This window comes from Arthrobacter gengyunqii, assembly GCF_023022985.1.
Taxonomy (GTDB): domain Bacteria; phylum Actinomycetota; class Actinomycetes; order Actinomycetales; family Micrococcaceae; genus Arthrobacter_B; species Arthrobacter_B gengyunqii.
Window position 1 is genome coordinate 2,565,018 of the sequence record NZ_CP095461.1, and the last position, 57,671, is coordinate 2,622,688.

The 57,671-nt window shown below is 65.7% G+C and carries 52 protein-coding genes and 2 tRNA genes (2 of these 54 cut by a window edge); 26 read left to right on the forward strand and 28 right to left on the reverse strand.

What is annotated here, in order from left to right:
- The 7 genes from MUG94_RS11710 to MUG94_RS11740 form a co-directional block, all read left to right on the forward strand.
- On the forward strand, positions 1-589 hold the 3' portion of the coding sequence (locus tag MUG94_RS11710) for an ABC transporter substrate-binding protein (RefSeq protein WP_227906234.1). It extends 488 nt beyond the left edge of the window; 589 of the gene's 1,077 nt are visible here — the last part of the coding sequence; its start codon lies off the left edge, out of view; the stop codon is at positions 587-589.
- Complete coding sequence (locus MUG94_RS11715; protein WP_227906235.1) at positions 589-1,077, forward strand: nucleoside deaminase; 489 nt, start codon at positions 589-591, stop codon at positions 1,075-1,077. The genes MUG94_RS11710 and MUG94_RS11715 overlap by 1 nt, the downstream gene beginning before the upstream one ends.
- A 63-nt stretch (positions 1,078-1,140) precedes the next feature.
- Complete coding sequence (locus tag MUG94_RS11720; RefSeq protein ID WP_227906236.1) at positions 1,141-1,992, forward strand: ABC transporter ATP-binding protein; 852 nt, start codon at positions 1,141-1,143, stop codon at positions 1,990-1,992.
- The gene (locus MUG94_RS11725) at positions 1,989-2,828 is read left to right on the forward strand and encodes an ABC transporter permease (RefSeq protein WP_227906237.1); all 840 of its coding nucleotides are present in this window, start codon (positions 1,989-1,991) and stop codon (positions 2,826-2,828) included. The genes MUG94_RS11720 and MUG94_RS11725 overlap by 4 nt, the downstream gene beginning before the upstream one ends.
- Positions 2,829-3,620: an ABC transporter permease gene (locus MUG94_RS11730; RefSeq protein WP_227906238.1), complete on the forward strand. Its 792-nt coding sequence runs from the start codon at positions 2,829-2,831 to the stop codon at positions 3,618-3,620.
- Between the two features lie 8 nt (positions 3,621-3,628).
- Positions 3,629-5,020, forward strand: a complete 1,392-nt coding sequence (locus MUG94_RS11735; RefSeq protein ID WP_227906239.1) for an 8-oxoguanine deaminase — start codon at positions 3,629-3,631, stop codon at positions 5,018-5,020.
- Between the two features lie 183 nt (positions 5,021-5,203).
- A tRNA-Lys gene (locus tag MUG94_RS11740) sits at positions 5,204-5,279 on the forward strand.
- Positions 5,280-5,442: 163 nt separating this feature from the next.
- Here MUG94_RS11740 and MUG94_RS11745 read toward each other — a convergent pair.
- On the reverse strand, positions 5,443-5,916 hold the full coding sequence (locus tag MUG94_RS11745; RefSeq protein WP_341482145.1) for a MarR family winged helix-turn-helix transcriptional regulator: 474 nt from the start codon (positions 5,914-5,916) through the stop codon (positions 5,443-5,445).
- A gap of 235 nt (positions 5,917-6,151) precedes the next feature.
- Here MUG94_RS11745 and bcp point away from each other — a divergent pair, with 235 nt between their 5' ends.
- Both bcp and MUG94_RS11755 read left to right on the forward strand, forming a co-directional pair.
- The gene (gene bcp / locus MUG94_RS11750) at positions 6,152-6,619 is read left to right on the forward strand and encodes a thioredoxin-dependent thiol peroxidase (protein ID WP_227891900.1); all 468 of its coding nucleotides are present in this window, start codon (positions 6,152-6,154) and stop codon (positions 6,617-6,619) included.
- A 67-nt stretch (positions 6,620-6,686) separates the two neighbouring features.
- Positions 6,687-6,771, forward strand: a tRNA-Leu gene (locus MUG94_RS11755).
- A gap of 22 nt (positions 6,772-6,793) precedes the next feature.
- Here the strand turns inward: MUG94_RS11755 and MUG94_RS11760 are convergent.
- Positions 6,794-8,020: an IS481 family transposase gene (locus MUG94_RS11760; protein WP_227906240.1), complete on the reverse strand. Its 1,227-nt coding sequence runs from the start codon at positions 8,018-8,020 to the stop codon at positions 6,794-6,796.
- A gap of 374 nt (positions 8,021-8,394) precedes the next feature.
- Here MUG94_RS11760 and MUG94_RS11765 point away from each other — a divergent pair, with 374 nt between their 5' ends.
- From MUG94_RS11765 to MUG94_RS11780, 4 genes are all read left to right on the forward strand, one after another.
- Entirely contained in the window at positions 8,395-9,096 is a 702-nt protein-coding gene (locus MUG94_RS11765) for a fasciclin domain-containing protein (RefSeq protein ID WP_227906241.1), read from the forward strand.
- Positions 9,097-9,367: 271 nt separating this feature from the next.
- The gene (locus tag MUG94_RS11770; RefSeq protein ID WP_227891902.1) at positions 9,368-11,065 is read left to right on the forward strand and encodes an ABC transporter substrate-binding protein; all 1,698 of its coding nucleotides are present in this window, start codon (positions 9,368-9,370) and stop codon (positions 11,063-11,065) included.
- 93 nt (positions 11,066-11,158) lie between these two features.
- A complete protein-coding gene (locus MUG94_RS11775; RefSeq protein WP_104052401.1) occupies positions 11,159-12,163 on the forward strand; it encodes an ABC transporter permease in 1,005 nt (334 codons plus the stop codon).
- Positions 12,160-13,110 (forward strand): ABC transporter permease, encoded by a 951-nt coding sequence (locus tag MUG94_RS11780; protein WP_104052402.1) that lies wholly within the window; start codon positions 12,160-12,162, stop codon positions 13,108-13,110. The genes MUG94_RS11775 and MUG94_RS11780 overlap by 4 nt, the downstream gene beginning before the upstream one ends.
- Before the next feature lie 69 nt (positions 13,111-13,179).
- Here the strand turns inward: MUG94_RS11780 and MUG94_RS11785 are convergent, their stop codons facing one another.
- Positions 13,180-14,979, reverse strand: a complete 1,800-nt coding sequence (locus tag MUG94_RS11785; protein ID WP_227906242.1) for a dipeptide ABC transporter ATP-binding protein — start codon at positions 14,977-14,979, stop codon at positions 13,180-13,182.
- Positions 14,980-15,130: 151 nt separating this feature from the next.
- Here MUG94_RS11785 and MUG94_RS11790 point away from each other — a divergent pair, with 151 nt between their 5' ends.
- From MUG94_RS11790 to MUG94_RS11820, 7 genes are all read left to right on the forward strand, one after another.
- Positions 15,131-16,813: an ABC transporter substrate-binding protein gene (locus MUG94_RS11790; protein WP_341482146.1), complete on the forward strand. Its 1,683-nt coding sequence runs from the start codon at positions 15,131-15,133 to the stop codon at positions 16,811-16,813.
- Between the two features lie 73 nt (positions 16,814-16,886).
- Entirely contained in the window at positions 16,887-18,410 is a 1,524-nt protein-coding gene (locus tag MUG94_RS11795; protein ID WP_227891910.1) for a malate:quinone oxidoreductase, read from the forward strand.
- 150 nt (positions 18,411-18,560) lie between these two features.
- Positions 18,561-21,710, forward strand: coding sequence for an efflux RND transporter permease subunit (locus tag MUG94_RS11800; RefSeq protein ID WP_227906243.1), 3,150 nt, complete (start codon positions 18,561-18,563; stop codon positions 21,708-21,710).
- A gap of 49 nt (positions 21,711-21,759) precedes the next feature.
- Complete coding sequence (locus MUG94_RS11805; RefSeq protein ID WP_227906244.1) at positions 21,760-22,545, forward strand: hypothetical protein; 786 nt, start codon at positions 21,760-21,762, stop codon at positions 22,543-22,545.
- A 103-nt stretch (positions 22,546-22,648) separates the two neighbouring features.
- A complete protein-coding gene (locus MUG94_RS11810; protein ID WP_227906245.1) occupies positions 22,649-23,758 on the forward strand; it encodes an LLM class flavin-dependent oxidoreductase in 1,110 nt (369 codons plus the stop codon).
- A 9-nt stretch (positions 23,759-23,767) separates the two neighbouring features.
- Positions 23,768-24,235: a MarR family winged helix-turn-helix transcriptional regulator gene (locus MUG94_RS11815; RefSeq protein WP_227891914.1), complete on the forward strand. Its 468-nt coding sequence runs from the start codon at positions 23,768-23,770 to the stop codon at positions 24,233-24,235.
- A 43-nt stretch (positions 24,236-24,278) separates the two neighbouring features.
- Complete coding sequence (locus MUG94_RS11820; RefSeq protein ID WP_227906246.1) at positions 24,279-25,190, forward strand: oxidoreductase; 912 nt, start codon at positions 24,279-24,281, stop codon at positions 25,188-25,190.
- Positions 25,191-25,203: 13 nt separating this feature from the next.
- Here MUG94_RS11820 and MUG94_RS11825 read toward each other — a convergent pair whose 3' ends face one another.
- A complete protein-coding gene (locus tag MUG94_RS11825) occupies positions 25,204-26,724 on the reverse strand; it encodes an MFS transporter (protein ID WP_227906247.1) in 1,521 nt (506 codons plus the stop codon).
- A complete protein-coding gene (locus tag MUG94_RS11830; protein ID WP_227906248.1) occupies positions 26,721-28,121 on the reverse strand; it encodes a M20/M25/M40 family metallo-hydrolase in 1,401 nt (466 codons plus the stop codon). Before MUG94_RS11830 ends, MUG94_RS11825 begins: the two co-directional genes overlap by 4 nt.
- Before the next feature lie 90 nt (positions 28,122-28,211).
- On the opposite strand from MUG94_RS11830, the gene MUG94_RS11835 reads away from it, so the two are divergent.
- Together MUG94_RS11835 and MUG94_RS11840 are read left to right on the forward strand one after the other, a co-directional pair.
- Positions 28,212-28,757, forward strand: coding sequence for a GNAT family N-acetyltransferase (locus MUG94_RS11835; protein WP_227906249.1), 546 nt, complete (start codon positions 28,212-28,214; stop codon positions 28,755-28,757).
- A gap of 169 nt (positions 28,758-28,926) precedes the next feature.
- Positions 28,927-29,208, forward strand: a complete 282-nt coding sequence (locus MUG94_RS11840; RefSeq protein WP_227906250.1) for a hypothetical protein — start codon at positions 28,927-28,929, stop codon at positions 29,206-29,208.
- 20 nt (positions 29,209-29,228) lie between these two features.
- Here MUG94_RS11840 and MUG94_RS11845 read toward each other — a convergent pair whose 3' ends face one another.
- From MUG94_RS11845 to MUG94_RS11865, 5 genes are all read right to left on the reverse strand, one after another.
- On the reverse strand, positions 29,229-30,458 hold the full coding sequence (locus MUG94_RS11845; RefSeq protein ID WP_227906251.1) for a cysteine desulfurase family protein: 1,230 nt from the start codon (positions 30,456-30,458) through the stop codon (positions 29,229-29,231).
- Positions 30,455-31,387: a carboxylating nicotinate-nucleotide diphosphorylase gene (gene nadC / locus MUG94_RS11850; protein ID WP_423724264.1), complete on the reverse strand. Its 933-nt coding sequence runs from the start codon at positions 31,385-31,387 to the stop codon at positions 30,455-30,457. Before nadC ends, MUG94_RS11845 begins: the two co-directional genes overlap by 4 nt.
- Before the next feature lie 82 nt (positions 31,388-31,469).
- Positions 31,470-32,783: a quinolinate synthase NadA gene (nadA, locus tag MUG94_RS11855; protein ID WP_227906252.1), complete on the reverse strand. Its 1,314-nt coding sequence runs from the start codon at positions 32,781-32,783 to the stop codon at positions 31,470-31,472.
- Between the two features lie 3 nt (positions 32,784-32,786).
- On the reverse strand, positions 32,787-33,542 hold the full coding sequence (locus MUG94_RS11860) for an NUDIX hydrolase (protein ID WP_227906253.1): 756 nt from the start codon (positions 33,540-33,542) through the stop codon (positions 32,787-32,789).
- A gap of 170 nt (positions 33,543-33,712) precedes the next feature.
- Positions 33,713-34,216 carry an Lrp/AsnC family transcriptional regulator gene (locus MUG94_RS11865; RefSeq protein WP_227891923.1) on the reverse strand — a complete coding sequence of 168 codons (504 nt, stop codon included), beginning with the start codon at positions 34,214-34,216 and terminating at the stop codon, positions 33,713-33,715.
- A 164-nt stretch (positions 34,217-34,380) separates the two neighbouring features.
- On the opposite strand from MUG94_RS11865, the gene MUG94_RS11870 reads away from it, so the two are divergent.
- Entirely contained in the window at positions 34,381-35,793 is a 1,413-nt protein-coding gene (locus tag MUG94_RS11870) for an amino acid permease (protein WP_423724265.1), read from the forward strand.
- 260 nt (positions 35,794-36,053) lie between these two features.
- On the opposite strand, the gene MUG94_RS17240 is transcribed toward MUG94_RS11870, so the two are convergent.
- Positions 36,054-36,185, reverse strand: coding sequence for a hypothetical protein (locus MUG94_RS17240; RefSeq protein WP_269436952.1), 132 nt, complete (start codon positions 36,183-36,185; stop codon positions 36,054-36,056).
- A 322-nt stretch (positions 36,186-36,507) separates the two neighbouring features.
- On the opposite strand from MUG94_RS17240, the gene MUG94_RS11875 reads away from it, so the two are divergent.
- Both MUG94_RS11875 and MUG94_RS11880 read left to right on the forward strand, forming a co-directional pair.
- Complete coding sequence (locus tag MUG94_RS11875; RefSeq protein WP_423724266.1) at positions 36,508-37,320, forward strand: alpha/beta fold hydrolase; 813 nt, start codon at positions 36,508-36,510, stop codon at positions 37,318-37,320.
- 226 nt (positions 37,321-37,546) lie between these two features.
- Complete coding sequence (locus tag MUG94_RS11880) at positions 37,547-38,494, forward strand: serine/threonine-protein kinase (protein ID WP_227891924.1); 948 nt, start codon at positions 37,547-37,549, stop codon at positions 38,492-38,494.
- A 90-nt stretch (positions 38,495-38,584) separates the two neighbouring features.
- Here the strand turns inward: MUG94_RS11880 and MUG94_RS11885 are convergent, their stop codons facing one another.
- From MUG94_RS11885 to MUG94_RS11930, 10 genes are all read right to left on the reverse strand, one after another.
- The gene (locus MUG94_RS11885; RefSeq protein WP_227891926.1) at positions 38,585-38,752 is read right to left on the reverse strand and encodes a hypothetical protein; all 168 of its coding nucleotides are present in this window, start codon (positions 38,750-38,752) and stop codon (positions 38,585-38,587) included.
- 89 nt (positions 38,753-38,841) lie between these two features.
- Positions 38,842-40,452: a thiamine pyrophosphate-dependent enzyme gene (locus tag MUG94_RS11890; protein ID WP_247098814.1), complete on the reverse strand. Its 1,611-nt coding sequence runs from the start codon at positions 40,450-40,452 to the stop codon at positions 38,842-38,844.
- Positions 40,453-40,457: 5 nt separating this feature from the next.
- On the reverse strand, positions 40,458-41,357 hold the full coding sequence (locus MUG94_RS11895) for an ABC transporter ATP-binding protein (RefSeq protein ID WP_227906255.1): 900 nt from the start codon (positions 41,355-41,357) through the stop codon (positions 40,458-40,460).
- Positions 41,347-42,120 carry an ABC transporter permease gene (locus tag MUG94_RS11900; protein ID WP_227906256.1) on the reverse strand — a complete coding sequence of 258 codons (774 nt, stop codon included), beginning with the start codon at positions 42,118-42,120 and terminating at the stop codon, positions 41,347-41,349. Before MUG94_RS11900 ends, MUG94_RS11895 begins: the two co-directional genes overlap by 11 nt.
- Positions 42,117-42,905: an ABC transporter permease gene (locus tag MUG94_RS11905; RefSeq protein ID WP_227906257.1), complete on the reverse strand. Its 789-nt coding sequence runs from the start codon at positions 42,903-42,905 to the stop codon at positions 42,117-42,119. Before MUG94_RS11905 ends, MUG94_RS11900 begins: the two co-directional genes overlap by 4 nt.
- A 22-nt stretch (positions 42,906-42,927) precedes the next feature.
- Positions 42,928-43,920 carry an ABC transporter substrate-binding protein gene (locus MUG94_RS11910; protein ID WP_227891935.1) on the reverse strand — a complete coding sequence of 331 codons (993 nt, stop codon included), beginning with the start codon at positions 43,918-43,920 and terminating at the stop codon, positions 42,928-42,930.
- 238 nt (positions 43,921-44,158) lie between these two features.
- The gene (locus MUG94_RS11915; protein ID WP_227906258.1) at positions 44,159-45,568 is read right to left on the reverse strand and encodes an MFS transporter; all 1,410 of its coding nucleotides are present in this window, start codon (positions 45,566-45,568) and stop codon (positions 44,159-44,161) included.
- Between the two features lie 103 nt (positions 45,569-45,671).
- Complete coding sequence (locus MUG94_RS11920; protein ID WP_227906259.1) at positions 45,672-48,764, reverse strand: AAA family ATPase; 3,093 nt, start codon at positions 48,762-48,764, stop codon at positions 45,672-45,674.
- Entirely contained in the window at positions 48,761-49,924 is a 1,164-nt protein-coding gene (locus MUG94_RS11925; protein WP_227906260.1) for an exonuclease SbcCD subunit D, read from the reverse strand. Before MUG94_RS11925 ends, MUG94_RS11920 begins: the two co-directional genes overlap by 4 nt.
- A gap of 157 nt (positions 49,925-50,081) precedes the next feature.
- Positions 50,082-51,095, reverse strand: coding sequence for an MIP/aquaporin family protein (locus tag MUG94_RS11930; protein ID WP_227906261.1), 1,014 nt, complete (start codon positions 51,093-51,095; stop codon positions 50,082-50,084).
- 133 nt (positions 51,096-51,228) lie between these two features.
- Between MUG94_RS11930 and MUG94_RS11935 the strand changes: the two genes are divergently transcribed.
- Entirely contained in the window at positions 51,229-52,347 is a 1,119-nt protein-coding gene (locus tag MUG94_RS11935; RefSeq protein ID WP_423724267.1) for an ADP-ribosylglycohydrolase family protein, read from the forward strand.
- Here MUG94_RS11935 and MUG94_RS11940 read toward each other — a convergent pair.
- The 7 genes from MUG94_RS11940 to MUG94_RS11970 all read right to left on the reverse strand — a co-directional run.
- Entirely contained in the window at positions 52,344-53,360 is a 1,017-nt protein-coding gene (locus MUG94_RS11940) for a 3'-5' exonuclease (RefSeq protein ID WP_227906262.1), read from the reverse strand. The two genes, MUG94_RS11935 and MUG94_RS11940, sit on opposite strands and share 4 nt — an antisense overlap.
- A 108-nt stretch (positions 53,361-53,468) precedes the next feature.
- Positions 53,469-54,167, reverse strand: a complete 699-nt coding sequence (locus MUG94_RS11945) for a DedA family protein (RefSeq protein WP_227906263.1) — start codon at positions 54,165-54,167, stop codon at positions 53,469-53,471.
- A 150-nt stretch (positions 54,168-54,317) separates the two neighbouring features.
- Positions 54,318-54,950: an RdgB/HAM1 family non-canonical purine NTP pyrophosphatase gene (gene rdgB / locus MUG94_RS11950; RefSeq protein WP_227906264.1), complete on the reverse strand. Its 633-nt coding sequence runs from the start codon at positions 54,948-54,950 to the stop codon at positions 54,318-54,320.
- Positions 54,947-55,741: a ribonuclease PH gene (gene rph / locus MUG94_RS11955; protein ID WP_227891945.1), complete on the reverse strand. Its 795-nt coding sequence runs from the start codon at positions 55,739-55,741 to the stop codon at positions 54,947-54,949. The genes rdgB and rph overlap by 4 nt, the downstream gene beginning before the upstream one ends.
- A 116-nt stretch (positions 55,742-55,857) precedes the next feature.
- On the reverse strand, positions 55,858-56,112 hold the full coding sequence (locus tag MUG94_RS11960) for a hypothetical protein (RefSeq protein ID WP_227906265.1): 255 nt from the start codon (positions 56,110-56,112) through the stop codon (positions 55,858-55,860).
- A complete protein-coding gene (locus MUG94_RS11965; RefSeq protein WP_227906266.1) occupies positions 56,084-56,680 on the reverse strand; it encodes a hypothetical protein in 597 nt (198 codons plus the stop codon). Before MUG94_RS11965 ends, MUG94_RS11960 begins: the two co-directional genes overlap by 29 nt.
- A gap of 185 nt (positions 56,681-56,865) precedes the next feature.
- Positions 56,866-57,671, reverse strand: partial view of an MBL fold metallo-hydrolase gene (locus MUG94_RS11970; RefSeq protein WP_227906267.1) — the 3' portion only. The gene runs 46 nt beyond the window's last position; 806 of the gene's 852 nt are visible here — the last part of the coding sequence; its start codon lies off the right edge, out of view; it ends in the stop codon at positions 56,866-56,868.

Here is a 57,671-nt window from a genome sequence, read left to right on the forward strand (position 1 = left end):
CAATGAGATCCTGTTCGAGGCTCTGTTGGAAGTCAACGGGATCGACCCCGGCCAGGTGGAGGCGGTACCGGTCCAGTTTGACCCGCAGCCGCTGATGAACGGTGAAGTCGAGGGCCAGATCGGTTTCCTGACCAACGAGGCGCTCGCCGTCGAGCTCAAAGGTTTCGAGGTCGCCAATATGCCATTCGCCGACCACGGCATGCCGTTTGTCGCCGGCGCGTTCGTGACCACCGACGAGAACATCGAGACACGGCGCGAAGAGCTCAAGGCATTTCTGGTCGCTGCGATCAAGGGGTGGCAGGACGCCGTTTCCGATCCGGAGGAGGCCGCCCGCCTCGCCTATGAGGAATACGGATCGGATCTTGGCCTGGACCCGGAAAAGGAGAAACGGCAGGCCGTCGAGCAGAACAAACTAGTGCTCGGAGACGCCGGCGCGGAGCATGGAATCCTCTACATCTCGGACGACCTCGCCCAGGCGAACATCGAGGTGCTCAAGGTCGCCGGTTACGACGACATCACCGCCGAGGACCTCTTCGACAATTCCCTGCTTGAGGAGATCTACGCCGAGAACCCGGAGCTGAAGCAGTAGTGGCCGGCCAACCCACCGCACCGGACCCGGGCCTGCTGCGTCAGGCCCTAACCGTGGCACAGGATGCCAAAGACCACGGCCGGCATCCTTTCGGCGCGCTCGTCGCTGACAGCCTCGGACAAGTGGTGTCCTCAGCCGGCAACAATTCGATGCCGCCTGAGGGCGATCCCACCCAGCACGCCGAACTCCGGGCCCTGGCGGAGGCATCCTTACGGCTCGGTCCGGAGGCAATGGCCAGGGCCACGCTGTACACCAGTGCGGAACCCTGCGTGATGTGCACGGGTGCCGCGTACTGGACCGGGATTGGGACGATCGTGTACGCCCTGTCCGAACACCGGCTGCTTGAACTCACCGGGGCCAATCCGGAAAACCCCACCTTCGATCTGCCCTGCCGGGAGGTCATCTCCCGCGGACAGCGGAACATCGAAGTATTCGGTCCGCTGCTGGAAGAGGAAGCGGCAGTCCCGCACATCGGTTTCTGGAACTAAATCTCCGCTGGCAGGGCAACGGATATCCCGGAGCCCCTGGACCCAAGAATGCGAGTTGACGCCATGACTGCTGAAATCATCACAACAGCCCCTGCACCATATTCCACCGGCAGCGGGATCAATCTTTCCGGCCTGCAAAAGTCGTTTGCCATGGGACGGAAGACAGTGACCGCTCTGGAGAACGTGAACCTGACGACAGAAAAGGGTGCCTTCCTGTCTTTGCTCGGCCCCTCCGGCTGCGGCAAATCCACCATCCTGCGCATACTCGCGGGCCTTGAACAGCCCACGGGCGGCTCGGTCCTGGTGGACGGCAAATCTCCGGCGGACCTGCGGCGCGGCCACGAACTGGGCATCGCCTTCCAAGACTCGGCGCTGCTGCCCTGGCGCAGCGTCTACACCAACATCAAGCTTCCCCTCGAGGTCGCCGGACTGCCAGCGGACGATGACCACGTCAACGGCCTCATCGAGCTGGTGGGGCTGAAGGGCTTCGAGAAGGCCAAGCCAGGCCAGCTGTCCGGCGGCATGCGCCAGCGCGTGTCGATCGCCCGCTCGCTGGTGGTCAAGCCCTCCGTCCTGCTGCTGGATGAGCCGTTCGGCGCCCTGGACGACATGACCCGGCAACGCCTGAACCTCGAGCTGCTGCGGATCTGGACCGAGAAGCCGGCCACCACGCTGATGGTCACGCACGGCATCTCCGAAGCGATCTTCCTCTCCGACGTCGTCGCCGTGATGAGTCCCCGCCCGGGCCGCATCGTGGAGGTTTTCGATGTCGACCTGCCGCGTCCGCGCACACCCGAGATGATGCGGTCCCCGGAGTTCCATGCCCTCCACGACCACGCGTCCGAGCTGCTGTTCAGCCCGCACGGCACCGACGGGTCCGAACCCTCCGGCGCAGCGATGGAACAGCACCTGTGAGCGCCGGACGTGCAAGGTTTCCGCTCCCGCCCTGGGCCATCGGCCTCGGCGGCGTGGTCCTTGTCATCGGCCTCTGGTGGATCGGCGCGCTCACGTTCCTCTCCGGCATCGGTGCCGCGCCCGACGGCGGTGGCGGCAGCATTCCCACCCCGCTCGCCATCGTCCAGCAGTTCGGTGCTGACGGCTTCGACTACTACCAGCGGAACGCCAGCGTGACCATCATCGAAGCCGTCACCGGCTATTTCTGGGGCAACCTCATCGCCCTTGCACTCGCCGGCGCTGTCATGGTCTTTCCACTCCTTGAGCGGCTGGTCTCCCAGCTCGGGGTCATCAGCTACTGCCTGCCGGTGGTCGCGATCGGCCCGATCATCTTCATCATCATGGGTCCGCCGGCCACAGGCGAAGCGTCTGGAACGGCCGTAGCGCTGGCGGCCCTGTCGGTGTTCTTCACAACGCTGGTCGGGTCCATCATGGGCTTCAAGACCGCCGACCAGTCCAGCCTCGACATTGTGACGGTCTACGGCGGGCGGCGCATCCACCAGCTGGTCAAGGTGCAGGCCATCGCCGCCATCCCCGGGGTCCTGAACTCGCTGAAGATCGCCGCACCGGCTGCCTTCCTCGGCGCTGTGCTGGGCGAGTATGTCGGCGGCGTGGACCGGGGCCTCGGCCCGGCGATGGTCAACGCCCAGCAGTCCCTGGAGATTGAACGCGTCTGGGGCGTCGCACTCGTCTGCGGCCTGCTCGCCGGGGCCGGTTACCTCCTGTTCGCCCTGATTTCCCGGTACGCGACCCCGTGGTCCGCCGGTTCCGCTTCCGCCGAAGGAGGACGACGCTAGATGAACACTGAAACCCTCAAGGGGCTGGGCCGAAACACCCTGAACGTGGGCCTGTCACTGGCCGTCGTCGTCGTGCTCTGGGTCGTGGCCCTGCGGATCCTCGATGTCTCCAGCTACATCGGCAAGGGCCCCCTGGATGTCTGGAAGTACCTGTTTGTGCAGGAGGACGCGGCGGAGAACCTCGCCGGCCTGTTCGCGGCGCTGGGCCGGACAATGGCCGACGCCGCCCTCGGGTTTATTTCCGGCCTCACGGCCGCGATCGTGATCGCCACTCTGTTCACCCTGTTCCGCGGCGTGGAACACGCTCTGATGCCGATGGCCATGCTGCTGCGCTCCGTCCCGCTGGTGGCGATGGCTCCCATCATTATTCTGATCTTTGGCCGCGAAACCGCCGCAGTGGGAGCGATGGGCGGCATAGTGGTGCTCTTTCCCGCGCTGGTGACGATCGTAATGGGCCTGCGCTCGGCCTCACCGGCCATGATGGACGTCATCACCGTCTTCGGCGGCAGCAAGTTTGACGCGTTCCGTAAAGTGGCGCTGCCCTCCTCGATGCCTGCTTTCTTCACCGCGCTGCGCATCTCCATCCCGGGAGCCCTGACCGGGGCGCTGCTGGCCGAATGGCTCGCCACCGGCCAGGGCATCGGTTACGAGATCATTTCCTCGGTCTCCCGCGCCCGCTACGACGCCGTCTGGGCCTCCGTGGTCGGCGTGACCCTGGCCTCGCTGCTGCTCTACGGTGTCGTGTCCCTGATTGAGGCAGCCGTCATGCGCCGCATGGGCAAGAAACCGTGAGGCGGCCCATGCAGGCGGGCAGCCGCCAGCCCGCGCTCCCCGGTACGGCGAAGGCTGACACCCTCATCACCAACGCGCACGTCGTGGCCGACCGGGACACCGAGTACCCCGGCGGCTGGATCGCCCTCACCACAGGGCGGGTGGCCGCCGTCGGGCACTCCTTCGAGGCGCCGCCTCAGGCACACCACACCATCGACGCGGGTGGGCGCCTGCTCACCCCGGGCCTCGTCAACACCCACCACCACATGTACCAGAACCTCACACGCTCCTACGGACCTGCCGTTAACGGCAGTCTCTTTGACTGGCTCACCACGCTCTATCCACTCTGGGCGGGGCTGGACGAGGAAAACACCTACCTTTCGACCTACGTGGGCATCGTGGAACTGCTCATGGGCGGGTGCACCACGTCCAGCGACCACCTGTACGTACACCCCCGGCCCGGGCTCATCGACGCCCAGGTGGCTGCGGCCACCGAACTGGGCTTCCGGTTCATGGCCGTGCGCGGTTCGATGACCCGTTCCGAGGAGGACGGCGGACTGCCCCCGGCCTCGGTGGTGCAGGACCACGACACGATCATGGCCGACGCCGAACGGCTGGTGGCCGCATACCACGACCCTTCCCCGGGAGCGATGACACGCATTGCGCTCGGCCCGTGCTCGCCTTTTTCGGTGTCTGAAAAAATCATGGTCTCCAGTGCCGAGTTCGCCGCGAAACACGATGTTCGGCTGCACTCCCACCTGGTTGAAGACCATGAGGAGGACACGTACTGCCTGGTAACCTACGGCTGCCGTCCCGTTGAATACTTCGAACGGGTGGGCTGGGCTTCGGACCGAGCGTGGGTGGCACATTTGATCTACCCGTCCGACGCCGAGGTGGCCCGGCTTGCCGCCGCCGGCGTCGGGGCCACACAGTGTCCGAGCTCCAATATGATGATCGGCGGGGGTTCCATGGATGCGATGAAGATGCGCTCCCTGGGCCTGACCGTGGGTCTGGGCTGCGACGGTTCCGCCTCCACCGACAGCGCTTCGCTTTGGATGGAAACCCGCAATGCAATGCTGCTGGGGCGCCTGCGCAACGGTCCGGCCTCCATGCAGGCCCGCGACGCATTGGACATCGCCACCCGGGGCGGTGCGGCGTGCCTGGGCTGGGACGACGAGGTCGGTCACCTGCGCCCGGGGGCCTGCGCCGATGTGGTCGTGTGGGAAACCCACCCCGTCGCGCTGGCCGGCGCATTGGTGGACCCGGTCGAGGCCTGGCTGCGAACCGGTCCGGCCCGTGCCTGGCACACAATGGTCGCAGGAAAGCTTCTGGTGCAGGAGGGTGAACCAGTGGCTGCGGCGCTGCCTGACGTGCTGCGCCGCCATCGCACCGCTGCCGCCGCCATCCAGCGGCTGGCCTAGCTCCAGATGCCTCGTGCAGATCGTCTCGCGGTGGTGAATGGCGTGACTGAAATATGAAGTGGATCTCACTTCCGCCGATACCCGCCGATCCGTTAGCTACAGGGCAGAAAGGCTGGTAGTGTTGTCTGTCGTTGCGGATGACAAATCGCCGGTTTCGCCGGCAAGATGACATCCTCGCGAGATGCACCTCTAGCTCAATTGGCAGAGCATCTGACTCTTAATCAGAGGGTTCCGGGTTCAAGTCCCGGGGGGTGCACCACATCAAGGAGAGCGGTTCAGTTCGGTGAAAACCGGACAGGGCCGCTCTTCTTTTTTGTGCCCGCTTGGTTCACGGACCTGGACTCGTTCACAGACCTGGATTAAACGGAGAGAGGCACGCACCCTGCAAAGGATGCGTGCCTCTTGCGAGCTTTCGCCGGATCTCAGGCGGTTTCAGCTGCTTCCGCGGCTTCCGCGGTTTCAACACCCGCGGCTTCACCGGAATCATCAGGCGTCGCTGCAACGGCGGCGATTTCTTCCGGCGCCACAACGGGAATCGGAAGTCCCGGCACGTCCACGGCCAGTTGCCAACGCGGATTCCCCAGCTCCCTAATGACGTTGCGCAGCTGCCCGCGCAGTTCCTCTGACATGAGCTCTCCGCCTTCGATCAGCGTGCGCTCAATATCCTGGGCTTCCTGCAGTGCCTCAGTGCCCAGCGGAGTAATGGACACCATGTGGCTGCGCCGGTCCAAATCATTGCGGACGCGGGTGACATGCCCGTGCGCTTCGAGCCGGGAGAGCGTCTTGCCCATGGTTTGCGCCTGCACACGGACAATTTGAGCCAGCCGCGCCTGCGTCATCGGCCCCTGGGCTTCAAGGACTCCCAGTGCGATCACTCCGGCGTGTGTCACGCCCATCCGGACGAGCCTCTCGTTCCAGGCATGTTCTACCAGGCGTGCCGCCGTCGACAACAGACGGCCTGTGGGCCAATGCTCCATATCGGGCATAAAAAAGAACGCTTCCTTTCGAGTGTGAGGATGCAACGGCCGATCGGATAACCTACAAATCCCCACCTACTAGGATAGTCACTACGGCCTTCAACTGTCGCGCTGAGACACTGCAGAGCCCTGCATTGATACCAAGGAGAGACATATGACCCGCCTGTCCCCCGGTGAAACTGCCCCGGACTTCACCCTTCCGGCCACAGATTCCTCCTCCGTTTCGCTCTCCGGGTTCCGCGGACGCAGCACCATCGTGTACTTCTACCCCGCCGCCGCCACCCCGGGCTGCACCAAGGAAGCCTGCGACTTCCGGGACAACCTGAACAGCCTGCAGGACGCCGGGTACGCCGTCGTCGGCATCTCCCCCGACCCCGTGCCCAAGCTGGAGAAATTCGCCGAAGCGGAGAATCTCAACTTTCCCCTGCTCTCCGACCCCGACCACGCCGTGGCCGAGGCGTACGGCGCCTGGGGCGAGAAGAAGAACTACGGCAAGACGTACGAGGGCCTGATCCGTTCAACCGTGGTTGTGGACCCGGAGGGCAAGGTTTCCCTCGCCCAGTACAACGTGAAAGCCACGGGCCATGTCGCCAAGCTTTCACGCGATCTGGGACTCTCCTAACCTCGGGTACACTGGAGGCTGGTTTTAGGGCGTTCCGCAACAATTGCGGCGGCGGCATGAGACCAAAGCGCGAGTGGCGGAATTGGTAGACGCGCTGGATTTAGGTTCCAGTGTCTTCGGACGTGTGGGTTCAAGTCCCTCCTCGCGCACCACTGTGATGAGTCGAGACATCGTTCACTGATGAGTCGCGACATAGGTAACACCCCGGTCTTCGGACCGGGGTGTTTTCTTTTGCCTGGGTTGATAGTCCAGGGATGGGTCCAGGGTCAGTTCGCGCAGGATCTCTCCGGTGGCTGTTTCGGTGATGACGATGTCCTGTTCATGGATCAGCATGAGGATGTGTTTGCCGGCGTAAGCGCGTCCGAGGCCGATGTGCCGCAGCCGTCCTGCGTAGCGCAGCGAGACCTTCCCTGTCGCGTCGATCCGGTCAACGCGGACCCGCCAGTGACCTCCCTGCCTGGCTGTCATGGGAACCGCTTTGACGGTGGCGTTGTAGGCCTGCGCGGGTGTTTGCCGATCCAGCGCGCGGTGCGGGCGCTCGTGGTTATAGATGTGGCGGAACTTCTCGAGCTGAGCGTTGAGGTCCTGCAGGGTCTCTGCCCGTGGCTGGCCGCTGAGCCATTTCTTCAGGGTCTGGTGGAACCGCTCGATCTTTCCCTGAGTCTGCGGGTGACCCGGTGATCCGTTTTTCTGGGTGATGTTCAGGGCGTGCAGGAGGTTCTCGAAGCTGTTGCGGCCGCCTTTGCCGCCGGCGAAGCGGGAGGTATAGACCAGGCCGTTGTCGGTCAGGGTGGAGGCCGGCAACCCGTACTGGTTGGCGGTTTTGAGGAAGGTTTCGCTGACGGCGGTTCCGGTGACGGGCCGGTAAGCGGTGCAGGCGAGCAGGTAGCGGGAGTGGTCATCGAGGAAGTTCAGGATCTCGGTGTCCGTGCCGTCGGCCAGCGGCCAGTGGGTGAAATCGGACTGCCAGGTCTCGTTCGGCTGCGCGGCTTCGAAGCGGTGCAGTGAGGATTTGGGCCGTTTCCTGGGTGCGGCGGTCACCAGTCCCGCGGCATGCAGGATCCGGCGGATCGTTGAGGTCGAGGGTGCGGCGATGCCTTCCCGGGTCAGGTGCCAGGCGATTGTGATCGGGCCGGCGTCCAGGCCTGCTGCGGTTAGTTCCCGGCGCAGGGACAGGATCCGGTCAGCGGTCGGGGCCGGGGTGCGGCGGGAGTTGTGGTGCGGGCGCCGGGAGCGTGGTTCCAGAGCGGGTGTGCCGCCGTCGCGGTAGCGGCGGATCAGGACGTGGACCCAGCGGCGGCTGACGCCGTAGCGGCGGCTGACGCCGTAGCGGCGGGCGGCCTCGGAAATGCTGAGGCCCTGCTCGGTGACGGACAGGACGATGACTTTCTGCTTCGACATGGCCGATTCTGACCAGGGTCCGGGTGTGAAGCATGTCGCGACTCACCGGTGAAGTGTCACGTGTGAACGATGTCCCGACTCATGTGTGAACTATGTCGTGAATCCAGACACCTCCTCGCGCACCACAGGGAATCGTCGGGACATCGTTTCCGGATGAGTCGCGACACAGGTAACACCCCGGTCTTCGGACCGGGGTGTTTTCTTTTGTCCGTTCCCGGCCGCCGCCGGCTTGTGACGCAGCTCAAAACTTTTCCGGCCTTCCACCCATCCGGTTCCGGAGCCGAGCCGAAGACCTTCTGAGACCTCGCACCAAGAGGTGTTCATACCAACCAGGGATTCCACCCCACGGAACCTCCGCCAGAAGGAGAAAAACAATGGCTTTCAAGACCCGCCGGAACATGTCCATCCTCGGAATCGCCGCTGTCTCCATGCTGGGCATGGCCGCCTGCAGCACCGACTCCACCGACAGCTCATCCACCAGCTCCGAATCGGGAATGGCATCCGAATCCAGCATGTCCCCCTCGGCCTCGGCATCCATGAGTTCCGACCCCATGTCCAGTGAGTCCATGAGCGCTGACCCGGCAGCCAACCTGGTGGGCGCCAGCTGCGCCGACTACGCGGCAGCTGTTCCCGAAGGCGCCGGCTCCATCGAGGGAATGTCCCTTGACCCGGTGGCCACCGCAGCCTCCAACAACCCCATGCTGACAACTCTGACTGCTGCGGTATCGGGCGAACTGAATCCGGAGGTGAACCTCGTTGACACTCTCAACGGCTCCGAGTTCACCGTCTTCGCACCCACCGATGATGCCTTTGCCAAGCTGGACCCGGCCACCATCGAGACCCTGAAGACCGATCCGGACCTGCTCTCCAGCATCCTGACCTACCACGTGGTGCCCGGCCAGATCACGCCCGACGAGCTGTCCGGCATGTACGCCACCGTCAATGGCGGCGAAGTTGATGTCACCGGTTCCGGCGACAGCCTCATGGTCAACGATTCCGCCGTGGTTTGCGGCGGCGTCCAGACCAAGAACGCCACTGTTTACCTGCTGGACACCGTGCTGATGCCCGGAATGTAACCCATAGCAGCCGGTTGGGGCCGGCACAGGCTGCGCCGACCTTCGCAGCCGCAGCAAAAGGCGGGCACCCACCGGGTGTCCGCCTTTTGTGTGACCGAATTGTGACCGCACCGCCGGGCGTTCAAATACCAGCGGTTTCCCGCTCAGGGATTAGGCTCTGGTCCATACGTTTGTGTCACACGACACACGTCGACTCAGACACACCGACTGACACGCCCCGCACGGCACCCGCCACACGCACGGGTATCTCTCGCCCCAGAGGAGTACGACCATGTCATATGCCGGCCGATCTACGAGCGGCTCGCGCCCCAAACGGCGCGCCGCGGCCATCACCACAGGGATAGCCCTCAGCGCCCTGATTCTCTCGGGCTGTGCCCAGAGCGAGCGCGAAGAGGGAACGGGCGACGCCGCTGCGTCGTCGGACGTTGACGGAACCTTTGTCTTCGCAGCGTCGTCGGATCCCAAGTCGCTGGACCCGGCTTTCGCCTCCGACGGCGAATCCTTCCGCGTCAGCCGCCAGATCTTCGAGGGCCTGGTTGGCGTCAAGCCGGGAACCGCGGATCCGGAGCCGCTGCTGGCCAAGTCCTGGGAGACTTCCGAGGACGCACTGACCTACACCTTCGAGCTGCAGGACGGCGTCACCTTCCACGACGGCACCGACTTCAACGCCGAAGCCGTCTGCGCCAACTTTGACCGCTGGTACAACTTCACCGGCATCCAGCAGGCTGAAAGCCTTGCCTACTACTACAGCAAGCTGTTCAAGGGCTTCTCCGATACCCCGGAGACCGCCACCTACGAGTCCTGCGAAGCCACCGGTGACACCGAAGCGGTAGTGACCCTCGCCAAGCCGTTCGCGGGATTCATCGCGGCGCTGTCACTCCCGGCCTTCTCCATGCAGAGCCCGACGGCGATGGACCAGTACGCGGCCAACGAAGCTTCCGGCACGGCCGAGGCCCCCACGCTGACCGAGTACGCCAAGAGCCATCCCACCGGTACCGGCCCCTTCAAGTTCGAGAATTGGGAAGTCGGCAACCAGATCACCCTCTCCGCCTACGATGACTACTGGGGCGAGCAGGGCCAGGTCACGGACATCATCTTCCGTGTCATCGACGATCCCAACTCCCGCCGCCAGTCCCTCGAGGCCGGCACCATCGACGGCTACGACCTCGTGGCTCCGGCCGACACCAAGTCGCTGGCCGACGCGGGGTACAACGTGATGGCCCGCGAGCCGTTCACCATCCTCTACCTCGGCATGAACCAGAAGGTTGAGGAGCTGGCGAACCCGCTGGTGCGCCAGGCGATCGCTCACGCCATCGACAAGCAGGCCCTGGTGGACCAGACCCTGCCCGAAGGCACCAAGGTGGCCTCCCAGTTCATCCCCGACGTCGTCAACGGCTACAACGAGGACGTCACCGAATACGAATACGATCCTGAGAAGGCCAAGTCCCTGCTGGCCGAGGCCGGCTACCCGGACGGCTTCTCCGTGGACTTCAACTACCCCACCGGCGTTTCCCGCCCGTACATGCCGACGCCGGAGCAGGTCTACACCAACATCACCGCCCAGCTCGAAGAAGTGGGCATCACCGTCAATCCGCAGCCGAACAAGTGGTCCCCGGATTACCTGGACCGCGTCCAGGCCTCCGAAGACCACGGCATCCACCTGCTGGGCTGGACCGGCGACTACAACGACACCGACAACTTTGTCGGCGTGTTCTTCGGCGGCGAAAAGCCCGAGTTCGGGTTCAACAACCCGGAGATCTTCGATGCCCTGGAGGAAGCCCGCCAGGTCAGCAGCCTCGAGGAGCAGACTCCGCTCTACGAGCAGATCAACGAGGACATCGCCGAGTTTGTGCCGGCCATTCCGCTGGCACACCCGGCTCCCTCACTCGCCTTCAACGAGCGCGTGGTTTCCTACCCCGCCAGCCCGGTGAATGACGAAGTGTTTAACAAGATCGAACTCAACAAGTAAGCAGCACGGGGCCGGGGTCTCTTCGGAGATCCCGGCCCTTCCCTGTTTCTTCTCCTTCATCCAGCGCCTCTACCACGCTGAGAAAGGACACCCGTGCTGCAAGTCATCGGCAAACGTCTTCTCATGCTGATTCCCACACTCATCGGTTTGTCCATCCTGTTGTTCGTCTGGGTCCGCAGCCTTCCCGGCGGCCCGGCCACCGCTCTGCTCGGCGACAAGGCAACACCGGAAGCGATCGCAAGGATCAACGCCGCCTACGGCTTTGACCGCCCCCTTCTGGAGCAGTACTTCGTCTACGTCGGCAAGCTCCTGCAGGGCGACTTCGGCGTTTCCACGGTCACCGGCCGGCCCGTGCTGGAGGAATTCGCGACCCGTTTCCCCGCGACCCTGGAACTGTCCCTGGTGGCGCTCATCTTTGCCATCGGCATCGGAATCCCGCTTGGCTACCTCGCGGCAACCCACTACGGGCGCTTCTGGGATCATTCCTCGGTGGTGCTTTCGCTCGTGGGAATCACCATCCCGGTGTTCTTCCTGGCCTTCATCCTGAAGTGGCTCTTTGCCATCCAGCTCCCCTGGTTTCCCCCGGACGGCAGGCAGAATCCGCGCATTGACGCCACCCACATCACGGACTTTTACGTGCTGGACGGGCTGCTAACCCGGGAATGGGACGCGTCCTGGGACGCGCTGATGCACCTGGTCCTGCCCGGAATTGCCCTGGGCACCATTCCGCTGGCGATCATTGTGCGCATCACCCGCGCCTCCGTCCTGGAGGTCCAGGGCGCCGATTATGTGCGCACCGCGCGCGCCAAGGGCCTGATGGAGAAAACCATCCGCGGCCGGTTCGTCCTCCGCAACGCCATGCTTCCGGTGACCACCACCATTGGACTGCAGACCGGCCTGCTGATTTCCGGTGCCGTGCTGACGGAAACGGTGTTTGCCTTCAGCGGTATCGGCAGATTCCTGCGTGATGCCATCTTTAACCTGGACTATCCCGTGCTGCAGGGATTCATCATTTTCATCGCCATCGCCTATTCATTGATCAATCTGATCGTTGACGTGTCCTATGGCTTCATCGACCCGAGGGTGAGGGTGCAATGAGTACAGTTCTCCCACCGGCTCCCGGCGGCGCCATCCGCCCCGACGAGCCCGCAGCGCCGGTCCAGGCCGACACCCGCGGGACGGGTATGTGGCGTTCCGCCTTCAAGCGGCTGCGCCGCAATCCGGCGGCCATTGCCGGGGCCGTGATTATCGGGCTGTTCATCCTGGTGGCCATTCTGGCACCGGTACTGGCACCGTTCGGCGGTGACGATCTTCCGGGACGGACGGACATCACCCCCACGTCCATCCCCGGGCCCGGCGACATTGACGCCTACCCGCTGGGACTGGACCGGTTCGGCGGCGACGTCCTGTCCAAACTCATCTGGGGCGCCCGCGCCTCACTCATCATCGGTGTCATTTCCACAGCGCTGGGACTGGCCGGCGGCATGCTCCTGGGCATCATCGCCGGCGGAATCGGCGGCTGGGTGGACAACGTCATCATGCGTTTCGTGGACATCCTGCTCTCCGTCCCGAACCTGCTGCTGGCGGTGAGCATTGCCGCCATCTTGGGGCAGAACACCTACGCCATCATGATCGCCATTGGCGTTTCCCAGATCCCGATCTTCGCCCGCCTGCTGCGCTCGTCCATGATTTCCCAGCGCAGCGCCGATTACATCCTTTCGGCGCAGTCCCTGGGCCTGAGCCGGCGCACCATCACCATGAGCCACCTGCTGCCCAACAGCATGGGTCCGGTGATCGTGCAGGGCACCCTGACCCTGGCGACGGCTGTCATTGACGCCGCCGCCCTGTCCTTCCTCGGCCTCGGCGGCGGCAAGCCGCAGACGGCCGAGTGGGGGCGGATGCTGACCTACGCGCAGAATGAACTGGCCGTGGCACCGCAGTTGGCGTTCCTGCCAGGCATCTGCATCGCCGTCACGGCCCTGGGATTCACCTTGCTGGGCGAATCCCTGCGGGAGGCCCTTGATCCCAAGACCCGGAAGAAATAGCCGGTCCGCACCACGAAAAAGCGCCGCTCCTGTTCACAGGGGCGGCGCTTTTCTCGTTCGTCGAGCAGATTAGGAAGCCAGTTCGTCTTCCTCGATGTTCAGCTCGTTGCCCGGGATCGAGGCCAGCAGTTTGCGGGTGTACGGGTGGCGGGGGTTGGAGAAGACTTCCTCCGACGACGCCGCCTCCACCAGTTCACCGTCCTTCATCACGCAGACATAGTCCGAGATCAACCGCACCACGGCGAGGTCATGGGAGATAAAGAGGTAGCTCAGTCCCAGTTCGGCCTGCAGGTCCCCCAGCAGTTTCAGGATCTGGGCCTGGACCAGGACGTCCAGTGCCGAGACCGGCTCGTCACAGACGATCAGTTCGGGCTTGAGCGCCAGAGCACGCGCAATCGCCACGCGCTGGCGCTGCCCGCCGGAGAGCTCCGCGGGGTAGCGGCCCAGCATGGAATGCGGCAGCGCCACCTGGTCCATCAGCTCGCGCACTCGGGCCTCGCGCTCACTCTTGGAACCCCGTTTGTAGGTCTTCAGCGGCTCGTCCAGGATTCGCGCAATGGTGAACATGGGGTCCAGGGAGGAGTACGGATCCTGGAAGATCGGCTGCACCCGCTGCCGGAAGTCCCTCAGCTTTGCCTTCTCCAGGGACCCGACGTCGATTCCGTCAAAAGTCATGGTGCCGCTGGTGGGTTCGACCAGCTTCAGCAGCATCCTGGCCGTGGTGGTCTTGCCGGAGCCGGATTCACCGACAATGGCCACGGTACGCCCGCGGGGGATGTCCAGCGTCACGTTGCGGGCAGCGTAGAAGTCCTCGGAACGGCCCCGGATTTTGTAGACCTTGGTCAGGTCCCGGATCTCCACAATGTTGTCCGGCGCTGCGGTTTCCGGCTGGCCCGCCGCGGCCACTCCGGCACTGTGCTTCGGTGACGCCGCAGCGTCTGCCGGGGCACCGCCGTCGTCCGCTCCCGGGCTTGCTCCGTCCGCATGTTCGGCATAGGCCTGCTCCGCGAGCCGCAGGCGCTGTGCCGCCGGGGCGTTGAAGGCTCCCGGGCTCAGGCGCACCGCGGCAACGCTGGGCGCTGCGGCCACCAGCGACTGGGTGTAGGGGTGCTGGGGATCTTCGAGCAGCTGGCGGGCGGGGCCGGTTTCCACCACAAGGCCGCGGTGCATCACGACCAGCTCGGAGGCGCGTTCGGCAGCCAGCCCAAGGTCGTGCGTGATGAGCAGGACCGAGGTTCCCAGCTCTTCGGTCATTTTCCCGATCTGGTCCAGGATGGTCCGCTGCACGGTAACGTCCAGGGCCGAGGTGGGCTCATCGGCGATCAGCAGCCGGGGCCGGCAGGCCAGGCCAATGGCAATCAGCGCGCGCTGGCGCATACCGCCCGAAAACTCGTGCGGATACTGTTTGGCCCGCTCCGCGGCGTCCGGCAGGCCGGCCGCGGTCAGCACCTCGATGACCTTGCGGTCCACGTCCTTGGACGTGGCCATACCGTGGACCAGCAGGGTTTCCGCAACCTGGGTGCCGATCTTCGTGACCGGGTTCAGGTTGGACATGGGATCCTGCGGCACCAGGCCGATGGACCGTCCCCGGATGGCACGCATTTTCGACTCGGGAAGTCCCACCAGTTCGGTGCCGTCGAAGCGGATGCTGCCGGCGGCCACCCTTCCGTTTCCCGGCAGCAGGCCGATGACTGCCATGGCGGTGGTGGATTTTCCGGAGCCCGACTCCCCCACAATTGCCAGCGTTCCGCCGCGGGGCAAACTAAAGGAAGCGTTTTTGACGGCTTGGACTTCTCCGTCGGTGGTGCGGAAATTAACCGCGAGATCCGTCACCTCTAGCAGAGGTGAATCAAGGCTGATTTCAGTCATTTCCCTATCCTGCCCTACTTCAAGGGCAGCTGTGAGCCGTGTCTCACCTGCCGTTGCCGGATTTTTATCATTTAGACTGGCTATTCGCATAAATACATCCGACAGAACCGGACGCACCGTTGACGGAGCGTCCCGGAGGAGAACAACAGCTGTGACAGATTCCGGCATGGGCCGCCGCTCTTTCCTTCGGGCCGGTGCAATGCTTGGCGCGTTGGCTCTCGCCGGATGCACCGCCGCTCCGCCCGACGGTACTGCCACGGCTTCGGCGTCGGCTTCCGGAAGCGCAGCCCCTTCCCAGCCCAACGCCACCTTCACCTTCGCGACGGCCGCGCGCCCGTCCACTCTGGATCCGGCACTGGCAACGGACACCGAAAGCCACCGGGTCACGCGCCAGATAATGGAGGGGCTCGTTGGAGTGGATCCCCTGACCTCCGCCCCCACCCCGCTGCTGGCCGAGAGCTGGACCGAGTCCGAAGACGGACGCACGTACACCTTTACGCTGCGGAAGGACGTCACCTTCCATGACGGCGAACCGTTCAACGCCGACGCCGTCTGCGTGAACTTTGACCGCTGGTACAACCTGCCGGTCTCCGCGCGCGGCTCCGGCAACCTGGCCTACAAGGCCGTCTTCAGTGCTTTCTCGGACGCTCCCGATCTTGCCGTCTACCGATCCTGCACCGCGGTGGATGAGTACACCGTGCAAGTGGAGCTGGCTACCCGCCTGAGCGGTTTCATTCCCGCCCTGGCATCGCCGGAGTTTGCGATGTCCTCGCCCAAGGCCCTTCAGCAATTCAAAGCTGATGCACTGACTGCGGACAAAGACGGACAAAAGATGTCCGAGTACGCCCTGCACCCGGCGGGAACCGGTCCCTTTCGGCTGGAGTCCTGGGAGGGCGACGAGGTGCGGCTGGCCGCCTATCCCGAGTACTGGGGCACGCGCGGACAGATCGGCACCGTGGTCTTCTCCACCATCAACAGCCCGGAAAGCCGTCTGCGGGCGTTGAAAAACAGGCAGGTGGACGGTTACGACCTGGTCACCGTGGCCGACGTGGATGACCTGGCCCGCAACGGCCTGCAGATCCTGCAGCGCGACCCCTATTCGGTGCTCTACCTGGGCATCAACCAGGCGTTCCCGGGCATGGATGACCTCAAAATGCGCCAGGCCATCGCCCACTCAATTGACAAGGGCGCACTGCTGGAAGGGCTCTTCCTCAACGGGACCAAGCAGGCCAACCAGTTTGTGCCGGAAAAACTCGGTGTTTCCTCCGGTAGCGTCACCAGCTACGGCTACGATCCGGAGAAGGCCGCCGAGCTGTTCAAGGAGGCCGGTTACGACGGCGCCGAGCTTCCGTTCTACTACCCGCGTCACGTGACGCGCGCCTATCTGCCCACCCCCGAACGGGTGTACGCGGAACTGAGCCGCCAGCTCACGGCTGCAGGCCTGAACATCAAGCCCGTTCCGGTTGAGTGGTCCGACGACTATCTCCATGCGGTGCAGAGCAGCGGTAACCGGGCCTTCCACCTGCTTGGCATCAGCGGCACTTTTGATGACCCGGATAACTTTGTGGGAACACTTTTCGGCAGCTACACCGAGGAGTTCGCCTACGATGACACGCAGCTGCTGAGCAAGATCGACCGGGCACGGACGCTGCAGGACGGCCCGGAGCAGGTCGAGGCCTACACCGCGATCACCGACCGCATTTCCACCCGGGTTCCGGCGATTCCATTGGCCTTCCCCATCTCCGCACTGGCCCTCTCTCCCAGGGTTGCGAGCTACCCCACGTCGCCGCTGCTCAATGAGGTCTTCAACCGGATTGAGCTTCGCGAAGAGTAGCGGGCTACGCGTAAGTGCCGCGTTGCAAAGCGGCAGGTGATTTTAGTAAGGACGCTTGGAGCGATACGCTTCTATGGCTAGCGCCCTCGCGACTGGAGATACGAAGTTGACTGCTAATAGCCCCGCGGACAAGTCCGCAACAAAAACCGATGTACTGCTGATCGGCGGCGGCATCATGAGCGCGACCCTCGGGGCGTTCCTGAAGCAGCTCCAGCCGGACTGGGACATTTCCCTGTTTGAGCGCCTGGAGCGCGCCGGACTGGAAAGCTCAGATCCTTGGAACAATGCCGGAACCGGCCACGCCGCACTCTGCGAACTGAACTACAGCCCCGCAGCTGCGGACGGCTCAGTGGATTCGGCCAAGGCGGTGGGCATCAACGAGCAGTTCCAGGTGTCCCGCCAGTTCTGGTCCCATATGGTCTCATCCGGCCATATTTCCAACAGCTTCATCAACCCGCTGCCGCACATGAGCTTCGTGTGGGGTGACGCGCACTCCGAGTACCTGCGCCGCCGGCACGAGTCGCTGAGCTCCCAGCCGCTGTTCAAGTCCATGGAGTTCTCCGAGGACCACTCCAAGCTGGCCGAATGGGCTCCGCTGATCATGGAGGGCCGCGATCCTTCCCAGCGTGTTGCCGGTTCCCGCGTCGTGGGCGGCACCGATGTCGACTTCGGTGCGCTGACCCGCGAACTGACCGGTTACCTGGCCGGCAGCGGCGTGGAAATGAACTACGGCCACGAAGTCAGCAACGTAACCCGGTCCTCCTCCGGCGGCTGGGATGTCAAGGTCAAGAACCGTGCCTCCGGGGCCTCCCGCACCGTGTCCGCACGCTTCGTCTTCATTGGCGGCGGCGGCGGCGCCCTGCACCTGCTCCAGGCCTCCGGAATTCCCGAGGGCAAGGGCTTCGGCGGTTTCCCCGTATCCGGCCAGTTCCTGCGCTCCACGGACGAGTCGATCATCTCCCGGCACAACGCCAAGGTGTACGGCCAGGCGTCAGTGGGCGCCCCGCCCATGTCCGTCCCCCACCTGGACACCCGCTTCGTCAACGGCAAGCGTTCCCTGCTGTTCGGCCCGTACGGCGGCTTCTCCCCCAAGTTCCTGAAGACCGGTTCCTACCTGGACCTGCCGGCTTCCGTGCGGCCGGGAAACCTCGTTCCGATGCTGGCCGTGGCCAAGGACAACATGTCCCTGGTCAAGTACCTGGTCACTGAAGTGATGAAGACCCGCGAGGGCAAGACGAAGGCGCTGCAGGAATTCATGCCGCAGGCGGGCACCGAAGGCTGGGAGCTGATCACCGCCGGCCAGCGCGTGCAGGTCATCAAGAAGGATCCGAAGAAGGGCGGCGTGCTGCAGTTCGGCACCGAACTCATCACTGCAGCGGACGGCTCCATCGGCGCCCTGCTGGGTGCTTCGCCGGGTGCCTCCACGGCCCCGCCCATCATGATCAACCTGCTCAAGCGTGCTTTCCCCCGCGAGTTTGGCGGCTGGGAGCCGAAGATCAAGGACATGATTCCGGGATACGGCGTCAAGCTCAACGAGAACGAGTCCCTGCTGGACGAACTCACCGCTGACACCAACCGCGTGCTGGGCCTGAACTAAGCCCTAGGTACTCTCCAAAAAAGTTTCACCCGTTGGACCGGGCTGACCCATCCGGTCGGCCCGGTCCAACGAACGTTAAGCACCGGAACCGGGTTTGCTCCGGGATGTTTTGCCGATCTGCGTTAGTTCAGCCCTTCCGAAGGCAGGCTCATGGACCGTTTGGCCAAGTTTTCCCTCTCCAACCGGGCGCTCATTGCCCTCATCACGGTGTTCATTGCCGTCTTCGGGGTGATCTCCATGAGCTCCCTGAAGCAGGAACTCATCCCGTCGCTGGAGTTCCCGCAGATCACCGTGATCACCGCCCTGCCCGGTGCCTCTCCGGAGGTGGTGGCCAAGCAGATCAGCGAGCCGCTGGAGGGCGCGCTGACCGCGGTGGAAGGCCTGGAGGACTCCTCCGCCACGTCCCGCAACTCGATCTCCACCATCAACCTGACCTTCGCCTACGGCACGGATCTGGACCGCGCCAGGGGCCAGGTGGACCGCGCCATCTCGAATGCCCGCCAACTGCTGCCCGACGACGCCAACCCGCAGTCCCTGGCCGGCAGCATCAGCGACTTCCCGATTGTGTACCTGGCCGTCTCCTCGGACCAGCCGCTGGCCGAGCTCAACGCCGATCTCCAGCGGCTCACCGTTCCGCGGCTGCAGAAGATCGAAGGAGTCCGGACCGCCGAAGTCACCGGCGGGTCCACCCGCAGCGTCGCCATTCTCCCCGACGAGGCCGCTCTCGCATCCCTGGGGGTCACGCCGTCGGCCATTGTCTCCGCACTGGAGAACAGCGGCGCCCTGGTCCCGGCAGGCACCGTCACCGAAGAAAGCCGCACCCTGCCCATCCAGGTGGGCAGTCCGCTGGACAGCTTGGACAAGATCTCGGCGCTGCCCGTCGAATCCACCCGCAGCTCCGGCTCGAACGCTTCCACGGATCCGGTGACCATCGGCGACGTCGCTTCCGTGGACATCACCGAGGACGAGAACACCTCGATCACCCGGACCAACGGGGAGCCTACCCTGGCTGTTTCGATCACCAAGACCCCGGCCGGCGACACCGTGGGCATCTCGCACCAGGTGTTGGACCTATTGCCGTCACTGGAGTCCGAACTGGGCAACGGGGCCAAGTTCACGGTGGTGTTCGACCAGGCTCCGTTCATCGAGGAATCCATCTCCAACCTGACCACCGAAGGCATCCTGGGCCTTGGCTTTGCCGTCCTGGTGATCCTGGTCTTCCTGCTCTCGGTCCGCTCCACCCTGGTCACCGCCGTCTCCATTCCGCTGTCCCTGCTGGTGACCTTCATTGGCCTGCTGGCTTTTGGCTACTCGCTGAACATCCTGACCCTGGGTGCGCTGACCATCGCGATCGGCCGGGTGGTGGATGACTCGATTGTGGTGATCGAGAACATCAAGCGGCATCTGGGCTACGGAACGGACAAACGTACGGCCATCCTGACCGCCGTGCGCGAAGTGGCCGGGGCCATCACCGCCTCAACACTGACCACCGTTGCCGTCTTCGCTCCGATCGCCTTTGTGGGCGGCCTGGCCGGTGAACTCTTCCGGCCGTTCGCCATCACCACCTCCCTGGCGCTGCTGGCGTCACTGCTGGTCTCCCTGACGATTGTGCCGGTGCTGGCGTACTGGTTCCTGAAATCCGGCCAGCCGGTGGCCGACCCCGCGGCCTACCGCACCGAGGTGGAAGCGCGGGAATCCAAGACCTTCCTGCAGCGCGGCTATGTGCCGGTTCTGCGGACCACCCAGCAGCACCCGGTGTACACGGTGGTGGCCGGTGTCATTGTCCTCGCGGCCACGGCGGCCCTGACCCCGCTGCTGCAGACCAACCTCCTGGGCGACACCGGGCAGAACACCTTCAGCGTGCGGCAGGAACTGCCGCCGGGAACGTCGCTGGAGACCACCTCCGCGGCGGCCGAGCAGGTGGAGGACGTCCTGAGCAACACCGACGGCGTCCGGGATGTCCAGGTCACCATGGGCACCTCTAGCGCCGGCTTTGCCGCCTTCAGCTCCGGGGGTTCGGCAGTGGCCTCCTACACGGTGATCACCGATCAGGGCGTGGACCAGGTGGAACTGCGTGAGACGGTCAGCAGCGAGTTGGAAAGCCTGGGCGACGACGCCGGGAACATCACGCTGGGCAGCACCGGTGGCGGTTTCGGCACCTCCAACACGGTGGACATCAGCCTGTCCGCCGGTGATCCCAACGAGCTGCAGGAAGCCGCCGATCAGGTAGTGGAGGCGATGTCCGCCTTGCCCGGTGCCGGTGAAGTCACCAGTAACCTCTCCTCTTCCTCCCCCGTGGTCCAGGTGTCGATCGACCGTGCCAAGGCGGTTGCGGCAGGCTTGAACGAACAGCAGATCGCCGGCCTGGTGGCCTCCACGCTCAGCCCGCTGCCGGCCGGAACCGTCCGGATCGGCACCGACGACTTCCCCGTGCTTATCGGCGAGGGAACGGAAATCACCAGTGTGGACCAGCTCAGCCGGGTTCCCGTACCCGCGGGGTCCGGCACCGTGCCGCTGAGCTCGCTGGCCACGGTGGAAGAAGTGAACGTCCCGACGTCGATCTCCGCTTCCGGCGGCGAGCGCACCGCCGTCGTGTCCGTATCCCCGGCGGGTGACAATCTGGGTGCCACCATCACGGAGGTCCAGACCGAGCTGGCAACGCTGGACCTGCCGCCCAGCGTGACCGCCACGCTCTCCGGTGCCGCCACCCAGCAGAATGAGTCCTTCACCCAGCTGGGTCTGGCGTTGTTGGCGGCGATTGCCATTGTCTATGTGATCATGGTGGCCACCTTCAAGTCCCTCGTGCAGCCCCTGATCCTGCTGGTGTCGGTGCCCTTCGCGGCCACCGGCGCCATCCTGCTGCTGCTGATCACCGGAGTGCCGCTGGGACTGCCCTCCCTGGTGGGCATGCTGATGCTGGTGGGCATTGTGGTCACCAACGCCATCGTGCTGGTGGACCTGATCAACCAGTACCGGAAACCCCACAACGGGCAGCCGGGCATGAACGTGGCCGATGCCATCATGCGCGGCGCCCGGCAGCGGCTGCGGCCCATCCTGATGACCGCGCTGGCAACGGTCTTTGCCCTCACCCCCATGGCCCTGGGAGTCACCGGCGAGGGCGGCTTCATTTCCCGGCCGCTGGCCATCGTGGTGATTGGCGGCCTGGTGTCCTCCACCGTGCTCACCCTGATCCTGGTGCCGGTCCTGTACCGGCTGGTGGAGGGTGCGCGGGAGAAGCGGGCGGCCCATCGCCGGCATTCGGCGAAGCACGCTGCCGAGGTCCCGGAGGGGCAGGCCTGAGCTCCGATCCGCTAGGGTGGCAGAACTGTCGAGATCTTCCGGGGGAACCATGAGAAACGCCGTCGCCGTCCCTGCCCTTACGCTGCTGTTCCTCACCGGCTGCGGTGCGGCGGCCGCTGAGCCCGGCGCGCTGCCTGCTTCCGGCTCGGCCACCGCCGCACCGTCCGCCGAAACGGTCTCGCGGGACTCCGAAGAGCAAACCTGCGCAAAGCTCCTCGAGACCAACGGCGAAGGCCCCCTCTACCAGAGCATCTATCTCCTGCAGGTTGGTGACGGAACGAGCGGGTTTGGGGGAAGTGTCGAAACAGCCCGCACGCTGGGCCAAGAAGTCCATGGCATAGCCGGTCGGGCTCCGCATGACATGGAAGCCCCGCTGGAAGAGCTGGCCTCCCCCATGGACGCCACCGTCCAGCGGGCTGAGAACCCAGACGCCGCCTGGAGCGTCACCATCGAGACGTGGCAAAGCGCCGTCGCGGAACTCCTGACCCGCTGCGCACCCCACGAGACCGGCGCGGCGGCATCCCCCGCCGTCCCTGCCCCGGTCACCGCGGACACAACCAGCGCCGCCTACCCCGGCTACCCGTTGATCGTAGACACCGCGTCCCTGGACTACCGGGTTGCCGCCTGGTTCAGCGGCAGGCTGATCGATGGCCGGGTCGTTGCGCTGGTGCCGGGGCTCTACGCGCCTTATGACCCCAACGTTCCCGATCTGTCCTCCTACTACACCGCGGACCGGGTGGCCGGGGATGGGGTTCTGAAGCACATTGTCTTCCCCGGCTCCGGAAGCGCCGCCACCTGGTCAGGAGTAGGGCCCGGCAGCCAGGAGCCCCGGTAGGCATCCTGCAGGCGGGAATGTTTCACGGTTAAGCACCGTTGTCGCACTATGTAGATGCAAATGCATATACTTGTAGCTGGACCAGCCACCTTTGGAGGACACCATGCAGATCGGCGTATTCAGCGTCAGCGACATCACCCGTGATCCCGTCACCGGACGGATCCCCACGGAGGGCGAACGGATCAAGGCCGCCGTCGCCATCGCCAAGAAGGTCGAAGAAATCGGCATGGATGTGTACGCCACCGGTGAGCACCACAACCCGCCGTTCTACGCCTCCTCCCCCACCACGCTGCTGGGCTACATTGCCGCGCAGACCGAACGGATCATTCTCTCCACGGCCACCACCCTCATCACCACCAATGACCCGGTGAAGATCGCCGAAGATTTCGCCATGCTCCAGCACCTCGCCGACGGCCGGGTGGACCTGGTCCTGGGCCGCGGCAACACCGCGCCGGTCTATCCGTGGTTCGGCAAAAACATGCAGGACTCAGTGGAACTGACGGTGGAAAACTACAACCTGCTGCGCCAGCTCTGGGACAAGGAAACCGTGAATTGGGAGGGGAAGTTCCGCACCTCGCTGCGCAATTTCACGGCGACCCCCCGCCCGCTCGACGGCGTTGCGCCCTTTGTCTGGCACGGCTCCATCCGCACACCCCAGGTAGCGGAAATCGCCGCCTACTTCGGCGACGGCTTCTTCGCGAACAACATCTTCTGGCCGAAGGAGCATTACATGCAGCTCATCAGCCTCTACCGCGAACGCTACGAGCACTACGGCCACGGCCGTGCCGACCAGGCGATCGTGGGCCTGGGCGGGCAGTTCTTCATGCGCAAGAACTCCCAGGACGCCGTCAACGAGTTCCGCCCCTACTTCGACAACGCCCCCGTCTACGGGCACGGCCCCACCATGGAGGACTTCACGGCGCAAACACCGCTGACCGTCGGAAGTCCGCAGGAAGTTCTTGAAAAGACCCTGTCCTTCCAGGAGTACTTTGGCGACTACCAGCGCCAGCTGTTCCTGATCGACCATGCAGGCCTGCCGCTGAAGACTGTCCTGGAACAGCTGGACCTGTTCGGTGAATACGTGCTGCCGGAACTTCGCCGCGAGTTTGATGCCCGGCGGCCGGCCGATGTACCCGATGGTCCTACGCATGACGCACGGGTAGCCGCAGCTCAAAATTCGTCACGTTCCGCCGCTGTGCCAACTCTTCAGTAGGCTAAAGGCATGTCCCTCGATACCAGCAGCACCCCCGTTCGACAGGCAGCCGAAGCCTGGGAGTCCCTCTTCCGGACCCAGGTGGGAGTAATGCGCCGGTTGCAGCGGGACCCTGCCTTCAAGGAACTGTCGATGCGTGAGTATGACGTTCTGTTCAATCTCACCCGGTGCCCCACCGGCTGGATCCGGCTCAACGAGCTTAACGAGCACCTGCTGATCAGCCAGCCCAGCCTCAGCCGCATGGTGGAACGGATGGAAGCCAAGGGGCTGGTGCAGCGCCGGCCCGCGCAGCACGACCAGCGGGGCGTGGAGCTTTCCCTGACCGAGGAGGGGCTTGCCCTGCAGCGCCGGCTGGGGCGGGCACATGTGCGCGGAATCCACGATTTGTTGACGCCGGCACTCAGCGAGGCCGAACTGGCGGAACTGAAATCGCTGACCGACAAGATTCTGGCCAGTCTGGCCGCCAGCGACAGCTAAGGCATCGCCGAAGCACTTCTACCCGAACCACGGCGGGAGCCCAGTGGAGAACTTCAGCACCGATGCCATCCCGTCCCTGTCCGGAACCACAGCAATCGTCACCGGAGCCAACAGCGGATTGGGCCTGCAGACCGCGCTCGTCCTTGCCGCCAAGGGTGCCCGGGTGGAGTTGGCCTGCCGGGACCGGCAGCGCGGCGAAGCGGCGCAGGCGCGGATCCGCACTGAAACCGGAAACCGCAACGTTTATCTGCGGCAACTGGATCTTGCCTCGCTGGAGTCTGTTCGCCGGTTCGCAGCGGATCAGGAGGAACCGGTGGACCTCCTGATCAACAACGCCGGGGTCATGGCCACTCCGCACCGGACCACTGCTGACGGATTCGAGCTGCAGTTCGGGGTCAACCATCTGGGACACTTTGCCCTGACCGGCCTGCTGCTCCCGGTGCTGCGGCAGGCTCCGGCCGCACGCGTCGTCACCGTTTCCAGCCTGGCCCACCGCGGCGGGCGGATCGACTTCGAAGACCTCGCCGCTCAGCGCCGCTACCGCCCGTGGTCGCGGTACAACCAGAGCAAGCTGGCCAACCTGCTGTTCACGTTTGAGCTGAACCGGCGGTTCCAGGCCCACGGGGAGAAGCTGCTGGCGGTCGCCGCCCATCCCGGGTTTACCAACACCAACCTCACCTCCGGCATGAACCACCCGGCGACTCTGGACATCCTGGGCTCGTTCTTCCGCCTCTTGGGCCAAGCCGGAGCACTCGGAGCGCTGCCAACGCTTTATGCGGCAACCGCCCCCGAAGTCCTGGGCGGGGAGTTTTACGGTCCTGGCGGTCCGGGCCAGCTCCGCGGCCGTCCGGTGCTCGTCACCCCGGCTCCGCAGGCACTGGATCCGGACACCGCCCGGCGCCTCTGGGACGTCAGCACCGAACTCACAGGCGTCCGTTTTCCCGGACTCGACTAACGCCGTCGAACACCTAGCCGTTTGCGCTCCGGCCCTCCGGCGGTACGGAGATCGCGGGATCCGCCGCCGTCAGTGGCGGGTCCGCAAACGCCAGCCGCGGCACCAGCAACAACAGCCCGGCTGCAATGAACCCGGTCACCGAACATACTCCCCAAACAACCAGGTAGCCCGAGAGCGGCGCCGCCGTCTGTGCACCCTGGGCCCCGCCGCCCGCCAGGGCGTCCACAGCGGCGCTGGCCAGGGCAATGCCGAACACGGCGGAGGCGAACGAGCCGCCGATGGTCTTGGTGGTGTTCGTCAGCCCGGTGGCCATGCCCGTGCGGTTGCGCGGCGCCGCCGCGGCTGCGGCCGACGGCAGTGCCGCCACGAGTGCCCCCGATCCCAGCCCGGCAACGATCATGTTGGTCAGGGTTTGGGCCAGCGTGTCGTGGAAGGGCAGGAACAGCAGGTAGCCGAAGCCCACCAGCGCCGCCGCCCCGAACAGTGTCAGCCGCGGCGTGACGTACCGGGAGACCAGCGGGAACAGCAGGGCGCCGATCAGCACGGACAGGACGTAGGAGCCGATGATGATGGAGACGTCCCCCGCATCGAGCCCCAGACCGTAGCCGTGCATCTGCGGGTCGGTGCGGGCGAAGGTGGACATGGGGGCCTGTGCCCCGAGCACCGAGATGCCAAACAGGCCTGCGGTGAGCTGCACCGGCCACATGGCCGGATCCCGCAGCATCCGGAAATCCACCAGCGGATCGGTCCGCCCCAGTTCCCAGCGGACAAACGGCACAAACGCAGCAATCCCGGCCAGCAGGATTCCCCAGACCCACCAGGTGCCCGGGCCGTTGATCCGCAGGAAGCTCAGTCCGGAGGTGATGAGCAGCAGCCCGAACGCCAGCAGCAGGAAGCCCCGGCCGTCCAGGAGGCCGCCGGCCCGCTCAGGCGTTTCCGGAACACCGAACTGCACCGCGGCAATGCACAGGGTCACGGCCACCGCCGGAACCATCAGCGTCAGCTCCAGCCGTCCCGCGAAGACCTCCACCAGTGCACCGGCGGCCAGCGCACCGGCAATCACACCAAACTGCAGGGCGCCCACCAGAACGCCGGCGGCCTTGCGGGTGAGGGCTGCACCGCCGGGAGCCGCGGAGGCACGGCTGAAGATCAGTGCGATTTCCAGCGGCAGCCACACCACATAGAAGCCCTGCAGCGACCATGCGGCAAGAAAAGTCCAGAAGTCCGGTGCAAAGGCGACGCCCCACGACGCCGCCGCCGTCAGGATTGTGGAGACCAGCAGAATTCGCTTGTGCCCATAAATATCCCCCAGTTTAGCGAGCACCGGCACGGCGAGCGCGCTGAGCATCAGCTGGGCAGCCTCAAACCAGTTGACGTCGCCGTCGTTGATCCCCAGGTTCCGGGCAATGTCGGTGAGGATGGGCGTGTAGTACCCCTGCAGGATGCCGGAGGTGATTTCCACCAGGGCCAGGAACAGCACCACCGGTCCCAGCGAGCGCAGGCTGCGGCGCCCGACGTCGGCGGCCGGCGTCACTGCCCGGCCCCGAGTCCGCGCAGCAGGCGGGTGTAAAAGAGGATTCCTTCGCCGAAAGTCTCAATGCCCAGGGACTCGTTGTCCGCGTGGATGTTCGCCCGGTCCTGCCGGCTCATCCGGAACGGAGCGAAGCGGTACACGGCGTCGCAAATGCCGGTGAAGCGGCGCGAGTCCGTGCCGCCGAGCATGATGTACGGAGCGGTCACGGCGTCCGGAAACACCGCGGTGATGGTCTGCTCCAGCAGGGCAAACTGGGCGTTGTCCGTGGCCGAAACCGGTGACGGCTCATTGCCTTCGATCACCCGCAGGGAAACCGAGGAATCGGCGATGATCCGCTCCAGCCGCTGCACCGTGCCGGCCACCGTCTCCCCCACTGCAACGCGGATGTTGGCGTTGGCCGTGGCCCGGGACGCGATGACGTTGGAGGCGGAGCTGCCGTGCAGCTGCGTGACAACCACGGTGGTGCGGGTCAGGGCCCCGGGCTCGCCTCCCATGCGGGCCAGCACCCGGGTCAGCGGCCTCCGGAAGATGCGCAGGTTGCCGAACACCAGCCGCGCCGGAAACCGTGCCGAGGATGCCAGCCTGCCGATCATCTCGACTGTGGGCTCTGGCAGGAGCGCGGGCAGCGGTTTCGCGTCCAGCCGGGTGATGGCCCGGGCCAGGCGTGCGGTGGCTCCGCGGCGGTGCGGGGTGGAGGCATGCCCTCCGGCATCCTCGGTGGACAGTTCCACGTCCAGGATGCCTTTCTCGGAGACTCCCACCACGGCCACGGGCCGGTCCACGAAGGGAAAAGCCTGCCCGGCCACTGCGCCGCCTTCATCGAGCACCAGCCAGGGGCGGATGCCGCGGCCGGCCAGCAGTGCTGCGGCCGCTTCGGCGGTGTCGCCGGCTGTTTCCTCGTTATTCCCGAAAGACAGATAGATGTCCCGCACAGGGATGAACCCCGCCGCCAGCAGCTGTTCCACCGCTTCCAGGATGGCGGCCAGGGAGCCCTTGTCGTCCAGTGAACCCCGGCCCCAGATACGGCCGTCCGCAATCTCTCCGGAAAAGGGCGGATGTATCCACGACGCCGGGTCTTCCACAGGAACCACGTCGTAATGGGCCATCAGGACCACTGGGCCGCCGTCGTCGTCCGTTCCATTGCCCTGCCACCGGTACAGCAGTCCGTGCCCGTTGACCCGCTCCACGGGCAGGTTCCGGTGAACAAGGGGGAACAGTTCGGGCAGGGCATCAATAAAACTGTCAAACTCTTCGATGCTGACTTGCTGCGGGTCCCGGGAGGAGACGGTCCGGTAAGTGATGAGGCGGGAGAGCTTGGGGGCCGCCTCGGTGCCGATGGAGAGGGCCTCCCCGCCGGCGGTTTCCCGCACGCTGGATGACGTGGATTCGATATGCATGCCCAGAGTGTAACGGGCCTCACACGGAGCGCCGTTGGGGTAGCCTTGCTGCCACACCCCGCAGCCGCCCTCGCACGTCAGGAGATGAACATGACCAGCGCCGCCGTCCGTGTTCGGCCCCCGGTTGAAAGCGACGCTCCCCGGCTGGCCGACATCCATGTCTCGGCGTGGCGGGCTGCCTACCGGAACGTCATGTCCGACGAGTATCTGGACGGCCTGAATCCTGAGGCGCAGACCAGGGGCTGGCGGCGGAACATTACCGAGCCCAGACCTGGAACCTTCCATTTGGTCGCGGAAACGGACAGCGGGGTTGCCGGTTTCTGTATTTTCGGGCCCGCTGAAGGCGCGGCGGATTCGACTTCCGCGTCAGCGTCAGCATCAGCAACAGGTCAGCTGTATGCGATCAACGTGCATCCGGACTCGTGGGCTCAGGGTGTCGGTTCGGCCCTGTTTGCCGCTGCGGAAGAAAAACTCATGTCGCTGGGATATCACCGGGCAATGCTGTGGGTCGAAGCGAACAATGAACGGGCCATAGATTTTTACACCAAGCGGGGCTGGCTGGATGACGGCGGAACCCTGCAGGACACCCGGTTTGATCCACCCGTGGCAGAGCGCCGCCACAGCCGCGGCTTCTGACTGACAGCACCGCCGGCGGCGTTCCTGATGGGTGGATCCCGATCCCGGCCGGCATTGATACCGCTGCAGACTGCGACCATACTCAGGCCAAGCGCTTGCAGTTTATTGGAGAACCCTAAGACCTACCCTTGGGAGCGACATGTCCGGGACAGCACTGGCCAGATCAACCATGAGATTCGGAACCGGGCTCGGTATCGCCGCCGTCATTCTTATCGTTCTGGGTCCATTCATCAACAGGAATTTCGGTGTCGGAGATGCCATGGGCCTGCTGACTCCCCTGGTCTGGGAGGCGGCACCAGCAGCCGTGCTGATATCGCTGGCCTACCTGATACTGCTGGTGCTGTGCCTGCTGCTCTCCGCCGCACTTCTCACGACGTCCCTGGTTATCCGGCATGCGGCAGCAAGTGAAAAGGCAACGAGGACCAACGAATCTGCCTCCGTCACGGACTGACTGATGAGAAAAGCAACCGGTCAGGCCCGCAACCGCGCCGGGGCCAGTCCTCCCACTGCCGCCACGGCGGCAACCACTTCCTGTGCAGCCCGGTCGACGTCGCCCTCCCGGATAGCGGCCGTGAACGTGAACCGCACCGCCGTCTGCGCGGTCTCCCGGTCCAGCCCCATGGCGGTCAGCACAGCCGACGGTTCATCGGATCCGGCGGCACAGGCCGAGCCGCTGGAACACAGCACTCCGGCCCGTTCCAGTTCCAATAGCACCGCTTCCCCCGAGGTGCCCGGAAAGCAGAAGGAGGCGTGGCCGGGCAGCCGTTCGGTCCCGTGGCCGGTGAGCAGGGCGCCGGGAACGCCGCGCAGCACGGCATCGATCAGCCGGTTCCGCAGCGCCGAGGCGTGGCGGGCGGCGTCGTCGCGCTCCGCGGCTGCCAGCGCCAGCGCGGCAGCCATGCCCACAGCGCCCGCCACGTTCTCCGTGCCGGAGCGCCGGCCGCGTTCCTGCCCTCCCCCGTGCATCACCGGCTCAAGTGGCGGCGCTCCGCGCAGGTACAGCAGCCCGATTCCCTTGGGCGTGCCCAGCTTGTGTCCTGACAGGCTCAGCGCATCCACCCCCAGCGTGCCGACATCAAGGTCCAGCCAGCCGCCGGCCTGCACGGCGTCGGTGTGGAACGGGACACCGGCCGCACGGCAGCGGGCGGCAATCTCACCCACGGGCTGGATGGTGCCGACCTCGTTGTTGGCGTACATCACAGAGCAGAGCACCGTCTCCGGGGTCAGGGCCGCGGCGGCCTCCTCCGGATCCACCATGCCCGTTTCGTCCACCGGGAGCAGCATCACGCGGAAGCCGTGGCGGCGCCGGAGATAGTCCAGGGATTCCAGCACCGCAGGATGTTCGACGGCGGTGGAGACCAGCTGCGGCGAGGCGCCTGAGCGTTCATGAGCCGGGCGCTCCAGACGGTCCAGCCGGTCCAGCCGGTCCATCCGGTCCAGCCGGTCCATCCCCGTCAGGGCCAGGCCCTTCACCGCCAGGTTGTCTGCTTCGGTGCCCCCGGAGGTGAAGATGATTTCCCCGGGGCGGCAGCCGAGGACAGCGGCTGCTGTTTCCCGGGCCTCCTCCAGGGCACGGGCGGCTGATTCACCGGCCGAGTGGGAGCTGGAGGGATTGCCGAACTCGGTGGTGAGATAGGGCCACATCGCCTCCAGCACTTCTCGCCGGGGCGGTGCGGTGGCGGCGGCATCCAGATAGATCACCTCAGGTCCAGCCCCAGGTCCAGGGCCCGGACGCTGTGCGTGAGCGCCCCCGCGGAAATCAGATCCACTCCGGTGGCGGCGATCTGCGCGACCGTTTCGAGGCGAACATTGCCGCTGGCTTCGGTCAGGGCACGGCCGCCGATCAGCTCCACGCCGCGGCGCAGGTCCGCCGGATCAAAGTTGTCCAGCAGCACGGTGTCCGCGCCGCCGGCCAACACGGCTTCGATCTGGTCCAGCCGGTCCACCTCCACTTCGAAGTGCACGGTATGCGGCAGCCTCGCCTTGGCGGTTGCCAGCGCCTGTGCCAGGTCTCTGCCGCCGGCGGCGAGCAGCGCCAAATGGTTATCCTTGGCCATCACCGCATCCGAGAGGCTGAACCGGTGGTTGTATCCGCCGCCGCACCGGACAGCGTGGCGTTCCAGGATGCGCAGCCCCGGTGTGGTCTTGCGGGTATCGGTGATCCGGGCGGATGTGCCCGCGGTCCGCGCGACAAAGGCTGCCGTGAGGGTGGCGATGCCGCTGAGGCGCTGGGCCAGGTTCAGGGCCACCCGCTCTCCCGTCAGCACGGCACGGGCGGGTCCGCTGATTTCTGCCAGGACGGTTCCGGCCTCAAAAGACTCGCCGTCCCGGATCAGGAACTGCACCTCCGTTTCCGGGGAGGTGAGCCGGAACGCGGCCTCGATGACCCGCTCCCCGCAGAAGACGCCGGGTTCGCGGGCCGTGAGGACTGCCGTGGTCCGGGCCTCCTCGGGAACCAGGAGCTCGGAGGTGATGTCTCCCCACGGTGCATCTTCGGCGAGCGCCGCGGCAACAATGCGGTCCACGGCTTCCTGCGGAACGGACGCCGGAACCTGGGCGTGACGGGAAAGCGCCGTGCTGGTGGTCGCTGTGCTGGTGGTCATGGAGGTGTTTCCCTTCGAGGAGCTCATGCGGTGACCTCCGAAGTTGGATCAGCCCGCACCGCGCCCAGCGCGGCCGTCAGGCCGGCGATCCCGGTGCCGACGACGGCGATCACGGACGCGCCGCCAGCATCCGTTCCAGTGCCGTGCGGGCGGGCACGGCAACGGTGGCGGGAACGGTGATCCGGTTCAGGACCTCGCCCCGGACCAGGCCCTCGAGCACCCAGGCCAGGTAGCCGGGGTGGATCCGGTACATGGTGGAGCAGGGGCAGATCACCGGGTCCAGGCAGAAGATGGTGTGCTGCGGATACTGGGCGGCCAGCCGGTTGACCATGTTGATCTCGGTTCCGACGGCGAAGGTGCTGCCGTCTTCAGCGGCGTCGATGGCCTTGAGGATGTAATCGGTGGAACCGGACTCATCGGCGGCATCCACCACGGGCATGGGGCATTCGGGATGCACGATCACCCGGACGCCGGGGAAATCCGTCCGTGCCTTGGCGATCTGGGCAACGGTGAAGCGCTTGTGCACCGAGCAGAAGCCGTTCCAGAGCAGCACTTTGGACTCCTGCAGTTCCTCCACCGTGTTTCCACCCAGCGGCAGCCGGGGGTTCCACATCGGCATGGCCTCCAGCGGAATCCCCATCGCCTTGGCGGTGTTCCGGCCCAGGTGCTGGTCCGGAAAGAACAGCACCCGCCGGCCGCGTTCAAAGGCCCATTCCAGCACGGCTGCGGCGTTGGAGGAGGTGCAGACAATCCCGCCGTTTTCGCCGCAGAATCCCTTCAGTGCGGCCGACGAGTTCATGTAGGTGACCGGGATGACCGGCAGCCGGCCGTCGTCGTCGGGCTCCGGGCCGAAGAGCGCGGTGAGCTGCTCCCAGCACGCGGCCACCGAACCAATGTCGGCCATGTCCGCCATGGAGCAGCCGGCGGCCAGGTTGGGCAGCACCACGGCCTGGTCCTGACCGGAGAGCAGATCAGCGGTTTCAGCCATGAAGTGGACGCCGCAGAAGATGATGGCCTCGGCGTCGGGTTTGGATTTGGCAGCCTTGGCCAGCTGGAAAGAATCTCCTACGAAGTCCGCGTACCGGAGGACTTCGTCGCGCTGGTAGAAGTGGCCGAGGATGACGGCACGCTCGCCGAGCTTTTCCTTGGCAGCTTCGATCCGCCGGTGAAGTTCGGCGTCGGACGCCTGCCGGTATTCCTCGGGGAGGCTGCCCTGCCGGGGTGTGCCGGACGGGGCCGGATCGTGCATGGAGGCCCCTGGTCCGTAGTCCGGCAGCCGGGCGCCGTCGAGGTCCCAGGGCGGCATGGCCAGGTCCGGCGTGCAGGTGGTGGTGGAGGACTGTCCGCGGGCGGCGGCTGCGGCCGTAATCAACGCGACGGCGGCGGCAACACTGGGAGTCGAGGTACCGGGGGCATTGCTCATGGTTTAGTGCTCCGTTGCTGGGGTGGTCGGTGCTTGCGGGCCGAACGGTGAGGAATGCCCGGACAGCAGGGCTCCCGTGTAGCGGTAGAGGCGCGGCGGACGGTGTCTGCCGCCCTGCAGATACTGGTCCGTGGCCTCGATGTCCGGAGCCGCACGCAGCTGGCGGCGGAAGTTGGCAGGCTCCAGCTCGCGCCCCAGGACTGCTTCGTAGACTTCCCGCAGCTGCGCCAGGGTAAAGGTGTCCCCCAGGAAGGCGTAGGCAATGGAGCCGTATTCCATCCGGTTGCGAAGCCTCCACAGGGCGTACTCCACAATTTCGTTGTGGTCGAAAGCCAGCTCCCCCACCGCGGCGGCCGGAAACCAGCGGACGTTGTCGTCGTGCCGGGACAGCGCCGCCTCGTCGGGCTGGACAAGGGCCCAGTAGACGATGGATACCACCCGCGGCGTCGGCGACCGGTCGGTCCCGCCGAAGGCGTAGAGCTGCTCCAGGTACTTCGGCGCCAGCCCGGTGGTCTGCGCAAGGTTGCCTGCTGCGGCTTCCTGCAGGGACTCGCGTGCCCCGAGCGGCCCGCCGGGCAGCGCCCACAGGCCGCGGAACGGCTCGCGGATGCGGCGTACCAGCGGCAGCCACAGTGCGGGGCGGCCGGTTTCGGGATCCGGGCGCAGCGCAAAGATGACGGTGGAGATGGCCAGTGCCGGGGGTTGCCGTGCGCGTTCGGAAACGTTGGCGTATCCGTGCGCCGGCTGCTGGTAAACCATGGGCCCTTTCCGGCCGGTGACGTCCGGCAGCGGGAGTAAAAGTCAGGATGACTCTAACTCACGGCGGAGGGAATAGATGCGACCTGCGTCACATATGCGGGTGTGCCGCCGGCCCTCCCCGTTTCGGACCCCTGCCGGAGGAGGCGGCGCTGCGTCGCCGGCGCGGAGGACTATGCGGGATCGGCAGCCTGAAGCTCGGCCGGGTCCGCACCGGATGCCGCCTCCAACAGCGGAAGGGTCCGGCCCTCAAAATGCGTGTTCAGCACGATCACGGACGAGGACCGCACAATGGTGCGGGTGGCCACGATGGAATCAATGACGCGCTGCAGGTCGGAGTTGGAGCGGGCGGCAACCCGTGCCAGCAGGTCACTTTCCCCGGAGACGGTGTGGATCTCCTGGATTTCCGGAATGCGGGCCAGTGCGGCAACCACTGCATCGTGGCCAATGTCCTGGCTGATGGTCAGGGAGCAGTAGGCAAGCACCGCGTACCCCAGTGCTGCCGGGTCAATCCGCGGCCCCCACCCGGAGATCACTCCCGCCCGCTGCATTCGGTCCATTCTCGCCTGAACGGTGGCGCGGGCCACCTGCAGGGTGCGCGAAGCTTCGAGGACGGACATCCGGGGCTCGTCGGTGAACAACGCAATGATGCGTGCGTCCAGGGCGTCTGTTGGCATGCTTTCCTTCCCCAGCACGGCGATGTGCTGTGCAAACTGCAAGCATAGTGGCACAACTCATATACATACTGAGCGATGGCACCAACGGCATAAGATGGTTAGCTATGGCCGCGGCGGGTTTCGGCACTCCCCACGGCATCCCCAACTTCAAAGGTGTCTTTTTCATGACCACCCGAACGTCCGCGCCTGGTTCAACCGGATCAGCCGCACCGGCAGGCTCCCCCGCGGTGCGCAAGATGCGCCCCCGCCACCTGGTCTTCATGAGTCTGGGCAGCGCCATCGGCACGGGACTGTTTGTCGGTTCCGGCGCCGGCATCCAGGCAGCCGGACCGGCGGTTCTGCTGTCGTTCCTGATTGCCGGCACCATGGTCATCCTCGTCATGCGCATGATGGGTGAGATGGCCGCGGCCGATCCCAGCAGCGGAGCCTTCTCCGTGTATGCGGAAAAGGCCCTCGGACGGCCGGCCGGCACAACCATCGGCTGGCTGTGGTGGCTGCAGCTGGTAATCGTGATTGCCGCCGAGGCTACAGCGGCGGCCGCCATCGTTGCCTCCATGTGGCCGGGCTCGCAGCAGTGGCTGCTGGCGCTGGTGTTCATGAGCCTGTTCACCGCCATCAACCTGGGCGGCGTCGCCAGCTTCGGCGAGTTTGAGTACTGGTTTGCGCTGCTCAAAGTACTGGCCATCGTGGCGTTCCTCGCCGTCGGCGTCGCCTTTATATTCGGCTGGCTGCCCAACGTTCCGGCGCCCGGACTGAGCAACCTCACCGGCAACGGCGGTTTCATGCCGCACGGCTGGAGCGGGGTCGGCGCGGGACTGCTGCTGGTGGTCTTCGCCTTCGGCGGAACGGAGATCGTTGCCGTGGCGGCCGCCGACACCGAGGAGCCCGAGACCAACATTGCCAAGGCCATCACGTCAGTGGTGTGGCGCATCCTGGTTTTCTACATCGGATCAGTCCTGGTGATCGTCACCATCCTGCCGTGGGACAGCGAATCCCTAAGCACCGGACCCTTTGTTGCTGCACTGGCGGAGGCACGTGTTCCGGGAGCCGACGTCGTCATGGCCGTGGTGATTGTGGTGGCCCTGCTGTCGGCGCTGAACGCCAACCTGTACGGCGCTTCCCGGATGGTGTTCTCACTCGCTGAGCGGGGCAGGGCGCCGCGGGCGCTGGCCCGAAAGGGCGCCAGCGGTGTCCCCCGTGCCGCGGTGGCCGCATCGGTGGCCTTCGGTTTCCTGACCGTGGCCCTGAATTACCTGTACCCCGAAACGGTCCTCATGATCCTGCTGAACCTGGTGGGTTCCACCTGCCTGGTGGTCTGGGGGGTTTCGATTGTTTCGCAAATCATCCTGCGCCGCCGGGCCGAATCCGCGGGCGTGGAACTGCGCTTCAAGATGTGGGCGTTCCCCTGGCTCTCCTACTTTGCATTGGCCCTGCTGGCCGGCATTGGGGTGCTTGGGTTCCTGGACCCGGCAGTCCGGATCCAACTGCTGGCAACACTTGCCCTGACCTGCGCACTCGGCTTTGCCGCCTGGCTCATGGACCGAAGCGCCATCAAGTCCGGCCGCCAGCTTAACTAACTTCAGAATCCACCGCTTCGCTGTTTATATCCGGCCCTGCCGCTAAATTTCAACGAACTGCCAATCACTTCAAAAACAAGTGCTGGAAATGGCCGCAAAGTATTCCAGCATTGTTGCAGCATAAAAAGTGGAAAAGGCAATTCCCTGCCGAGCTGAGCCGCCGCGGCAGCAGCATGGCCAACAGCCGCGCAGAAGCGCTTCCGAGCTCTGCGCGGCTGTTGGCGCAGGAGACAGCTATCTCCTACGTACCGCTGCTTGCGCTATTGTCCCTTGCGCTTCTTGGGTGCGAGCTCTGACTCGGCACTGGTCTTCGCCCTTTTTTCGGCACGCTTGTCCTTGATGGACTTGCCGGGCTTCTTCTCATTTGAACCCTGCGGGGATTTACCTGACAATTTAGGCTCCTCTGAAAGAACAAATACGGATAGTCCAGACCATACCCGGTAAAAAAATAAAAGCCAGTCCTCGCCGCTCCTGCCGGCTGTCCAATCGATGCCGCACTGACCCACGCCAAGGGCCACCGTTGCAGCACTCGGCTGGAGGCCACGACCGCGGCAGGTGCGGAGGTGGCGCAGTGGCGGACTGAAGGACCCCCTGCCGGGGCGTTTGGGCACCCGGCACATTGGACGTACCGTATGTCTCGTGCGGCCTCCTGACGGATACGCCGTACACATCAGCCGCATCCGTGCGGGATCCAGCGAGTATGGGAGTACCGGCGTGACTGAAAGTTCTGTTCCCGTGAAGATCCGTGCCGTGGAAGGCACCAACCCGGGCCTGTTCGCGGAGATCATCATGCCCGACGGCGGCGCAGCGGCCGCGCGGCCGGTGCTGCTCCTGCACGGCTTCGCTTCCTCATCACAGCTGAACTGGCAGGACTCCGGCTGGATCAGCACCCTGACCGCTGCAGGAAGAACCGTCATCACTGTGGATTTGCCCGGACACGGACGCAGCGCCGCACCCGCGGACCCGGACGCGTACCGCCCCAGCCGCATCCGCGCGGATCTGCTTCAGCTGCTGACTGACGCCGGGGTTCTCCCGCTGGCTGACGACAACCCGGCGTCAGGTGTGGACGTCATTGGCTATTCCCTGGGTTCCCGGCTGGCATGGGAGCTCGGGGCCACTCAGCCCGAACTGGTTCACCGCATGGTCCTGGGCGGTCCGGGAAGCGATGACCCCCTGGCCGATTTTGATCTGGCAGGTGCACGGGCGAGCCTGGCGGGAAGAGAAGAAACAGCCGACGGCGCCACAGCCGAGCTGCTGCGGATGGCGAAGGCGGTTCCCGGCAACGACATGCCCGCCCTGCTGGCCATGGTGGAAGCGGTCAAGGAGGAACCGTTTGTTCCGACCGATGCCGTTCCCCGGATGCCGCTGCTGCTCGTGGCCGGCGACCTCGACACGTTTGCAGCTGGCGCACCGGAGCTTGCTGAGCTGTCCGGACAGGCAGAGCTGCTCCTGCTGCCGGGCCGAACCCATGCCAACGCCGTCACCTCACGGACCTTCAAACAGGCAGCTGTCACCTTCCTCGGGTGAATCGCGCGCTGCCGGGAGGCGTGTGCGTAAAGGCATATTACGAGTTGATAAAGCCGGCACCGGGTTGCGCCCTCTATCCAGAGCCCCGGGATATGATGTTCTGGCGAGCAGGTCAGAATCGATTTCATCAGGCTACTGATTAAATCCCCTTCCGGTGCCGAGCATTACACCCGGATGCTGTCTGCCGTTTCTTTTTCTCTTCGATAGACCCTCAAGGAGGACACCCGTGGATGTACTCCTTGGGCAGCGATACCGGACCGTTGAGCTTTTGGGTACCGGCGGAGCCGCTTCCGTCTACCGCGCGGTGGACGAGAACCTGGGCCGGGAAGTTGCCGTCAAACGCTTTCATCCCAGCGTCAGTGATGACGATGAATACCGCCGCCAGCAGACCGAGACCCTCCTGCTGGCCACCCTCAACCATCCCGGCCTGGTGACCCTGCTGGATGCCGGCACTTACGCAGAGGAAGACGGCCGGGCGTCCACCTATCTGGTCATGGAGCTCGTGGACGGGCCCGATCTCCGCAAAACTCTGAAGTCCGGTCCGCTGACGCCGGCCGGAACCGCTTCGCTGGGCGCCGATCTGGCCGATGCGCTGAATTATGTGCATTCCAACGGCGTGATTCACCGGGACGTAAAGCCGGCGAACATCCTGCTGTATCCGCAGGCCGAAAACGACACCCGTCTCTATCCCAAGCTGACGGATTTCGGTATTGCCCGGATGACCGAAGCCACGGTCGCCACGGCGCACGGAGCCACCATCGGCACGGCAAACTATCTGAGCCCTGAGCAGGCGCTGGGCGGTGCGGTTGAACCGCGCACGGACATTTACTCCCTGGGACTGGTGCTTTTGGAGTGCCTTACCGGGGAAAAGGCTTTTCCCGGCCCCATCGTCGAGTCCGCCGTCGCCCGTTTGGTCCGCGACCCGGAGATTCCGGCGGAGCTGGGCACCGAATGGGTGGATCTGCTGCGCGCCATGACGGCCCGGACCGTGGAGGCACGTCCCGAAGCGCATGACGCCGCCGGCGCGCTCCGTGCCCTGGCCGCAGAGTCGGACGCCCTGCAGCATGCCGTGGATTCCGCGGACTTCGGCCCGGACGACGCCGTCACCGGAGGAGTCACCACCGGCAACATCTACATTCCCCTGCCGCCGGCGCACGCCCCCAGCCTCGGCTAGGCGTTCCGCGGCACGGCATTATGGCGGCACACAGAAAAGCCCGGACCGATTTGTTCATCGGTTCGGGCTTTCCGGCTGCGGCGCGGTTCCCTATTTGGAACCCTCGGCCGACTCCTGGTCTTCTTCGGGCTCAAAGTTTGAGGCCTCATCTGTGGACGCAGCGGCAATGCCGTCCTCGGTGTCGGGGATGGTGCCCTCGGGTCCGGTGGTCCCTTCGCTGTCCTTGTGCTCGTGGTTGGCTTTGTCTTCGCTGCCCATGGTGGGTCTCCTCGTCCGCTGCGGCTCCGCCGTATGTTTCCGGCGCTTCCTTTGATACTAAGGCACCTGACCAGTGTCGTGACAGCGGGCTACGGGGCGAAAACCTCCTCCGGGGCCACGGTCACTTCCAGAAGCAACGGCTCGCCGGTCGCAGCGGCGGGCGCGGCGAGGACAGCGAGCTCGGCCTCCAGCGCAGAGAAGTCGGTGACGCGCCTGGCCTGAACACCCAGGCCTTCAGCCAGCGTGGCAACAGAGATCTGCGGAAACCCCGGCCACGGCGCCTTGCCGCCGCGCTTGTCGGCCAGCCTGTCCATCACCGCGTAACTGCCGTTGGCCAGGACAATGAACACCACGGGAACGCCGCGTTCGGCGGCCGTCCACAGCGATTGAATCGAATAGAGCGAGGAGCCGTCACCCACGACGGCGACCACAGTCCGGTCAGGCAGGCCCATCTTGAGTCCGATGGCGGCAGGCAGCGCGAACCCGAGCCCGCCCATGGCGGCCGAGACAAAGCCCAGGGGGGCGCGTGCCGGCACCATGGCCTGCAGTGCCGGCCGCGAGGAGGGCGCTTCCTCGACCAGGACAGCGTCCCGGGGCAGGTAGCGGGCCAGGAGTTCAAAGACGTGTGCCGCCCGCAGTGCAACGCCCTCCTGCGGGCGCTCCAGCCGGAAGGCTGCCTCCGGAGACACCGGAGACGCCGGACGCTGCGGACGGCCCACAAGCCGGGACCGGAGCAGTTCGCAGATGCCGGCCGCCAGTACGGCCGGATCGCCGACGAGTGAGAGCTCAGCGGGCGAGCGGTTTGCCTCGGCCGGATCCGCCGTCAGCACCACCATCCGGGTCCCTACGGGAACCAGCGGACCTTCGTTGTACGGGTACTGACGGATGGCCGCGGTGCCCGCCACGAGCAGCACATCGTGCCCCTCAAGGGCAGCACGCACCCTGACACGGTCTGCCGGAAGCTGTCCCTGATACAGCGGATGCGTCTGCGGGAAACCGGCCCGCGCGCCGAACGGCTCAATCCAGACCGGAGCCTGCAGCGCTTCGGCCAGAGCTGTCAGCGCCGCCCAGCCCGCGTCGGTGTCGTTTCCAGCGCCGGCCAGGATGGCCGGATTGGCGGCACCGGCCAGCAGCGCGGCCACCTCTTCAGCAGCTGCGGGCAGACCGGGCGGCGCCACAACCACCCGTCTGGAGGCCGCGGCGGCGTGCGGATCCGCCGGCTCGTCCCAGTCCCCCATCGGCACGATGACCAGCACCGGACCCGATCCCTGCTCGGCCTTCAGCGCGGCCCGTGAAACCGCGGACGGAACATCAGCGGCCCGGGCCGGCGCCAGAACCTCCAGCGGATAATTGCCGGCCAGCCCCTCCAGCTGACCGGTCAGGAACGGCTCCAGCGCCAAATGCCGGCGGTCCTGCTGGCCGACCATGACCACCAGCGGTGCCCGGTTGGCGCGCGCCGTCGCAATGGCACCGACGGCATTGCCCAGCCCTGCCGTGGTGTGGAGCAGGGCGAAACCGCAGCGTCCGGTTGCCAGCGCGTAGCCGGTTGCCATCCCCACCACGGAGCCCTCGTGCAGGGCCAGGATGAAATCGAAGTCGTCGGGCAGGTCAATAAGGAAGGGCACTTCCGTGGAGCCGGGGTTCGAAAACAATGTGGTGAGGCCCCGCAGCCGCATCACGTCGAACGTTTCCTCCCGCACCGTCCTCACTTCCGGGCCACGCTTTCCCCGCCGGTATCTGCCCCGGGCACAGCTGAGCGCGGGACTCCCGCGCCGTCGGCCGCTGCTGCCCCCTGTTTGCCGGCGTTGCGTTTTGCCAGCTGGATCTGCTCGTAGACGTGGTTCCGCAGTTCCACGAAACGCGGAAGCGAGCGGGTGGTGAGCTGGTCCCGCTCCTCCGGCAGGTCGATGACAATGTCCTCCTGCACCACGGTGGGTGAGCTGGAGAGAACGACGACGCGCTCCCCCAGATACACGGACTCGTCGATATCGTGGGTGACGAAGAGGATGGTCACCCCCAGTTTTTCCCAGATGTGCCGAACCAGGTCCTCCAGATCGGCGCGGGTCTGCGCGTCGACGGCGGCAAAAGGCTCATCCATCAGCAGGACCTTGGGCTGGTAGGCGACAGCCCGGGCGATGGCCACACGCTGCTGCATGCCGCCGGAGAGCTGCCACGGGTAGCTGGTGGGTACGTGGTCCAGTCCGACCGCCGCCAGCGCATCGTCCACCAGCCGGGTCCGTTCCGCCTTCGGGGTGCCCGCGGTTTTCAGCGGCAGCTCAACGTTGGCGCGGACCGTCATCCAAGGGAACAGGCTGCGGCCGTACTCCTGGAACACCACCGCCATGTCCTTGGGCGGCTCCGTGATCCTTGTGCCCTCCAGGAGCACTTCGCCCGACGTCGGCGCCATCAGCCCGGCGATGATTTTCAGCAGTGTGGTCTTGCCGCTGCCGGAGGGACCCACCAGGCAGACCAGTTCCCCGGGGCGGAGGTCGAAGGTGAGATTCCGGACCGCCTCCACCTCACCGGCGTCGACCTTGTAGATCTTCTGGATGCCGCGGACCTCCAGCAGCGGCTTTCCGGCCTCGGCCGTGGAATTACTCTGCATGTTCTACCTCTCTCAAGCCGTGGTACCAGCCGAGGATGCGGCGCTCGGTCCACTGGAACAAAAATGACATGGTCACGCCGATCAATCCCAGGACCACAATGCCGCTCCACATTTCCGGAATGGCGAAGGACCGCTGGAACTGGACAATCGTGAAGCCCAGACCCTCCGAGGATGCGAACATCTCGGAGATGACCATGAGGATGAGGCCGATGGACAGGCACTGCCGGATGCCGGCCATGATCTGCGGGCTGGCGCTGGGCAGCACCAGGTAGCGCAGCCGGTTGAACCCGTCGATGCGGAAGGTCTTGGCACTGTCGCTGAGGGTGCCGTCCACGGCGCGGACGCCCTCGATCGTGTTGAGCAGCACCGGCCAGATGCAGCCGGAGACAATCACTGCAACCTTCATCTGATCGTTGATGCCGATCAGCAGCATCAGCACGGGAATGAGAACGGGCGGCGGAATGGCACGGAAGAATTCCAGCATCGGCTCCAGCAGGCTGCGCAGCCAGCGCGTGGTTCCGATCAGCACGCCCGCAACGGTGCCCAGCAGGATTGCCAGCAGGACGCCGATGATCAGCCGGGTGACGCTGGGAACCACGTCCTGCACGAACCGGTCCCCGACCCAGACCGTCACCAGTTTGTCCGCCAGCACCCCGGGTTTGGGGACAAAGAAGTTGGTGGTTCCCAGGGTCGACACCCACCAAATAGCAATCAGCAGTGCCGGCAGGCCAATCAGGTAGGCGAATTTCTTGAGCAGTGTCATACCACTACCTCCCCACGCACCGAGCTGTGCCAGCTGAGCGTGCGCCGTTCGATGAACCGCATGCCCAGATTGATCAGGATGCCCAGCACCCCGGTGGTCAGTACCAGCGCGTACATCTGCCCGACGGCGCCGCCGGACTGTGCCAGCGCAATTTCGTTGCCTAGTCCCGGCGTGCCGATGATCAGCCCGGCGGTGACGGCCAGGATCAGCGCAACGGCCGCGGCCAGCCGGATCCCGGTCATCAGGTACGGCAGCGTGGTGGGCCAGACAACGTAGCGGATCCGGTCGAACCGGCTCAGCCTGAAACTGCGGGCAGTGTTGCTGGCGACCGGATCCACGTCCGCCACCCCGTACAGCATCTGGATCAGGACCTGCCAGAAGGAGGCGTACACCACCAGCAGCAGAGTTGATTCCAGATTGAAGCCGAACAGGAGCACCGCCAGGGGAATCAGGGCCACGGACGGAATCGGGCGCAGGAACTCGATGGTGGAATTGGTCGCCCGGCGCAGGAAGGTGCTGGAACCGATAATCAGACCCAGCACGACGGCGGCGGAGGCTGAGATCGCAAGCCCCAGGGCCCAGCCGGTCATCGTATGCCCGACGGCGGCCCAGAAGGCGCCGAGAGCCAGGTTGGAGAAGAAGATGCCGAGCACTTCGCTGGCCGGCGGCAGGAAGGCGGGGTTGACCAGCCCGAGCCGGGGAATGAGTTCCCAGGTCAGGAGGAAGCCCACGATGCCGGCGAGCCCCAGCAGAGGACCGACAGGAAGCCGTTGGGGAGTTTTCATGGATCCCTGTTTCTCGTCGGTGCTACTGCTGGGCGGGAAGGATGCTGTCCAGGTCCGGAGCCTTGCTCAGGGTGCCGTAGCGGGTGGCGGCATCTCCAAGGACAGCCGCTGCATCCCGGTTGAATTCGACCCGGAAGGTGGGCAGGACCATCTTGGACCGCATCGCTTCGTCGATCTTGGTGTAGGTTCCCACGACCTCGCGGACAGCTTCGGGGTTCTCCTGGGCGAAAACGGTCGACTTGTTCATGGCCTCGGTGAACTTTTCCACAAGTTCGGGATTGGCTTCGATGTACTCGCCAGAGGTGAAGTACCCGGAAATGTCCAGGTTCGGATCGGTCTCGGCAAAGTTGTAGGAGATCACCCGGGCACCGGACTCCACGGACTGGGTCAGGAACGGGTCAAGGATCCAGGCAGCATCCACCTGGCCCGACTCCAGGGCTGCAGGGGCGTCGGGGAAGGGAACCTCCACAAATTTGATGGACGAGGCATCGCCGCCGTCGTCCTCCACCACCTTGCGGATGGTGGTGTCACCGATGTTGGAAAGGTTGTTGACTGACACCGTCCGGCCCGCCAGATCGGCAGGGGTCTCGATGTCGGAATCGGCAGATACCACCACTGCCCCGAAATCGGAGGAGGTGTCTCCTGTGGTGGAGTTGCCGTTCGCCACGAACTGGACGTCCAGGCCCTTGTCGTTGGCAACCATGACCGACATGACGTTTCCGAAGGCAAACTGGAAGTCGCCGCTGACCACCCCGGGCACCGCCGCGGCACCGCCGCTGGTGGTCTGGATTTCGAGGTCTATGCCGGCGTCTTCAAAGAATCCCTGTTCCTTCCCCAGCCAGATGGGAGCGGTGTCCACGATCGGGATCACGCCCACAGACATCGAGGTCAGGCCTTCTCCCGCAGCGCCGGCCGTTTCGGTGGACTCGTCACCCGAGAGCGAGCCGGAGCCGCAGGCGGAGAGGGTCAGGACGGCAGCAGCGGCAGCTGCGGCGCAGACGGTGGCACGTTTCACGGATCGGCTCCTTTGACGAGGTCGCGGCCGTGCCGTTCAGTGCACGGCCGCTCAAGTTCGCATGGTGAACATGAGTTCTCCACGCAAACGCTAAGGAGGTAATCCGGATCAGTCAAGGAAGTTTGTGAATTGCATCACTACCGAAAGCTGAACGTGACCTTGCCGGACGGCACGCTTCATTGTATTAGCGGCGTCCGGCGTACGGTCGGAACGATCGAGCGGCGGCAGGGGTCGCCGGTCAGGCGCGGCGACGCCGTGCGGCGACGGCCCAGCGGGTGACCAGGCTCAGGATTAGCAGCGCTGCAGCGGCACCCACCGAGACAAGGAACGCGGCCTGGTGTCCGTGACTGTCTGCCAGGCGGCCCGCCAGGGCGGCGCCCAGCGCGGTTCCCGTGACAACGCCGCTGGCGAGCATGGTCATGACCGTGCCCATCAGGTGCCGCGGCGCGACGACGGCGCCGATGCCGAAGATGCTGACCATCGTGGGACCCACCGGAATACCCAGGACAAAGAGCGCCACCAGCATGGTGGGAACGTCTGCGGGGAACAGGAGGAGCACCGAGAAAGCCGTCATGGCGGCGGCAGCGGCAAGCCAGCGGGCTGCCGGTCCGAACCGTTCAGGCCAGAAGGCCACGGACAGTGCCGCGGCGGCTGAGCTGATGCCCATGACCGCGTACAGCAGTCCGGCTGCGGAGGAGATGCCGAAGACTCCGCCGAAAGCGGTGAGGCTCGTTTGCGTTCCGCCGAAGAACGTTCCCATGGCCACCATGCCGAGCACGGGAAGCGCAATCAGGAGCCAGTCCGCACGCGGTTCCGCAGCGGCAGGCGTGAGCGGTTCGCCGGCGGCAGCGGCAGCGGCCTCTCGTTCTTCGCGGGCTGCGCGTGCCGCCCGGGCCGGAACAACGGTGCGGACCGTGGGATGCACGGCGAAAGCGCTGACCATGCTCAGCGTCAGGACGGCGGCGATGGCCAGCGGGAGCCAGGGCGCGACGGCGGCGGCCAGCAGCCCGACCAGCGCCGGACCGAGGACGAAGCTCAGTTCATCCGCAGTTCCTTCATAGGACATGGCAGTGTCCAGGTCCCGGGTGCCCGCGGAACTCTTACGCGCAGTCATCGCCATCCACCGGACACGAGCGAGCGGCCCCACCTGGGGGCAGGTGGCCCCCATCAGAAAGGCGGTGGCAAGCGCCGCGTAGGGGGTGGAAGCATCAGGCAGCTGGAAGGCCATGTACAGGGTCAGCGCGATGGCCAGCGGGTTGACGACGGCGGCGGCCAGCAGGACCGGCCGCTGGCCGATGCGGTCGGCCACGTAGCCAAGGACGGGAGCGCCTATGGCCGAACCGATGCCGACGGCGCCGGCGGCCAGTCCGCCGGTGGCGTAGGAACCGGTGACGCTCGTGACCAAGGTCAGTGCACCGATGGTCAGCATGGCCAGGGGAAGCCGGGCCAGGAAGGCGACCGGGACAAAACCGCGTCCCGCCATCGCGAAAATCCGGGCGTAGCGGCCGGCGGTTGCCGCGGTGGCCTGGTCGGGAGCCGGGGAATCCGGCTGTGGGGATTCCGGCTGCGGGATGTGCGGCTGCGGGTCGGGAGACTGCTGCTCCGGAGCCCGGGAAGAGACGGAAGAAGATGACAGGTGGTTACTCATGCGATGTCCAGATACGTTGCATCGCGCATCGTCCCCCCTCCCGATGCGCCGAACCCGGTTACGCATCCAGCTTACCTTCTCTCGGGAATCAGCGCAGGGCGCCCTACACGCCCACCGGGTTCCCGGCCGAGAAGCGGACGGAGGACCCGTTGCGCCCCTTGGTGATCTGCAGTTGCGCGCCGATCCGCTGCTTCATCTCCGCCACGTGGCTGACCAGCCCCACCACCCGGCCGCCGTCGCGCAGTCCTTCCAACGCGTCCATGACCTCTTCCAGGGAGGTCTCGTCCAGACTGCCGAAGCCCTCATCCACAAACAGTGTCTCGATGTTCACGCCCCCTGCTTCCTGCTGCACCACGTCGGCAAGCCCCAGTGCCAGGGCCAGGGATGCCATAAAACTCTCGCCGCCGGAAAGGGTGGCGGTATCCCGGTGCTGCCCGGTCCAGGCATCGGTGACGTGCAGGCCCAGCCCGGACTTCCTGTTGCCCGCGGTGGAGTCGCTGTGTACCAGGGCGTACCGTCCGCCCGACATGGCTGACAGCCGTTCCGTGGCTGCCGCAGCCACCTGTTCCAGGCGTGCGGCCAGTACGTAGGTGCTCAGCGTCATCTTGTAGCCGTTCTCCCCGGCTCCGCGCGCAGTGTCGGTCACGGAGCGCAGGAGGTCGAACCGTTCCTCCAGGGGGCGGATGCGCTCGGCTGCCGCTGCCAGTTCCAGCCCGTACGACTGGAGCGCCTTGGTGGATGCTTCCAGCAGACCCAGCTGGACCGAGCAGTCCGTCAGGCGCGTGCGGGCCGCCGCCGCCGCATCCGAGGCCAGGACCAGATCCTCCTCTTCGGGCACCGGGAGCGGTTCACCGTCCGCGTCCACCTCGGCTGCCGAGTCCTCCCCTTCCCGGCGCAGAGCCAGCCGCTGCCCTTCCTGGTCGTACCGGGCCACCGTCAATTTGGCGTCGGCGGCCGAGCCCGCCTCCAGCAGGGCATCGCGCACGTCCTGAACCGTTTCGAAGTCGGAGTCCTCCAGACGTGCTGCGAGGTCGTCAGCGGCCTCGGCCGCATTGTCCCGCGCGGTCTGCAGCTCGGCGAGGGAACGCCGGGCGGCGCCGATCAGGGCGCGAAGTTCTGCCAGACAGTTCACCCGTTCGGCGAGCGTTGCAAATCCGTCGCGGGCGGCCTCCACTCGTCCGCTGAGATCGGCAATTTGGCGCTGCGCCGAAAGGCGCTGCTCGTCGGCCTGGGCCGCAGCAACCAGCGCTGCTGCTTCCTGCTCGGCCAGTGAGTTGCGTTTTCGGGACAGTTCCGCGCCGCGTGCCACGGCGGTATCCAGTTCAGCGGCGGCGGCCGCCGCTGCGGCAAGTTCACTCTCCGCTGCTTCTTCCTGTGCCTTGGCTGCCTCGAGATCGCCGTCTCCGCCCTGGATCCGCAGTTCGGCGACGCTGCGGCCGTCCTCGGCCGCCTGCATCCGGGCAGCTTCGTACGCGGACTCTGCCGCTTGGGTGAGCCGCAGTGCGTCGTCCTCATCCTGCTTGGTGACGGCGCTTTCACCGTCGGGCAGGGCGGCCGGTGCGGGGTGTTCGCAGCTGCCGCAGACGGGGCAGTCCTGCCCGTCCACGAGTCTTCCGGCCAATTCTGCAGCGGCCTGGTCCAGCCGGCGCTGCAGTTTGTCCTGCCAGGCCTGGCGGCGGTCCTGATAGATGCCGCGCAGGCGTGCCGCCTCGGTTTCGGAGGCTGCAGCCGTAGCGGTGGCTTCGGCATATTCGCTGATGGCGAGGGTCAGGGCACGGGCACGGAGCACGTCTTTCTGTGCTGATTCCTGCCGGGATGCCTGCTCCCGCAGCGATTCCAGTTCCCGGGTCAGCTCGGATTCTTCGGCGCGCAGCTCCTCCCCCGCTGCTTCCGCGGCAGCGGCTGCGGCCCGGCTGGCATCGCCGCGGTCGGAAGCGTCCTGGAACGTCGCCTCCAGGTTCCCGATGCGCTCTTCCTCGGCCAGCGCTGCTTCGGCCGCGCCCAGCTCCGTGGTCAGCCGGTCCTCGGCAACTGACAGGGCCGGGGCGAGGGCCCCTTCGGCGGCCATGTTGTCGGTGAGGCCGAACCCGGCTGCCTGTACATGCGCCAGCAGTGCCGCCTGTGCCTGTACAGCAGCCTGTTCGCGGAGCCGGAGCCGTTCCTGCGCAGTGTCGACAGCCCGGACGTAACCGCTCAGCGACTCGGCCCGCAGATGCCGTTCGAGGGCGCTTCGCACCGGTTCCACCTCGTCGCGGCGGGCGGCATGAGCCTGTTCGTCACGTTCGAGCTGCTCCCGGGCAATGCCGCGGGAACGGCGCGTCTCCACGTCCTGGCGCGTGTGCTCGGCTTCCCGGAGCGCGGCAGCCAGGGATGTGTGCTCCTTCCGCGCAGCCGCTGTGCGGAACGCCAGGAGGCGGCGGAATTCTTCCACTTGGCCGGCCTCACCGCCTTCGACGGCGCCGGCCCCAGTGTGTGTGTCCGTGTCTGCGTCTGTGTTTGTGTCTTCAGCTGTGCCCTCCGCCCAGCGCTCCATTTCGTCGCGCGCGCGGCGCATCACATGCTCGCTCTCGGCGCGGGCGGCATTCAGCTCGCGCTCGGCCACGGCCAGGTCCGCCTTGAGCTGGGCTTCAATATTCTCGAACCGCGTGGTGCCGAACAGCTTCTGCAGCAGCGCGGACCGGCTGGCGGCGTCGGCCTGCAGGAAGGCCGCGAAGTCGCCCTGCGGCAGCATCACCACCCGGGTGAACTGATCCTTGTCCATGCCCATCAGGGCCCTGATCTCGACGCCTGCTTCATCATTGCGGGCGGTCTTCTGGATCCATTCCCCGTTGACGAGTTCGCGGAGGGTGGTCTTTGCCTGTTCCACGACGGTTTTGCCGGTTCCGCGCTTGGCCGGACGGTCCCAGGCCGGGGTGCGGACCACTTCGAAACGGCGGTCCCCGGAGCTGAACTCGCACAGGACCTCCGGCGCGGTGTCCGGTGCGGCGTGGTCGCTGCGCAGCCGCTTGGAGGTTTGCCGGGAGCCGGGGACAGATCCGTACAGGGCATAGCAAATGGCATCCAGGATGCTGGTTTTTCCCGCACCCGTGGGTCCGTTGAGCAGGAACAGTCCGTGGGCGCCGAGCTCATCGAAGTCGATGACCTGCCGGTCCGCGAAGGGACCGAAGGCCTGGATTTCAAGCCGGTGGATCCTCACTGTGCCGCCTCCGATGCCTGGACCTTGGAAAGTACTTCGGCGAAGAGCTTCTTCTCCTGCTCGTCCGCCTGCCGGGACCGCACATGGTCCAGGAACCCGCAGCAAATCTCCAGGTCATCCGTGGCCTTGGCCAGCCGCTGGCTGTAGGTCTGGTTGGCAGTGCGCGGCCCGGACGCCGGATCAAACGCCAGCACCAGGGTGTCGGGGAAACGGGTCCGCAGCCGCTCCATGGCCTTGGCGGGACGTTCGTCATCCGTCAGGGTGACCTGGCAGTAGGCATCCTCGGCCTCGGTGAGGGACGGGTCCGCGAGCAGGTGCTCCAGCGTGCCCCGGAGGATCGCCAGCCGGCGCGGCGCCGGCCAGAGGACCGGTTCCACCGACACCAGACCCTCGCCGTCGAATTCCGCCAGCAGACCGCCCTTCTGCTGCCGCGCCTCTGAGAACGAGTACGGCAGCGGAGAGCCGCTGTAACGCACGGACGGGCTCAGCTCCTGCCGGCCGTGCAGATGCCCCAGGGCCGTGTAGGCAAATGAATCAAAGAGGTCCAACGGAACGGCGCCCACGCCACCCACGGTGAGGTCCCGTTCGCTGTCCGAGGTGATGCCGCCGCTGGCAAAGACATGGGCCATGGCGACGGCAAGAACCGGGCGGCCTTCCGCAGCCCGGCGCTGAACATCTTCCCGGATTCGGCGGACGGCCTCGGCAACCACGGTTTCGTGGTGCGGCGTCTCGACGCCGAGTTCCGGTGCAGCCAGCCGCGGTTCAAGGTAGGGAATGCCGTAGACCGCCACCGGGATGCCCCCTGTTTCCAGCAGGACCGGTTCCGGAATTTCACTGATCCGGGTCCGCAGGTAGACGCCGCCGCGTTCAAAAATGCGGCTGCCGAAGCCGAGGCGGGCTGCGGAATCATGGTTGCCGCTGGAGAGGATCACCTTGGCGCCCGCGGCGGTGATGCGGTCCAAAGCAGAGTCCAGCAGGCGCACGACGTCGACTCCCGGCAGCGCGCGGTCGTACACATCTCCGGCGATCAGGACCGCATCCACCTCCCGCTCAGTGACCGTTTGGACCAGCCGGTCAATGAACTGCTGCTGGGCGCCGAGCATCCCCACGCCGTGGAAGGAGCGGCCCAAATGCCAATCGGAGGTGTGCAGTATTCGCATACCAACAAAACTACATCGCGGCGCCGACACTCTCCGGACACCCGTGACATGACAACGCCCACCCCCTGATCGCGCCGTCGAACGGCGGAAGGGGGCGGGCGTAAGGATGTCCAAACGGCGGGGCGGAGAAGGTGTCCCGCCCTGATGGGTGCCTGGCTTAGTGCCGAGCGGTGCCCGGACGGCCGCCGTCGTCGTCGCCGTCAAAGAACCCGCGGGCGTCGTCCTTGTTCTCCCGCGACATCGGATTCGGCGCCGCGGCTGATGCGCCCGCAGACGTTCCCGTTCCGGCGCCGGCCGGGTGCTGGGTCTTGACCTCCTCAACGCCGGCGTCATCAACACCACCGGCGTCGGTGTCCGCCGGCAGATCCGCGTCTTCGTCGGTGTCGTCGCCGCGCTGTGCATCGGAAACGCTCAGGTCGGTGCTGCGGTAGATCAGCCCGGCGATCAAAGCACCCAGAACCGGAGCTGCCCAGAACAACCACAGCTGTTCAAGGGACTCGCCGCCGGCAAAAATGGCTGCGGCCGTGGAACGGGCCGGGTTAAGTGAGCCTCCGGTCATCGGGGACAGGATGCTGAGCAGGACCGCGTAGGTCACACCGACGGCGAAGGCCGCTGAAACAGCGGGAATCCGTCGGACGGTGGCACCCAGGAACACAGCAACCAGCAGTGCGGTGGCGACCACTTCAGCAAGCAATGCGCTGGCGAGCGGGAAGCCCAGCTGGTAATCGGTACCGTAGCCGTTGGCCAGCACACTGAAGATCTGGCGGGTGTCCGTCAGCTCAGGATGGCCCTGAAAGAGGACCCACAGGATGAGGTAGGCCAGAAGTGCACCGATGAGCTGTGCCACGACATAGACGGGAAGTGCTTTCCACGAGGTGCGGCCTGCGGCAGCGCTGCCCAGGCTGATGGCCGGGTTGAAGTGCCCTCCGGAAACGTAGCCGAAGGCGACCATGGCGGCGGCCGCGGCGAGCCCTACGCCCAGCGGGGAAGAGACCCCGCCGGTTCCGCTGAAGATCGCCACGGCTGTTGCGAAGACCAGCAGAAACGATCCCACACCCTCCGCGACGCTGCGGCCCAGCAGCCCGTAACTATGCAGCCGTTTGCGGGGTGCGGTATGGGCGGCGGGTTCTGCAGCGCGCGCGCCTCCGGCGGAGATGGGCTCGGGATTCATTGGCAAAGGTGTCCTCTTCCTCGTTGGTGGAACTCAGCTTGCTTTGCATCAGGCAAACCCATACAGCTTTCCATTTCCTGCTGTGAACTTGCTGAAGACTCGCTGAGGCCTGCACGCTCGATATGCTGGAACGGTGAGCCTTAACCCTGAACATTCCTCTGTCCCTGACCCTTCCCCCAGCGGGTCCGGCGCGGCCTCCTCCCATCTTGCGCGCAATGGCCAGTCAGGAAAAGTGCTGGGCTGCCTGCTGGGCGGCGCCTTGGGTGATGCGCTGGGCTATGCCGTTGAGTTTTCCCGCCTGCCGGAGATCCGCAGCTCCTTCGGTCCCGACGGGCTCCGGGACTTCGCCGTCCTGCCGGCACCTGTTCCGTTTTCGGATGACACCCAGATGACCCTGTACACACTCGACGGGCTGCTGGAGGCGCTGGAATGGGCCAATGCCGGACTGGGCGCCGATGAGACAGCCTGCCTGTGGCTGGCATACCTGCGCTGGTTGAAGACGCAGGGCGTGGCCCTGGATCCGGGTGCTCCCAGCCCGCCGGCCCGGTGGATTGACGACCAGGCCGTGCTGCACCACCGCCGCGCCCCGGGCAGCGCATGCCTGTCCGGACTCTCGGGACCGGACATGGGCACCAAGTTCCGGCCGGTCAACCCGGATTCCAAGGGATGCGGAACGGTGATGCGTTCTGCACCCTTTGGCTTGCTCCCCTATGTGGAGACCGAAATGGTGTACCGGCTCAGCGAAGACGCGGCGGCGCTCACGCACGGGCATCCGTCCGCCCTGCACAGCGCGGCTGTGTTCTCCACCCTGATCCACGATCTTCTGGACCCGAAAGCTTCCCTGCAGAACGCCGCCGGGGCGGCACTGGAACGGGCCGCTAAAAGCGGAGTGCCCGAACTGGCCGAGCGGCTGACCGCCGCCGTGTCGCTGGCGGGCTCCGGCCCGGTTCCCCCCGAGGAGCTGACCAGTGCCCTGGGCGAGGGCTGGGTGGCTGAAGAGGCGCTGGCCATCGGCCTGTATGCGGCCCTGGCGACGGCGTCAGCCGACACGCCGCAGGAACACTTCCGTGCCGCCTTGGCGCTGGCCGTGAACCACGACGGCGACAGCGACTCCACCGGGTCCGTGACCGGCAACATTCTGGGCACGCTGCATGGCACCGAAGCACTGCCGGAGGAGTGGCTGGCCGCCCTGGAGGGCCGGGATGTCATTGAGGAGCTGGCGCGGCAGTTCACCGCGGCCACTGCGGGCTAAGCCTGCCGGAGCGTTCCGGGCCAGGTCCCGTCGATCATCTGCAGGAACTCCGGCTCGGAGAGCACCTCGATGCGCTGGCCCTTGCCGTGCAGGTCCAGGACCCGGCGCGCCTTGCCCGTCAGGACACCGTTGCGCAGGTCCCCCGCCTCGAAACCGTCGCCCATCACCAGCACGGTGGTGGCACGGGTGACGTTGGACGCGGGCTTGGCGCCGAGATCGGCGGCACGGTTCTTTGCCGACTGCCGGGACATGCCGAGGTTTCCGCTGAACACCACGGTTTGTCCGTACAGCGGGTGGCTGGTGTCAGCAAGCAGGTTGGGCGGCGGGTTCTCGCCCTCGGCAGGCCAGCCCGTCCATCCAGTGGCGGCAGCTTTGGCTTCCGTGCCGGTTCCGCGTTCCAGCGCCGCCCGGGTTGCCTTGGAGAGAGCGTCGATACCGGGGATGTAGGCAGGCAGCCGGGACGGAACCATGCCCTGCACTGCAAAGAAGCCGGGCATGTCCGCGGCGCCGGTGCGGCGGACTATGTCCAGCATGATGCCCGCGCACGCGCGGGCGTCCTCCACGGCGTCGTGGTGATTCTGCAGCGGAACTCCGGCGGCCTCGGCCGCGAACGGCAGGGAATGCGACACCAGGGAATAGGTCCGCCGGGAGTGCACCACGGAGCAGGTGTAGTCATAGGCCGGTCCGGGCAGGTCGGAGACCTCCAGCGCGGACCGGATCACGCCCATGTCGAAGGCTGCATTGTGGGCCACCAGCAGGTCCCCGCCGATGAACGCACCGATCTCCGGAAACAGATCGCCGAACCGCGGGGCACCGGCCACCATCCGGGCTTCGATCCCGTGGATGCGGGTATTGCGGGGATCGAAATAGTCATGGCCGGCGGGCGGCCGCATCAGCCAGGACGCTTCATCGACAACCATGCCGTCGCGCACCTTGACCAGTCCCACTGAACAGGGCGAACCCCGGAATCCGTTGGCCGTTTCGAAGTCAATGGCCGTGAATTCAATTCCCACGCGGTGTTCGGTTCCTTAGTTCTTAGCAAGCGGGTTCGATGCAAGCGAGTTCTGAGCAGGCATAAGGGGGGGCGGTCCGGCGATAAAGCGGTGCGGCAGGTTCTCGGCCTATTCGCCGTCGACCGGCTGGACCGGAGGGGCTGCCTTCTTGCGGCGGTGCGAGCGGACCTTGCTGATAACGAACCACACCGCAACCACGAGGCAGGCAACAATAACGATCTTCTGGAAGACCCCTGCGTATTCCTCGACGATGTGCCAGCTTTCACCGAGGTAATAGCCCGAAAACACGAAGATCGAGTTCCAGATCAGGCTGCCCGCAGTTGTCAGGCCCAGGAACTTCCAGACGGGCATCCGTTCAATGCCGGCGGGAATGGAGATGAGGCTTCGGAAAATGGGGATCATCCGGCCAAAGAACACTGCCTTGTAGCCGTGGCGGTTGAACCAGGCTTCCACCTTGTCCACGTCCTCGAGATCCACCAGCGGCACCTTGGACACGAGCCGCCGCATGCGGTCCCGTCCCAGCCAAGCCCCGAGCAGGTACAGGGCCAGGGCGCCGACGACCGAGCCCATCGTTGTCCAGATCAGGGCCGCGATCAGCGAGAAGTTGCCCTGGCTGGCGGCGAACCCTGCCAGCGGCAGGATTACCTCGCTGGGCAGTGGCGGAAAGAGATTTTCAAGGGCGATGGCCAAGCCTGCGCCCGGGGCACCGATGGCCTCCATGACGCTTACGGCCCAGTCGGCGACCCCTCCCAGCGCCGATCCGTCGGTATTGGCGGTGGCAACTGAGGCAAGGATCTGTGTAGTCATATTGACCCCAATTCTGCCTTACGGAGGGGCCGCGGTGAAAACCCGACACCGCTTTAGGCGTCAAACGGGCGGTTTTCAGGGGTCCGGCGGGGTGCTGCGGGAGCCGGCTGATTTCCGCCGCACGGACCCCGCAGCATGCTCCGGATCTGCTCAGGCCAGGGCCTCCACGATGGCCGGGAGCAGCGCCCGGAACGCCTGTCCCCGGTGGCTGATGGCGTTTTTCTCCTCCGGGGAGAGTTCGGCGCAGCTGCGGTCGAAACCCTCCGGGCGCAGGATCGGGTCGTAACCAAATCCGCCGTTTCCGCGCGGCACTGTGAGAAGCGTCCCACGCAGTTCCGCCCGCTCCACCACGGTGTGTCCTCCGGGCAGCGCCAGCGCAGCGGCGCAGACGAAGGCCGCACCCCTGTGCTCGTCCGCGATGTCCGCCAGTTGAGCCAGCAGGAGGTCCAGGTTGGCGGCATCATCCCCGTGCCGGCCGGACCAGCGGGCGGAGAAAATGCCGGGGGCTCCGCCCAGGACGTCCACGGCCAGCCCGGAGTCGTCGGCAATGGCCGCCAGCCCGGTTGCTTCAGCCACCGCGCGGGCTTTGAGCAGCGAGTTGGCTTCGAAGGTCACGCCGGTTTCGGGCACGTCCGGAACGCCTGCCGTGGCGGCGTCAATGACCTGGGTGTCGACGTCGAGCCCCTCGATCCGTCCGCGCAGCAGTTCGCGCAGTTCCCGCAGCTTGCCGGGGTTCCGGGTGGCCAGGACCAGCCTGGCGCCCGCAGGAACGCCGGTGCTCATGCGTTGTCCCCGAGCGACTCCCCCAGCGTCGTCCGCTGGATTTCCGCCAGCTCCGAGGTGCCCAGCAGGGCCAGGTCCAGCAGGGCGTTCAGCTCGTCGCGGTCAAACGGCGCTCCTTCAGCAGTGCCCTGCACCTCTACGAACTTGCCGGATCCGGTCACCACCACGTTCATGTCGGTTTCCGCACGGACGTCTTCAACGTAGGGCAGGTCCAGCATCGGCACGCCGTCGATAATGCCGACGCTGATGGCCGCCACCGTGTCCACCAGCGGGTTCGCGTTGCGGGCAATGAGCTTGTTGTCCTTGGCCCAGGCGAGGGCGTCGGCGAGGGCCACGTAGGCGCCGGTGATGGCGGCGGTGCGGGTTCCGCCGTCGGCCTGCAGCACGTCGCAGTCCAGGACAATTGTGTTCTCGCCGAGGGCCTTGGTATCGATGATCGAGCGCAGCGAGCGGCCGATCAGCCGGGAAATCTCATGCGTGCGTCCGCCGAGCTTGCCCTTGACCGACTCGCGGGCGTTGCGGGTGTTCGTGGCCCGGGGCAGCATGGCGTACTCCGCCGTGACCCATCCCGTGCCTTCGCCTTTCAGCCAGCGCGGCACCCCGGGAGTGAAAGAGGCGGTGCACAGCACCTTGGTGTTGCCGAACTCGATCAGTGCCGAGCCCTCCGCCTGCTTGGACCAGCCGCGGGTAATGGTGATGTCGCGCAGCTGGTCAGGGGTGCGGCCATCAGAGCGGACGACGGCGGTGCCTGCGGAGGGCGTGGAGGAAGGATTGTGTGCGGCTGTAGTCATGCGCCCAGTCTATCGGCCGGCGCCGTCCGGACCGGCAGCGCTGACCCTTGCCTGTTTGCGAAGGATCTATCAGGCAGGACGGTACGCCGTGATTATTGCCGGATGTACACGGCTGACTACTGTTTCAGCCGGCTGCGGACGCCCGCGGCTTCACCGGATTCGATTACTGACTCATCGGGCGAAGCCTCTGCTCCCGACACGTCGATGGAGGGCGGGTCAGGCAGGCTGGCAAGCTTCTTCACCGGAGCCGGCGTTTCACGGCCCAGCTTTCCGTCGATGGTGACACGCAGCCGCGCAGCCGAAATATCCCGGCCCAGCTCGGCCAGGAATTCAGCTGCCTCGTTACGGCTCAGCTTGTGCGTTTCGCTCATTGCCGTCCTCTCGGTCGCCGGTGTCGGTCCCATTGTGCTCCTCCGTGCCTGCCTCGTCCATAACCCGCTGGTACGCCGCCAGGTAGTCATCGCCGATGATGCCCTGAGCGGCCATGGTCTGGAGCGTACTTGACGCCGTGTCCATGGTCTCCTCAGCCTGAGCGGCGCTTGATGCTGCCGTCGGACGCCATGCCGGGTCCAGCAGTGTCAGATCCTCATCATCGACCTTGCCGGCCGCAGTGAGCCGATCCAGCATCTTGAATCCAAGGTCCTGCCGCTTGACCTGGTCGGACAGAGAAGCGTCCAGGGCCCACTGGACCCTCTTCCACCATTCTGCCCGGTCATCGGCCCGGCGGCGCTCAGCCATGGCCTTTCGGTTATCCTCAGACTGCTTTTCCGTATTGATCCTCTGCCGGCGAACCGAGGCCAGCCCGATCCACAACGTAACCCCAGCGCCAATCAGGACGGCCAACGGACTCAAGGCAGCGGCGATTTCCCACCACGCCGGATCGGCACGGGCTAGTTCCGCCGCTTGACTGGCGATCTGTTCAAGCTGTTCCTCATCCATTGCCGGTCAGCCTAGCTGCGTTCCTGCCCGATACGGGTCAGCGCCGCACCCGCACTGCGCATGCCTCTCAGCGCCGCGATTCGATCGGCCGATACTCCTTCTGAGCCCAGGCGGCCCCGGCCTTAATTCTGCCGCCTTCCACCCCGGCGGTACCTGTTCGATGAAGCCGGCCACGGCAGCGGGCACTAACCGGCCGGCAGGACTCCCGGGTTCATCGCCAGCGGCAAGGTAAAAGGACTGCCGACGTCGTAGGAGACACCGGCGACGGCGACGGCCAGGTCTCCGGCGTAGGTTTCCCGCGCCTCTGCGACGGAAACGGTTGCGTCATTCCAGACCGGAAGGTGGGTGAGCAGCAGACGGCGCGCATTTGCGGCCGCAGCGGCTTCACCGGCACGTTTTCCAGTCAGGTGCACTCCTTCGATGGCGTCATCCCGGCCCTCGTGGAAGGCTGCTTCGCACAGGAAGACGTCGCTGTTGCGGGCGGCTTCCTCCAACCCCTCGCAGGAGTCGGTGTCCCCGGAATAGGCCAGGGTACGCACCACGGGATTGCCGTCCGCGTCGACCCCTGCGGCCTCAACCCTCAGCGCGTACGCCTCTTCTGCGGGATGCCGCACCGGATAGGGGGTGACCGTGAACGGACCGATGGACACTTCCTCGCCGCTGGTCCAGTGCCGGAACTCGAAGTCCTCATGCATGCCCGGGTCCGAGGGCAGCCCGTAGGCGGTGGCCATCCGGTTTGCCGTGTCCTGGGGACCCCAGACGATGATCCGGTCCCGGTTCCAGCCCGCCGGATCCCAGTGCACCGCCACATGCAGGCCGCACAGATCCATGCAGTGGTCCGGATGCAGGTGCGTCAGCAGGACCGCGTCAATGTCGCGCAGGTCCATGTAGCGCTGCAGTGCGCCCAAGGATCCGTTACCCAGGTCCAGCAGGATGCGCCAGTCGCGTACGCCGTCGTTGGCGGTCACGAGATAGCAGGAGGCGGGAGAGG

Coding starts and splice junctions, on each gene's coding strand:
- bcp (WP_227891900.1), top strand. CDS start 6,152: ATGACCCGCCTGTCCCCCGGTGAAACTGCCCCGGACTTCACCCTTCCG.
- MUG94_RS11760 (WP_227906240.1), bottom strand. CDS start 8,020: ATGTCGAAGCAGAAAGTCATCGTCCTGTCCGTCACCGAGCAGGGCCTC.
- rdgB (WP_227906264.1), bottom strand. CDS start 54,950: ATGAGCACCGGCGTTCCTGCGGGCGCCAGGCTGGTCCTGGCCACCCGG.
- MUG94_RS11720 (WP_227906236.1), top strand. CDS start 1,141: ATGACTGCTGAAATCATCACAACAGCCCCTGCACCATATTCCACCGGC.
- MUG94_RS11815 (WP_227891914.1), top strand. CDS start 23,768: ATGTCCCTCGATACCAGCAGCACCCCCGTTCGACAGGCAGCCGAAGCC.
- MUG94_RS11945 (WP_227906263.1), bottom strand. CDS start 54,167: ATGACTACACAGATCCTTGCCTCAGTTGCCACCGCCAATACCGACGGA.
- MUG94_RS11900 (WP_227906256.1), bottom strand. CDS start 42,120: ATGACACTGCTCAAGAAATTCGCCTACCTGATTGGCCTGCCGGCACTG.
- MUG94_RS11885 (WP_227891926.1), bottom strand. CDS start 38,752: ATGGGCAGCGAAGACAAAGCCAACCACGAGCACAAGGACAGCGAAGGG.
- MUG94_RS11865 (WP_227891923.1), bottom strand. CDS start 34,216: ATGCCAACAGACGCCCTGGACGCACGCATCATTGCGTTGTTCACCGAC.
- MUG94_RS11860 (WP_227906253.1), bottom strand. CDS start 33,542: ATGGTTTACCAGCAGCCGGCGCACGGATACGCCAACGTTTCCGAACGC.
- MUG94_RS11830 (WP_227906248.1), bottom strand. CDS start 28,121: ATGCATATCGAATCCACGTCATCCAGCGTGCGGGAAACCGCCGGCGGG.
- MUG94_RS11960 (WP_227906265.1), bottom strand. CDS start 56,112: ATGAGCGAAACGCACAAGCTGAGCCGTAACGAGGCAGCTGAATTCCTG.
- MUG94_RS11965 (WP_227906266.1), bottom strand. CDS start 56,680: ATGGATGAGGAACAGCTTGAACAGATCGCCAGTCAAGCGGCGGAACTA.
- nadA (WP_227906252.1), bottom strand. CDS start 32,783: ATGAGCAATGCCCCCGGTACCTCGACTCCCAGTGTTGCCGCCGCCGTC.
- MUG94_RS11810 (WP_227906245.1), top strand. CDS start 22,649: ATGCAGATCGGCGTATTCAGCGTCAGCGACATCACCCGTGATCCCGTC.
- MUG94_RS11735 (WP_227906239.1), top strand. CDS start 3,629: ATGCAGGCGGGCAGCCGCCAGCCCGCGCTCCCCGGTACGGCGAAGGCT.
- MUG94_RS11785 (WP_227906242.1), bottom strand. CDS start 14,979: ATGACTGAAATCAGCCTTGATTCACCTCTGCTAGAGGTGACGGATCTC.
- MUG94_RS11870 (WP_423724265.1), top strand. CDS start 34,381: ATGACCACCCGAACGTCCGCGCCTGGTTCAACCGGATCAGCCGCACCG.
- MUG94_RS11895 (WP_227906255.1), bottom strand. CDS start 41,357: ATGCAGAGTAATTCCACGGCCGAGGCCGGAAAGCCGCTGCTGGAGGTC.
- MUG94_RS11795 (WP_227891910.1), top strand. CDS start 16,887: ATGGCTAGCGCCCTCGCGACTGGAGATACGAAGTTGACTGCTAATAGC.
- MUG94_RS11915 (WP_227906258.1), bottom strand. CDS start 45,568: ATGAGTAACCACCTGTCATCTTCTTCCGTCTCTTCCCGGGCTCCGGAG.
- MUG94_RS11905 (WP_227906257.1), bottom strand. CDS start 42,905: ATGAAAACTCCCCAACGGCTTCCTGTCGGTCCTCTGCTGGGGCTCGCC.
- MUG94_RS11925 (WP_227906260.1), bottom strand. CDS start 49,924: ATGCGAATACTGCACACCTCCGATTGGCATTTGGGCCGCTCCTTCCAC.
- rph (WP_227891945.1), bottom strand. CDS start 55,741: ATGACTACAGCCGCACACAATCCTTCCTCCACGCCCTCCGCAGGCACC.
- MUG94_RS11770 (WP_227891902.1), top strand. CDS start 9,368: ATGTCATATGCCGGCCGATCTACGAGCGGCTCGCGCCCCAAACGGCGC.
- MUG94_RS11840 (WP_227906250.1), top strand. CDS start 28,927: ATGAGATTCGGAACCGGGCTCGGTATCGCCGCCGTCATTCTTATCGTT.
- MUG94_RS11805 (WP_227906244.1), top strand. CDS start 21,760: ATGAGAAACGCCGTCGCCGTCCCTGCCCTTACGCTGCTGTTCCTCACC.
- MUG94_RS11765 (WP_227906241.1), top strand. CDS start 8,395: ATGGCTTTCAAGACCCGCCGGAACATGTCCATCCTCGGAATCGCCGCT.
- nadC (WP_423724264.1), bottom strand. CDS start 31,387: ATGAGCTCCTCGAAGGGAAACACCTCCATGACCACCAGCACAGCGACC.
- MUG94_RS11835 (WP_227906249.1), top strand. CDS start 28,212: ATGACCAGCGCCGCCGTCCGTGTTCGGCCCCCGGTTGAAAGCGACGCT.
- MUG94_RS11730 (WP_227906238.1), top strand. CDS start 2,829: ATGAACACTGAAACCCTCAAGGGGCTGGGCCGAAACACCCTGAACGTG.
- MUG94_RS11745 (WP_341482145.1), bottom strand. CDS start 5,916: ATGGGCGTGACACACGCCGGAGTGATCGCACTGGGAGTCCTTGAAGCC.
- MUG94_RS11800 (WP_227906243.1), top strand. CDS start 18,561: ATGGACCGTTTGGCCAAGTTTTCCCTCTCCAACCGGGCGCTCATTGCC.
- MUG94_RS11930 (WP_227906261.1), bottom strand. CDS start 51,095: ATGAATCCCGAGCCCATCTCCGCCGGAGGCGCGCGCGCTGCAGAACCC.
- MUG94_RS11780 (WP_104052402.1), top strand. CDS start 12,160: ATGAGTACAGTTCTCCCACCGGCTCCCGGCGGCGCCATCCGCCCCGAC.